This window comes from Lactivibrio alcoholicus, from assembly GCF_055390895.1.
In genome coordinates this window covers 1378108-1435778 of sequence record NZ_AP042471.1, presented here as the reverse complement: position 1 = coordinate 1435778, position 57671 = coordinate 1378108, and the positions used below count along the sequence as shown (strand labels likewise).

Annotated in this window: 46 protein-coding genes (2 of these 46 only partly in view); 12 read left to right on the top strand and 34 right to left on the bottom strand. The window is 63.6% G+C overall.

Translation table 11 applies throughout. The features are described 5' to 3' along the window. The 5 genes in view from ACZ5IU_RS06710 to ACZ5IU_RS06690 are tightly spaced (at most 60 nt apart) and all read right to left on the bottom strand, a layout consistent with a single transcriptional unit that may run on beyond the window. Positions 1-80 carry the 5' end (the start) of a TRAP transporter large permease gene (locus tag ACZ5IU_RS06710; RefSeq protein ID WP_464421425.1) on the bottom strand. 1219 nt of this gene lie to the left of the window's left edge, so only the first 80 of its 1299 coding nucleotides appear in the window; it begins with the start codon at positions 78-80; the stop codon falls past the left edge of the window. Between the two features lies 1 nt (position 81). Next, positions 82-621 carry a TRAP transporter small permease gene (locus tag ACZ5IU_RS06705; protein WP_464421424.1) on the bottom strand — a complete coding sequence of 180 codons (540 nt, stop codon included), beginning with the start codon at positions 619-621 and terminating at the stop codon, positions 82-84. Between the two features lie 60 nt (positions 622-681). Then, positions 682-1965 carry an L-cysteine desulfidase family protein gene (locus tag ACZ5IU_RS06700; protein ID WP_464421423.1) on the bottom strand — a complete coding sequence of 428 codons (1284 nt, stop codon included), beginning with the start codon at positions 1963-1965 and terminating at the stop codon, positions 682-684. A 40-nt stretch (positions 1966-2005) separates the two neighbouring features. Continuing rightward, positions 2006-3607, bottom strand: coding sequence for an L-serine ammonia-lyase, iron-sulfur-dependent, subunit alpha (locus ACZ5IU_RS06695; protein ID WP_464421422.1), 1602 nt, complete (start codon positions 3605-3607; stop codon positions 2006-2008). Between the two features lie 45 nt (positions 3608-3652). Then, a complete protein-coding gene (locus tag ACZ5IU_RS06690; protein WP_464421421.1) occupies positions 3653-4660 on the bottom strand; it encodes an ornithine cyclodeaminase family protein in 1008 nt (335 codons plus the stop codon). Positions 4661-4967: 307 nt separating this feature from the next. Between ACZ5IU_RS06690 and ACZ5IU_RS06685 the strand changes: the two genes are divergently transcribed. The 5 genes from ACZ5IU_RS06685 (at position 4968) to ACZ5IU_RS06665 (ending at position 11674) form a co-directional block, all read left to right on the top strand. Beyond that, positions 4968-5345, top strand: a complete 378-nt coding sequence (locus ACZ5IU_RS06685) for a hypothetical protein (RefSeq protein WP_464421420.1) — start codon at positions 4968-4970, stop codon at positions 5343-5345. A 98-nt stretch (positions 5346-5443) separates the two neighbouring features. Next, entirely contained in the window at positions 5444-7489 is a 2046-nt protein-coding gene (locus ACZ5IU_RS06680) for a methyl-accepting chemotaxis protein (RefSeq protein WP_464421419.1), read from the top strand. Positions 7490-7681: 192 nt separating this feature from the next. Next, entirely contained in the window at positions 7682-8146 is a 465-nt protein-coding gene (locus ACZ5IU_RS06675) for a chemotaxis protein CheW (protein ID WP_464421418.1), read from the top strand. Positions 8147-8417: 271 nt separating this feature from the next. Continuing rightward, the gene (locus ACZ5IU_RS06670; RefSeq protein WP_464421417.1) at positions 8418-10466 is read left to right on the top strand and encodes a methyl-accepting chemotaxis protein; all 2049 of its coding nucleotides are present in this window, start codon (positions 8418-8420) and stop codon (positions 10464-10466) included. Between the two features lie 242 nt (positions 10467-10708). Beyond that, entirely contained in the window at positions 10709-11674 is a 966-nt protein-coding gene (locus tag ACZ5IU_RS06665; RefSeq protein ID WP_464421416.1) for a bifunctional 4-hydroxy-2-oxoglutarate aldolase/2-dehydro-3-deoxy-phosphogluconate aldolase, read from the top strand. 107 nt (positions 11675-11781) lie between these two features. Here the strand turns inward: ACZ5IU_RS06665 and ACZ5IU_RS06660 are convergent, their stop codons facing one another. The 5 genes from ACZ5IU_RS06660 to ACZ5IU_RS06640 form a co-directional block, all read right to left on the bottom strand. Then, a complete protein-coding gene (locus ACZ5IU_RS06660) occupies positions 11782-12972 on the bottom strand; it encodes a M20 metallopeptidase family protein (protein ID WP_464421415.1) in 1191 nt (396 codons plus the stop codon). Between the two features lie 18 nt (positions 12973-12990). After that, positions 12991-14124 (bottom strand): ABC transporter permease subunit, encoded by a 1134-nt coding sequence (locus ACZ5IU_RS06655; protein ID WP_464421414.1) that lies wholly within the window; start codon positions 14122-14124, stop codon positions 12991-12993. Continuing rightward, the gene (locus ACZ5IU_RS06650) at positions 14121-15167 is read right to left on the bottom strand and encodes an ABC transporter permease subunit (protein ID WP_464421413.1); all 1047 of its coding nucleotides are present in this window, start codon (positions 15165-15167) and stop codon (positions 14121-14123) included. The genes ACZ5IU_RS06655 and ACZ5IU_RS06650 overlap by 4 nt, the downstream gene beginning before the upstream one ends. Continuing rightward, positions 15167-16759: a sugar ABC transporter ATP-binding protein gene (locus tag ACZ5IU_RS06645; protein ID WP_464421412.1), complete on the bottom strand. Its 1593-nt coding sequence runs from the start codon at positions 16757-16759 to the stop codon at positions 15167-15169. Before ACZ5IU_RS06645 ends, ACZ5IU_RS06650 begins: the two co-directional genes overlap by 1 nt. Positions 16760-16869: 110 nt before the next feature. Next, positions 16870-17982 carry a DUF3798 domain-containing protein gene (locus tag ACZ5IU_RS06640; RefSeq protein WP_464421411.1) on the bottom strand — a complete coding sequence of 371 codons (1113 nt, stop codon included), beginning with the start codon at positions 17980-17982 and terminating at the stop codon, positions 16870-16872. A gap of 223 nt (positions 17983-18205) precedes the next feature. Between ACZ5IU_RS06640 and ACZ5IU_RS06635 the strand changes: the two genes are divergently transcribed. Together ACZ5IU_RS06635 and ilvD are read left to right on the top strand one after the other, a co-directional pair. Then, a complete protein-coding gene (locus tag ACZ5IU_RS06635) occupies positions 18206-18916 on the top strand; it encodes a FadR/GntR family transcriptional regulator (protein WP_464421410.1) in 711 nt (236 codons plus the stop codon). A 52-nt stretch (positions 18917-18968) separates the two neighbouring features. Beyond that, positions 18969-20741, top strand: coding sequence for a dihydroxy-acid dehydratase (gene ilvD, locus ACZ5IU_RS06630; RefSeq protein WP_464421409.1), 1773 nt, complete (start codon positions 18969-18971; stop codon positions 20739-20741). 87 nt (positions 20742-20828) lie between these two features. Here the strand turns inward: ilvD and ACZ5IU_RS06625 are convergent, their stop codons facing one another. The 15 genes from ACZ5IU_RS06625 to ACZ5IU_RS06555 form a co-directional block, all read right to left on the bottom strand. After that, positions 20829-21857, bottom strand: a complete 1029-nt coding sequence (locus ACZ5IU_RS06625; protein ID WP_464421408.1) for a PfkB family carbohydrate kinase — start codon at positions 21855-21857, stop codon at positions 20829-20831. Positions 21858-22064: 207 nt separating this feature from the next. Next, positions 22065-23255: a DUF3798 domain-containing protein gene (locus ACZ5IU_RS06620; RefSeq protein WP_464421407.1), complete on the bottom strand. Its 1191-nt coding sequence runs from the start codon at positions 23253-23255 to the stop codon at positions 22065-22067. A 111-nt stretch (positions 23256-23366) separates the two neighbouring features. Continuing rightward, the gene (locus ACZ5IU_RS06615) at positions 23367-24569 is read right to left on the bottom strand and encodes a M20 family metallopeptidase (RefSeq protein ID WP_464421406.1); all 1203 of its coding nucleotides are present in this window, start codon (positions 24567-24569) and stop codon (positions 23367-23369) included. Between the two features lie 39 nt (positions 24570-24608). After that, on the bottom strand, positions 24609-24992 hold the full coding sequence (locus ACZ5IU_RS06610) for a DUF6672 family protein (protein WP_464421405.1): 384 nt from the start codon (positions 24990-24992) through the stop codon (positions 24609-24611). Then, a complete protein-coding gene (locus ACZ5IU_RS06605; RefSeq protein ID WP_464421404.1) occupies positions 24989-26104 on the bottom strand; it encodes an ABC transporter permease in 1116 nt (371 codons plus the stop codon). The genes ACZ5IU_RS06610 and ACZ5IU_RS06605 overlap by 4 nt, the downstream gene beginning before the upstream one ends. Further along, positions 26101-27150 carry an ABC transporter permease subunit gene (locus ACZ5IU_RS06600; RefSeq protein ID WP_464421403.1) on the bottom strand — a complete coding sequence of 350 codons (1050 nt, stop codon included), beginning with the start codon at positions 27148-27150 and terminating at the stop codon, positions 26101-26103. The genes ACZ5IU_RS06605 and ACZ5IU_RS06600 overlap by 4 nt, the downstream gene beginning before the upstream one ends. Next, positions 27143-28723, bottom strand: coding sequence for a sugar ABC transporter ATP-binding protein (locus ACZ5IU_RS06595; protein WP_464421402.1), 1581 nt, complete (start codon positions 28721-28723; stop codon positions 27143-27145). The genes ACZ5IU_RS06600 and ACZ5IU_RS06595 overlap by 8 nt, the downstream gene beginning before the upstream one ends. A 139-nt stretch (positions 28724-28862) precedes the next feature. Then, positions 28863-29858 carry a TRAP transporter substrate-binding protein DctP gene (dctP, locus tag ACZ5IU_RS06590; protein WP_464421401.1) on the bottom strand — a complete coding sequence of 332 codons (996 nt, stop codon included), beginning with the start codon at positions 29856-29858 and terminating at the stop codon, positions 28863-28865. 53 nt (positions 29859-29911) lie between these two features. After that, complete coding sequence (locus ACZ5IU_RS06585) at positions 29912-30922, bottom strand: ornithine cyclodeaminase family protein (RefSeq protein ID WP_464421400.1); 1011 nt, start codon at positions 30920-30922, stop codon at positions 29912-29914. A 16-nt stretch (positions 30923-30938) separates the two neighbouring features. Further along, a complete protein-coding gene (locus ACZ5IU_RS06580) occupies positions 30939-32024 on the bottom strand; it encodes an NAD/NADP octopine/nopaline dehydrogenase family protein (protein ID WP_464421399.1) in 1086 nt (361 codons plus the stop codon). A gap of 22 nt (positions 32025-32046) precedes the next feature. After that, positions 32047-33345 carry a TRAP transporter large permease gene (locus ACZ5IU_RS06575; protein ID WP_464421398.1) on the bottom strand — a complete coding sequence of 433 codons (1299 nt, stop codon included), beginning with the start codon at positions 33343-33345 and terminating at the stop codon, positions 32047-32049. Further along, positions 33339-33869, bottom strand: a complete 531-nt coding sequence (locus ACZ5IU_RS06570) for a TRAP transporter small permease (protein ID WP_464421397.1) — start codon at positions 33867-33869, stop codon at positions 33339-33341. Before ACZ5IU_RS06570 ends, ACZ5IU_RS06575 begins: the two co-directional genes overlap by 7 nt. A 47-nt stretch (positions 33870-33916) precedes the next feature. Next, the gene (locus tag ACZ5IU_RS06565) at positions 33917-34921 is read right to left on the bottom strand and encodes an ornithine cyclodeaminase family protein (RefSeq protein ID WP_464421396.1); all 1005 of its coding nucleotides are present in this window, start codon (positions 34919-34921) and stop codon (positions 33917-33919) included. A 21-nt stretch (positions 34922-34942) separates the two neighbouring features. Continuing rightward, on the bottom strand, positions 34943-35632 hold the full coding sequence (locus ACZ5IU_RS06560; RefSeq protein WP_464421395.1) for a FadR/GntR family transcriptional regulator: 690 nt from the start codon (positions 35630-35632) through the stop codon (positions 34943-34945). 348 nt (positions 35633-35980) lie between these two features. Next, positions 35981-36778: a FadR/GntR family transcriptional regulator gene (locus ACZ5IU_RS06555; protein WP_464421394.1), complete on the bottom strand. Its 798-nt coding sequence runs from the start codon at positions 36776-36778 to the stop codon at positions 35981-35983. Between the two features lie 179 nt (positions 36779-36957). Here ACZ5IU_RS06555 and ACZ5IU_RS06550 point away from each other — a divergent pair, with 179 nt between their 5' ends. Then, the gene (locus ACZ5IU_RS06550) at positions 36958-38757 is read left to right on the top strand and encodes a methyl-accepting chemotaxis protein (protein WP_464421393.1); all 1800 of its coding nucleotides are present in this window, start codon (positions 36958-36960) and stop codon (positions 38755-38757) included. 94 nt (positions 38758-38851) lie between these two features. On the opposite strand, the gene ACZ5IU_RS06545 is transcribed toward ACZ5IU_RS06550, so the two are convergent. Both ACZ5IU_RS06545 and ACZ5IU_RS06540 read right to left on the bottom strand, forming a co-directional pair. After that, positions 38852-40396, bottom strand: coding sequence for an amidohydrolase (locus ACZ5IU_RS06545; RefSeq protein WP_464421392.1), 1545 nt, complete (start codon positions 40394-40396; stop codon positions 38852-38854). A 149-nt stretch (positions 40397-40545) separates the two neighbouring features. Further along, a complete protein-coding gene (locus tag ACZ5IU_RS06540; RefSeq protein ID WP_464421391.1) occupies positions 40546-41709 on the bottom strand; it encodes a hypothetical protein in 1164 nt (387 codons plus the stop codon). 157 nt (positions 41710-41866) lie between these two features. Between ACZ5IU_RS06540 and ACZ5IU_RS06535 the strand changes: the two genes are divergently transcribed. The 3 genes from ACZ5IU_RS06535 (at position 41867) to feoB (ending at position 44946) form a co-directional block, all read left to right on the top strand. Next, on the top strand, positions 41867-42574 hold the full coding sequence (locus tag ACZ5IU_RS06535) for a metal-dependent transcriptional regulator (RefSeq protein ID WP_464421390.1): 708 nt from the start codon (positions 41867-41869) through the stop codon (positions 42572-42574). 87 nt (positions 42575-42661) lie between these two features. Beyond that, positions 42662-42937 carry a FeoA family protein gene (locus ACZ5IU_RS06530; protein ID WP_464421389.1) on the top strand — a complete coding sequence of 92 codons (276 nt, stop codon included), beginning with the start codon at positions 42662-42664 and terminating at the stop codon, positions 42935-42937. Then, positions 42934-44946, top strand: coding sequence for a ferrous iron transport protein B (feoB, locus tag ACZ5IU_RS06525; protein WP_464421388.1), 2013 nt, complete (start codon positions 42934-42936; stop codon positions 44944-44946). Before ACZ5IU_RS06530 ends, feoB begins: the two co-directional genes overlap by 4 nt. Positions 44947-45026: 80 nt before the next feature. Here the strand turns inward: feoB and ACZ5IU_RS06520 are convergent, their stop codons facing one another. From ACZ5IU_RS06520 to ACZ5IU_RS06510, 3 genes are all read right to left on the bottom strand, one after another. Next, positions 45027-45455, bottom strand: coding sequence for a flavodoxin (locus ACZ5IU_RS06520; RefSeq protein WP_464421387.1), 429 nt, complete (start codon positions 45453-45455; stop codon positions 45027-45029). Positions 45456-45493: 38 nt separating this feature from the next. Then, positions 45494-46093, bottom strand: coding sequence for a DUF3793 family protein (locus tag ACZ5IU_RS06515; RefSeq protein WP_464421386.1), 600 nt, complete (start codon positions 46091-46093; stop codon positions 45494-45496). Between the two features lie 89 nt (positions 46094-46182). Further along, positions 46183-48237, bottom strand: a complete 2055-nt coding sequence (locus tag ACZ5IU_RS06510; protein ID WP_464421385.1) for a GGDEF domain-containing protein — start codon at positions 48235-48237, stop codon at positions 46183-46185. 184 nt (positions 48238-48421) lie between these two features. On the opposite strand from ACZ5IU_RS06510, the gene ACZ5IU_RS06505 reads away from it, so the two are divergent. Then, positions 48422-51430, top strand: a complete 3009-nt coding sequence (locus ACZ5IU_RS06505; protein ID WP_464421384.1) for a glycosyl hydrolase — start codon at positions 48422-48424, stop codon at positions 51428-51430. Between the two features lie 100 nt (positions 51431-51530). Here ACZ5IU_RS06505 and ACZ5IU_RS06500 read toward each other — a convergent pair whose 3' ends face one another. The 4 genes from ACZ5IU_RS06500 to ACZ5IU_RS06485 form a co-directional block, all read right to left on the bottom strand. After that, entirely contained in the window at positions 51531-53588 is a 2058-nt protein-coding gene (locus ACZ5IU_RS06500; RefSeq protein ID WP_464421383.1) for a GGDEF domain-containing protein, read from the bottom strand. Between the two features lie 172 nt (positions 53589-53760). Next, positions 53761-55038 carry a tyrosine--tRNA ligase gene (gene tyrS / locus ACZ5IU_RS06495; protein WP_464421382.1) on the bottom strand — a complete coding sequence of 426 codons (1278 nt, stop codon included), beginning with the start codon at positions 55036-55038 and terminating at the stop codon, positions 53761-53763. Between the two features lie 473 nt (positions 55039-55511). Continuing rightward, the gene (locus ACZ5IU_RS06490) at positions 55512-56744 is read right to left on the bottom strand and encodes a phenylacetate--CoA ligase family protein (protein ID WP_464421381.1); all 1233 of its coding nucleotides are present in this window, start codon (positions 56742-56744) and stop codon (positions 55512-55514) included. Positions 56745-57064: 320 nt separating this feature from the next. Beyond that, a protein-coding gene (locus ACZ5IU_RS06485) for a DMT family transporter (protein WP_464421380.1) crosses the window boundary here: on the bottom strand, positions 57065-57671 show its 3' portion. Its footprint extends 296 nt past the window's final position; the window shows 607 of its 903 coding nt (coding positions 297-903); the start codon falls outside the window, past its right edge; its stop codon occupies positions 57065-57067.

The window sequence follows — 57671 nt, the reverse complement described above, 5'->3', positions numbered from 1 at the left end:
CTGAAACAGAAGGCGATCGGGATCCCGAGCGAGAGCAACCCCGTCAGGATGAGAAGCGAGATGACGGAAATCGTAACCATTCTAGGCTTCCCCCTCTTCTCCGACGAGGGCGTCGGACGGAGTCGTCGCGTACAGGCGCATGTAGTCGAGGAATTCGACCGCCGTGTAGACGAGCATCAGCGCGAAGCAGACGAACACCGGCGCCTCGGTGTAGATCATCGGGATGAAGAGCGTGTCGCTCGTCTTTTCGACCCTGAGGGAATACTTGAGGAAGTCGTATCCCCAGTTCGTCAGCCAGATCAGGATTCCCGCGGCGACGAACGCCGCGATCGCCCGGAGAAGAAAGATCTGCTTCTTCCTGTGGAAGAAGATCTCGAGAACGCGCGCGATGAGCTGATTCTGTTCCGACGACGCCTTGACCGCCGCCGCGAGGTAGAGCCACGTCGTCGGGAATAGACACAGCTCCTCGATGCCCATCAGCGGGGAGCGGAAGACGTAGCGAAGGAGCACCTGCACGAAGACGAGGAGCGAAATGGCGATGATGCTCAGAACGATGACGCCGTCGAGAATCCTGTCGAGCGGCACGAGCACCCGCCGGAGCGCGAACTGCCGTGTTTCCATCGAGGATCACCCTTTCGGCCCGGAAAGCGTTCTCCGGGGCGGTTTCTGGAGCGTGGAGGGTCAGCTTCGACCCTTCGCCTTTTCGCGCTCGATGATGATCCGCGCCATGACGGTCGCGGCCGCGGTCATTCCCTCCTGCGCGGTGCGGCCGATGGCGGCCATCGATTCGTCGGCCGAGTCGCAGACGAGCCCGTCGCCCTTTGGAACGACGTATCCGTCGAGCGCGAGAATCGCCGATTCGATCGCCATTCCGGCGGCCGCGGAGAGCTTGAGCGCGCAGCCGTACTTGGCGCCGTCGCAGACGATCCCCGTGAGGCTCCCCGTCATATTCTGGATCGCCCGGTCCGCGGAGGCGACTCCGCCGCCCAGAAGCATCGACGCGCCGGCCGCGATGCCGATCCCGGCCGCGATGGCGCACGCGCAGATCGCCGAAAGTCGTCCGATGCGGCTTTTCATGAGGATCGTCAGAAGGTAGCTCAGCGCGACGGCGCGCAGCATCTCCTCTTCGCCACGCCCGAGTTCCTCCGCCATGACCACGAGCGGGAGCATCGCCGTGATTCCGACGTTGCCGCTCGTCGCGCAGCTCATCGCGGAAAGTCCGAGCCCGCCCATCCGGGCGTCCGACGCGGCCGCGGTATAGGATTTCGCCTTCAGGACGAGACTGTCCTTCGCCATCGCCCGGTACGCGACGCCGAACCCGGCGCCGACGCCCTTCACGAGCCCTGCCTCGGCGAGCGCGCGATTCATCGCGACGCCGTCCTTCAGGAACGCGATGTCGGAAAGCGGAACGGTCTCGGCAAAACGCCACAGATCCTCGAGACGGTACTTCAGAATGGCGTCCTTCGAATAGTCGAACGTGGTCCCCTCGAGCGACGCGCGGGTGTCGACGATGACCTTCCCGTTCGCCTCGAGGTAGACGACGTTCGTGTGCGTCTTCGCGACGATCGCCTTCCCGACGCCGTTCTCCGTCTCGACCTCGGCCTCGATACGCAGCCCGACGCCCGTGTACTCCCAGAAGATATCGACGTCGACGTTCTTGAGGAACGCGACCGCCCTCTTTTCCTCTTCGGGCGTCACCTTGTTCAGAACTTCGAGCCCGGCTTTCGAATCGCCCGCGACCGCGCCGAGCGCGACCGAGATGTCGATTCCCATCCGGTCGGTTCCGGGAATGCCGACGCTCAGGCTGTTCTTGTAGGAGTCCTTGTCCATCCGGACCGTCGCGCGACGGGGCGTTCCGCCGACGGCGTCGCGCGCGGCGGCGGCGGCGAAGGCTATCGAGACCGGCCCGGTACATCCAAGTGCGGGTTTGACTTCTTTTTTGAGAATTTCGAGCAGTTCATTCATATCCGGATCTTCTCCTTCAATAAGTGGATTTCCGACGATGTTACGCGTTTTTGTTGCGGTGCAGGGCCATGTCGGTGACTTTGCGATTCCATTCCTCCTTGAGGCGCATCGCGGTCGGCGTCGACCCGAGACCGCCCTTCATCGTCCCCCGGAGTTCGGGCGGAAGGAGTTGTTGCGTATTTGCGAGGGCTCCGACGACCTCGTCGGGCGGAATCGCGCTTTCGAGTCCCGAGAGCGCCATGTCCGCGGCCGCGAACGCGTTCGCGACGCCGATGCCGTTCCGCTTGATGCATGGGATCTCGACGGGGCCGGCGACCGGATCGCAGATCAGTCCGAGGATGTTCTTCATGGCGAGCGCCATACCGTGCGCCACCTGCCCCGGAGTTCCGCCGGCGAGCTGGACGAGCGCGGCCCCCGCCATGGCGGATGCCACGCCGATCTCGGCCTGGCATCCGCCGATCGAACCGGAGAGCGACGCGCGCATCGCGATCAGCGTCCCGGTGACGGCGGCCGCGAGAAGGGCGTCCACGGCCTCGTCGTCGGATGCGTTCCGCTCTTCGACGGCGGTGATCAGCGCGCCGGGGACCACGCCGCACGATCCCGCCGTCGGAGCCGCTACGACGCACCTGGCGCAGGCGTTCGTCTCCATCGCGGCGATCGCGCGCGCGACGGCCTTTCCGAGCGTCCTGCCTCCGACCGTCCGACCCTCCTCGACGGCACGGAGCATTCTCGCGCCGCAGTCTCCGGGAACGAGCCCGGCGACCAGGTCGTTCTTCCCCCGGATTCCATTCTCGACCGACTCCTTCATCGTGCCCCAGATCCGCGCGATGCGCGCGCGCACGTCGCTTTCGGCGAGTCCGCTCCGGCGGCACTCGTATTCGGTCGCGATCTGCGGCAGGGAACATTTGCGATCTTCGGCGAGACGGAGCATCCCGTCGAAGGACGTGAAGAGCGCGTTCGTGTCGCGCAACTTGTAGTCGAGGACTGCGGAAAGCGGGAAGACGTCCGAAACGCCGCGCGAGGCGCGCAGGCGCCCGGCGATCTCCGGGGAGGGAACGCGATCGAGCAGGCAGGTCCAGAGCGCGTCGTTTCCCTCTTCGGCGCGGACGACGCCGAGGGGCTTTTCTCCGAGCAGGGATTCCAGACCGTTCGCGTCGAAAGACCGGTCCGCCGTGAACAGGATCCCCTCCTCGCTGCCGCGGAGCCGGATCGGAAACTTCCCGAATTCCGTCATCAGGATCTCTCCACCGCCGACGGTGATTCCGACGACTCTCAGAGTTTTCCCGTTTCGGGAGAGGCGCATATCCACGGTGTTGGGGTTTCTGTCGGATTCGTATTCGGTATGGTAGGTGACCGGAATCCCGCGTCTCGCCGCCTCGTCCAGCGCGGTGCGGACGATGGGAGCGTCCTCGCCGTAGCCGAGAAGACCCGCCACGATCGCCGAATCGCTCAGATGTCCCTTATAGGTACGGGCGAGCGCGTTTCCGTAGAAATGTAGCTCGATGCTTTCCGGGGCGCCCCCGAGAAGAATGTGCCCCATGCGGCCGATTCGGAGAACTCCCGCCGTATGGGAGCTGGACGGCCCTGTCATGATTGGTCCGAGAGCATCGAAAAGACTGACGAGGCGATCGCTGTCTTTCATGATACACGCTCCTTATGATGTCGAAATCAATACCGGCCGGGTTTTTTAATACTCGACGAACGAGTACGTTCCGCCGATTCCCTTCTCCTTTGCCCGCTGCCAGGCCACCGTCGCGACGGACACGTCCATCGCGCCCGTTCCGATCGGAATGCAGACGACCCGCTCGTCGGCGGACACGATGCCCTTCTTCTTTCCGGCGGCGAGTTCGCCGATCGTCGCGTAGAGATCCTTTTCGGTCAGACGGCCGCTCGTCCCGTGCTTGGCGAGCGCGCCCCTGTGAAGGGCCTGTCCCACGTGGTCGACGACGATCTTGTCTGCCTTCTCGATGCACTCGTCGGAGCACTCCTGATACGACCCCATCGGGAAGAGGATCATTCCCGGACGGAACCAGTCGTACCGGAAGAACTCTTCCTTCGACTGCGTGACGCAGACCGCGATATCGCCCGCGGCAGCCTCCCGGGGATCGGACGCGATGGTGATGCGCCCCTTCACGAACGGCTTCATGTCTTCGGCGTAGCGTTCCGCCGCGGCCCGGCTCACGTCGTAGACCATGACCTCCGCGATGTCGAAGAGTTCCGCGATGGCCATCGTCTGCGTGTGTCCCTGCATCCCGGCGCCATAGAGGCCGAGCCGGATCGTCTTTCCCTTGCCGTACATGTACTTGAGCGCCACGGCGGTCTGCGCGCCGGTGCGCATGTTCGTGATATAGGCGCCGTCCATCACGGCCCGGAAGTGTCCGAGATGCGGATCGATCAGCAGGATCATCGACGTGATGTAGGGGAATCCCTTCGCCTTCCGCTCGCCGAGGAAGCCGCCCGCCCACTTGATTCCGGCGCTGTCGCACCAGCCGATGTACGCCGGCATGGCGTTCATGAACCCCGCGTACGGCGGAAAGGCGGCAGTCTCGCCCAGGTCGAGGTTCACCTTGGTCGGATTGACGACCGTCCCGTCCCCCATCCCCCGGAAGGTTCTGTCGACACACTCGACGATATCCTTCATGGTGACGACAGACTGAATCTCCTTCTGGCTCAACAGCATCGTTTCCACTTTCACGTCACACATCCCTTTCCAGAGTACGTTTTTTGTGAACCGTTCCGTTTTCGCACGAATATCACAACACATCATAATGTCGGACATTTAGATAATAGCATTCATGCGTCGAGTCAGTCAACAATGAATTGCCTGACGAAATAGGCGCATTGCGACTCCCATTTCGCGCATCGGGAACCTCGGACCAAAGCAACGTGTTTGCTCTGGTGAAAAACAATACGAGCAAATACATTCATTTATGAGCAAATGGATTGTCGGGAAATGAAAGAGCCCGTACCCTGTGTGTGGAACCCGAAGGGGGGTGGAGCCTTTGAACAGCGAGGGGAAACTGCGCGACATGATCGGACCGCTCCATGGCGAGGAAGAGGGGTGGCGCGAGATCGGCCTCTGTTTGGTCGATCTGGGACTCAACGTCGTGATGCGCGAAGGAAGGATCGGAGATGTCGGCGCGGAAGGCGAAAAGTGCTACCGCGCGTTTCACGGCCGGAGAGCGCCCTGCCGGGGGTGCGCCGCGACGGAGACGATTCGCGACGGAGAACCGCACTCCTCGGTCTGCGAACGGGGCTGGAGAGGTACCAGGACCCGGTGCCGCGTGGACGCCTACCCCGTCCGCGACGCGACGGGGGTGCTGTGGGGCGTCGTCGAGCGGATCTTCGAGGGCGTGAGCCGGCAGAAAAAGGCCGAATAGCGCAAACGACGAGCCTGGACGCGCTTTCGCGCGAACGACGCGGAGAGCGGAAGAGGGAGCAAGGGATACGAACATTTATGATAACGGAGGGATGACGGATGACGATCCGGAACAAGTTGATTGCGATGGCGGTCGTGGTTCTCGCGGTGATCGCGACGATGGCGGGGGTGACCTATTACCGGGGCGGGAGCATCATCACCGGCCTCGTGAATACCGCCGGAATGGAAACCATCAGAAGCGCTGCCCAGAATATCGACGTGCGGCTCAGTAAAATCGAAGCGGTTGTCATGACGGCGGCCGAGACGGTCCGCGACGCGATGCTCCGGCTGGGTGTCACGGACGAGGACGGCGTCGAGAAGATCGTCGCGTCCCTGACGAACAGGACGAAGTCAGAGGGAATCCTCGACATCTACATGGGGCACGAGGCGACGGGCAAGTTCTCCGACGGAACGGGGTGGAAGGAACCCGCGGACTACGACTGCAAGGTTCGTCCCTGGTACAAACAGGCGGTCGCCGCGGGCAAGGACACGGTCATCTTCACCGACCCCTACGTCGACGCGATCACCAAAAAGACGGTCATCTCGGCCGCAACGGCCGTCTACGACAATTCAGGAAAGCTTCTCGGCGTCGTCGGGGGAGATGTCGACCTGAGCAGTATGAACGACTACATCGTCGGGTTGCAGATTTTCGGCAAGGGGAGCGGCGTCATGATCCTCAGGAGCGGAATCTTCGCGGCATACCGCGTCGCGGAGGACGTCCTGAAGGCCAACATGATGACGGACAGCAAGTTTCCAGAGCCCGTGCGGAACATCGCGAAGAAGATGGTCGCCGGAGAGAGCGGATTCGAAACCTACACCTACCAGGGGGAAAAGCGGCAGCTGTTCTACGCGCCGACGCAACGCGGCTTCTCGCTTGCCATCTTCTTCCCGGTCTCGGAGATCACGGCGATGGTCAATGAACTGACCCTCGTCCTGCTCGCGATCGCGGTTATCGCGATCCTCGTGACGGGCGGCGTCATCTTCGTCATCGCCAGGGGACTCACGAAGTCCATCGGATCGATGGCGACGGTCACCGGACGGCTCGGAGCCGGAGATCTCACCGTGAAATACGACGACTCCGGGAAGGACGAGATCGCCCGGATCTCCCGGGTCCTCAACGCCATGGTCGCGTCCCTTCGGGAGGTCATGACCTCGATCCGGAAGGAATCCGAGGAAACGGCGAAGCGCGCCGAAACCCTCGCGTCGCTTTCGGAGGAGACGCTCTCCTCGATGGAGGAGGTCTCGGGATCGATCGAGAAGGTGCAGGCCATGATGGAACACAGTTCGGCCGCCCTCGAGGAAACGAACGCATCGATCGAGGAGATCGCGTCGAGCGCGCAGTCGGCCGCGAAGGCGTCCGGCGACGGGGCCGAGGGCGCCACGCAGGCTTCCGAGGCGGCGAAGGGCTCTCTCTCCGAAGTCAACCTCGCCATCGGCAACATCAGGAACGCCGCGGGGGAATCGGCGAAGAGCATCGATCGGATCAAGGCGCTCGCGAAGTCGGTCGAGGACATCTCGGGATTCGTGACGACGATAACGTCGATCGCGGACCAGACGAACCTTCTGGCGCTGAACGCGGCGATCGAGGCGGCGAGGGCCGGAGAGGCGGGACGGGGCTTCGCGGTGGTGGCCGAGGAGGTCAGGAAGCTCGCGGAGGAATCGGCGCGGGCGGCGAACGAGGTCAACAAGCTGATCGACGGACTCCAGAGGCACTCCGGCGACTCGATCGCGGCGACCGAGAAGACGGGGACGATCCTGGAAGAGACGATGCGAGGCGCCGAGGCGACGCAGAAGAAACTGACGGCCGCGGTGGAGTCCATCGCGAAGATGGCGGAGGCGGTCCAGAGCATCGCGGCGGTATCGGAGGAGCAGGCTGCGGCGAGCGAGGAGATGACGAGCGCGGTTCAGAGCGTGACGGAATCGACGGGAGAAGTCGTGGAATCGGTGACGTCGATTCAGGCGGCGTCGCGGGAGACGACGAAGGCCGCCGAGGGGATCGCGACGGAGGCGCAGGACATGGCCGCGACGTCGGAGACCCTCCAGAGGCTCGTCGCGCGGTTCACGCTCGACGATGTCCCGCAGACGGGGCTCGTGCCGAAGAAATAGCGGAATTTCTCTCTTTCCTGAACATGGGGCCCGCAGTTCTTCGGATTCGCGAAACGGATGCCCTTTCGCCGGAATTCGGTGCGACCGGGAAGTTCTGGTACAATAGAATCAATTCGGCAGTTATCCACGCAATATCGTACAAAACATTAAATTTCAGGCTGACAGTGATCATATAGCAGGGAGGGATCGGGTATGGCAGAACAACAACTGGTGGTTTTCGGCCTCGGCAACGAGGAGTTCGGCATCGACATCTCGCGGGTCCGGGAGATCGTTCGTCTGCAGAATATCACTGCGATTCCGCAGTCGCTCGATTTCGTCGAGGGTATCGTGAACCTGCGCGGTCAGATCGTCCCTATCGTCGATCTCTGCAAGCGGTTCCGCGTCGAGAACGTGATGGCCGGAGACGAGTCCCAGAGACGGATCATCGTCGTGAACATGGGAAACCAGAACATCGGAATCCTCGTCGACGGAGTTTCGGAAATCCTCAGGATCCCGGACGAGTCGATCGAACCGACCCCTCCGATCGTCGCGAGCGGCGTTTCGTCCGATTTCATCCGCGGCGTCGCGAAGGTCGCCAACCGCCTGATCATCGTCCTCGACCTCGACCGGATCTTCACCTTCGAGGAGAAGGCCGCGCTCGAAAAAAGCACGAAATAATCCCCGAACGCCGCATATATTGCGCGAATACGACGAGGCGCCTCCCGGATACGGAGGCGCCTCGTCGTATTCGCGCGTGTCCGTTCGCGGGAAGCGGCCGCGGATATCCGCGTCGTCTCTTGACATCCAGATTGAGTTTTTTTGAACTTTGATATAGTATTTTCATGGGATCCTTCGTCAACATTATAAAAAAATAATAATGCGAAATTTCACTCGGGCGGGGAGTATTCGACCGGAAGGCTTGAGAACGTTGAGGAGGAGAAGAGACGAAATGACGATCCGGAACAAGCTGATTGCGATGGCGGTCGTGGTTCTCGCGGTGATCGCGACGATGGCGGGAGTGACCTACCACCGCGGAGGGAGCATCGTCACCGGCCTCGTGAGTACGGCAGGCATGGAAATTATCAGGAGCGCGGCGCTGAACGTCGACGCGCGGCTGAACAAGGTCGAGGCGCTCGTCATGACGGCGGCCGAGACGGTCCGCGACGCGATGCTCCGCCTGAGCATCACGGGAGAGGACGGCATCGAGAAGATCGTCACGTCCCTGACGAACAGGATGAAGTCCGAGGGAATCATCGACATCTACATGGGGCACGAGGCGACGGGCGGGTTCTCCGACGGAACGGGGTGGAAGGAACCCGCGGACTACGACTGCAGGACCCGCTCCTGGTACAAACAGGCCGTGGCGGCGGAGAAAGGCACGGTCATCTTCACCGAACCCTACGTCGACGCGATCACGAAGAAGATGGTCATCTCCACGGCTATGGCGATCCACGACAGCGCCGGCAAGCTTCTCGGCGTCGTGGGGGGAGACATGGACCTCAGCGCTCTCAACGACTACGTCGTCAACCTTCACATCTTCGGCAAGGGCAACGGAATGCTGCTGCTCGGAAGCGGTATCATTGCGGCCGGTCCACGCAAGGAAGATCTCCTCAAAGCCAATCTCACGAAGGATGAAAGGTTCCCGGAACCGCTCCGGAACGTGACGAAGAGAATGATCGCGGGAGAAACGGGTTCCCGGCGATACTCCTATGAAGGCGTGGAGAAGGAAATGTTCTACGCGCCGACGCAGCGCGGCTTCTTCCTCGGAATCCTCTTCCCGGTGTCGGAGATCACCGCGATAGTCCACGAGCTCACGTTCGTCCTGCTCGCGATCGCGGTCGTCGCCCTCGTCGTGACGGGCGGCGTCATCTTCGTCATCGCCAGGGGACTCACGAAGTCCATCGATTCGATGGAACGGGTAACCGAAAAGCTCGGAGCCGGAGACCTCACCGTGAAATACGACGACTCCGGGAAGGACGAGATCGCCCATATCTCGCAGATCCTCAACGCCATGGTCGCGTCGCTGCGGGATGTCATGACCTCGATCCGGAAGGAATCCGAGGAAACGGCCAGGCGCGCCGAAACCCTCGCGTCGCTTTCGGAGGAGACGCTCTCCCTGATGGAAGAGGTCTCGGGATCGATCGAGGAGGTGCAGGACATGGTGGAACGCAGCTCCTCGGCGCTCCAGGAGGCGAACGCGTCGATCGAGGAGATCGCGTCGAGCGCCCAGTCCGTCGCGAAGACGTCCGGCGACGGGGCCGAGAACGCGGCGCGGGCGTCCGCCTCGGCAGGCACTTCCGTGAAGGAAGTCGACGAAGTCATCGGCAACATCAGAAACGCCGCGGGGGAATCGGCGAAGAGCATCGATCGGATCAGGGCGCTCGCGAAGTCGGTCGAGGACATCTCGGGATTCGTGACGACGATAACGTCGATCGCGGACCAGACGAACCTTCTGGCGCTGAACGCGGCGATCGAGGCGGCGAGGGCCGGAGAGGCGGGACGGGGCTTCGCGGTGGTGGCCGAGGAGGTCAGGAAGCTCGCGGAGGAATCGGCGCGGGCGGCGAACGAGGTCAACAAGCTGATCGACGGACTCCAGAGGCACTCCGGCGACTCGATCGCGGCGACCGGGAAGACGGGGACGATCCTGGAAGAGACGATGCGAGGCGCCGAGGCGACGCAGGAAAAGCTGACGAATGCCGTCGCTCAGATCGCGAAAGTCGCGGAGGCGGTCCAGAGCATCGCGGCGGTATCGGAGGAGCAGGCTGCGGCGAGCGAGGAGATGACGAGCGCGGTTCAGAGCGTGACGGAATCGACGGGAGAAGTCGTGGAATCGGTGACGTCGATTCAGGCGGCGTCGCGGGAGACGACGAAGGCCGCCGAGGGGATCGCGACGGAGGCGCAGGACATGGCCGCGACGTCGGAGACCCTCCAGAGGCTCGTCGCGCGGTTCACGCTCGACGATGTCCCGCAGACGGGGCTCGTGCCGGAGAAGAACTGAGGAGGATCCCCGGAAGGGAACTCGGGCGCCGTACGGCTTGTCGCCGCACGGCGCTTTTTCGTTTCGTCCGTGACGTGTCGCGGGAAGGAACGCTCCTTTGTCGACATGCCATGCGTTCCGGGAGCCCTCCCGCGAAGCGATCTTTTATCCCGAGTCATGGAACGTCGTTCTTGATTTTGGAATGACGGTCGGATACGATACCGGTATGAATGGAATCCTTTCATACTGAAGGAGAGATGTCCATGAATCCCGTTCTTGAACGGATCGGAACCTTCGGAATCGTTCCGGTCGTGACCATCGACCGGGCGGAGGATGCGGCTGCCCTCGGGCGGGCGCTCGTCGACGGCGATCTTCCCGTCGCCGAGATCACGTTCCGGACGGCTGCGGCCGAAGACGCCATCAGGGCGCTGCACCGGGAGCTTCCCGACCTGCTGATCGGCGCGGGAACGATCCTGTCGCCGGAACAGGCGGACCGCGCCGTGGCCGCGGGGGCTTCGTTCCTCGTGACGCCCGGATTCAACCCGACCGTCGTCGACCACTGCGTCGCGCGCGACTACCCGATCGTCCCCGGCGTCAACTCGCCGTCGCAGGTCGAAAGCGGCCTCGAACGCGGCCTGACGGTCCTCAAGTTCTTTCCCGCCGAGGCGTCCGGCGGCCTTCCGATGCTCAAGTCCCTCGGCGGCCCGTACGGCGACGTCCGCTTCATCCCCACGGGCGGCGTCGATATGACGAACCTCGCGGCATACGTGGCGTACCCGAAAGTCCACGCGGTCGGCGGGAGCTGGATGGTCAAGGCGGACCTGATCCGCGACGGGAGGTTCGCCGAGATCTCGCGTCTGTGCCGCGAAGCGGTCGCGCTGATGCTCGGGTTCGCGCTCGCGCACGTCGGCGTCAACGAGACGTCGGCGGAGCGCGCGAACGAGGGCGCGGCACGGTTCGAGAAGTTGTTCGGCTTCGCCGCGAAGGAGGGCAACAGCTCCGTCTTCGCCGGAAAGTTCATCGAACTCATGAAGCGGCCCTACCTCGGCGAGAAGGGGCACATCGCGATCGGAACGACCGACGTCGACCGCGCCGCCGCGTTCCTCTCCCGCAAGGGCGTGACGCTCCTGCCCGATACGGCGAAGCGCGACGAGAAGACGGGAGTTCTCAAGGCCGTCTATCTCGACCTCGAAATCGGCGGGTTCGCCGTCCACCTCGTGAAGCGATAGGGCTTTCGCCGTTTTTCGCGGAATCGGGCGTACGCAGAAGAGAATGGGGAGACGGGCGATCGCTTTGTCTTCCCATTCTCTTCATCAAATCAAGGCATAAGCAAAAGTCACTTCAGGTATTCGAAGGCGATGGAGGCGTGGAGCGCCGCTCCCATCCAGAGCACCGACTCGTCGATATCGAACCTCGGGGAATGGTGCGCGTAAAGACCGGCCTTTCCGGCGCCTCCGCACCCCAGAAAACAGTACGCCCCGGGTATTTTCTGAAGGTAGCAGCTGAAATCTTCAGACCCCATCTGGGGATCTTCTTCCAGAAGCATCTCCCGTCCCAGAAGCGAGCCCGCCGTATCGCGCGCGAGCGCGGCGACGGCGCTGTCGTTGTGAAGGGCCGGGAGCCCGGGTTCGAACGTGAACGCCGCGTCGCAGCGATGCGTCGCCGCGCAGTGTTCCGCGACGCGGCGGATTCCATCGCGGATCGCGTTCTGGACTTCGTCGCGGTAGGCTCGCGTCGTCCCCTGCAATTCCACGCGGTCGGGGATCACGTTGAACGTCTCCGAAGACGGTTTGAAGACGCCGACGCTGACGACCGCCGCGTCGAGCGGGCGTTTTTCCCGGCTCACGACGGTCTGGAGGTTCATCACGAAATTCGACGCGGCGACGATCGGATCCCTCGACCACTCCGGAAAGGCGCCGTGGCTTCCCTTGCCTCTGATGACGACGCTCCATTTGCCGCTCGCCGTCATTCGGGGGCCGAAGCCGTAGGAAAAGACGCCCGACGGAAGCGTCGCCTGAATGTGCATCCCGAAGATGGCGTCCACGCCGTCCAGGGCGCCGTCCCCGATCATGCCGACGGCGCCGGACGGAGAGCCGCCTTCCTCCGCCGGCTGGAACAAAAGGCGGACGCGCCCGCGCAGTGAATCCCGAAAGCGGGACAAGACCTTCGCCGCTCCGAGCAGCATCGCCGCGTGAGCGTCGTGTCCGCAGGCATGGCTGACGCCGTCGGTCCGCGACGCGTACTCGGCTCCCGTTTCCTCGGTCAGCGAGAGGGCGTCGATGTCCGCGCGCAATGCGAAGGTCCTGCCGCTCCCCGCGCCGCCCGACAGTTCGGCGATGAGCCCCGAACGCGTCCCATGGATGCCGCGTTGTACGATGTCGAACCCGAGCGGTTCGATCAGTTCGGCGAGTATCCGCGTCGTGCGGACCTCCCGCCAGGCCAGTTCCGGGTGCATATGGAAATCGCGGCGCAGGCGCACGAGTTCAGGCTGCACACCCCGGGCGCATTCCCTGATTTTTTCGAGCATCGTCGTAACCGCCTTCCTTCATTCGTCGCCGGCGTTCCGGTCCCTGATGCGGCGCCATGCGTGGAGCGCCAGCGCGACGCCGATCACGCCATACGATATGAACACTCTGAAAAATTCCCCGACCTGGACGTTGCCCATCAGATTTTTGCCCGCCTGGGGCGAAACGACGAACAACGTGTGGAAGAGCAGCGTTCCCAGCAGCGCCTGGCCGACGGTGGCCCGCGCCACGGACGCCCCGCCGATCAGAAGCGAAGCGACCGCGAAGGTGCCGACCTGGACGTGGCTGCCGTATGTCTGAAGGTTGCCCATGTTCTGCAGGAAAACGATCTGCCCCAGGCCCGCGAGCACCGTCGAGAAGACGATCGCCGCAACGCGCACCCGGTCGACGGCGATGCCGGACACTTCCGCGATGGTGCGGTCCTGCCCCACGGCGCGGAAGTCCTGTCCCAGCTTGGTCCGGAACAGAAAATACATTCCCGCGCACAGAAGCCCGATGATGAGAAACGTCCCGACCGGAATCGTGATCGGGATGCTGGGGGGAATCGTCACGTCCCAACCCATCCACGCGCAGAAGTTCCGGATGTCCGGCATGGTGATCCGGATCTTCCAGAGGTTATCGATGCTGTACTGCATGCTGCGGAGATCGATCGTATTGACGAGTCCGATTCCAGGCCCCGCGCCGCTTTTGTCCGGAAGCAGCATGCTTGCCAGACGCACGGGAATGATCCATCCCACGAACGTCAGGCAGACGAGCTGATACAGCCCGTTGGCGAAAAAGCCGAGGATGATGCCCGTGATCATCTCCTTGCCCTTTGCCTTGTTGAACAGAATTCCCGTCAGCCAGCCGAAGATAACGGAAAGGGGAATCGAGAGAACGCAGGTCGCGAGGACGCCGACGAATCCCGAAAGCTCCAGGTTCACGACGAGGATATAGGCCAGCTGTGCCGCCATGGCGCCGAGAACGATGCCGAAATTGAGCCCCATTCCGGCAAGGACTGGAATGATCAGGGATATGACGAGGAACGAATTGCGCGCAAGGCGGGTGATGATCTCGTTCAGCAGAAACGAGGCCCCCAGTCCCGAATAATAGGCTCCGGTGCCGCAGAGCGCGACGAAAAAGAGGGGGACCGAGTTTTTCCGGACGAAGTTCATGCCGCGTCCGCCTCCTTTCTCGTCAGGGCGTAGAGGATGATGCCGTTGCTGATGATGATGCGCAGGATCTCGGACATATTGTCGCTGAAGACGACATTCGCCACCGGCATCGAAACCACGAGGACGGACTGGAACAGGAAATTTCCGATCAGCACGTGCGACAGCGTGATTCGCTTCATGCTGGCTCCGCCGATGAGGACGGAGGCGACGGCGAAAAATGCCATGAAGAGCGGGGCCTGATAGAGCTGGAGAAACCCGAAACTCTGGGCGTACACGAGCATCCCGACCGCCGCGAGCGCGTTGGAGACGACCGAGGCGACAAGGCGGTATCTGTCGACGTCGAGCCCCATGGATCGCGCGAAACGGGGATTGTTTCCCACCGCGGTCATCGCGACGCCGGTTTTCGAGCGCAGAAACATCCACATCAGCAGGCAGAACAGCGCGAAGAACAGAAGCGTCCCGGTCGGGATATCGACGCCCATCACCCGGAAGGACCAGAGGTTGTCCAGAATTCTGTCGAACCACCCCTTCAGCGTGATGGTATTGCGAAGGCCCGTTCCGCCGTACGGCCAGATCATCTCCTTGTTGCGAAAGGGCGCCAGGGTCCAGAAGATGCACATCAGGGAGACGATCGAAAATCCGAAATACGTTCCGACCGTCATCTCCTGTCCTTTGACCCTGTTCAGAAGCAGCGCGTAGAGCCATCCGGTCGCGGCCCCAAGAAGGACCGCGACGACGATCGCCGCCGCAAAAGCCGTCGCGCCGCGCAGGTTCAGCTCGATAACCGCGGTTCCGCCCACCAATCCGCATATGATCCCCAGAGGCAGGGCGAAGTTCGGTCCCATGCCGGCCTGAATCGTGGGGATCATCGCCAGCGCCAGGATTCCGTTCATTCCGAAACGGACCAGCATGCTCGAGAACAGATGCCCCATCGGAAGTCCCAGATAGAACGCGTGCGCCAGCAGATAGACCAGAAACACGACGATAACGCTTCTCGCCATCCCGAAATTGCGCAGTCCCCGGGACACCATTCCGTCCCGCATCACGCCGCACCTCTTTCGCTCGCGCGGCCGTCTTTCGCCGCGCCGGCCATCAGAAGCCCGAGCTCGCGATTCGAAGCGTTCCAGGGGACGATTCCCGCCAGACGCCCTTCATAGATCACGGCGATTCGGTCGCAGACGGCGCGCAGCTCCGCGAGCTCCGACGACGTGATGACGATCGTGACGCCGTGCGTCCGGTTCAAATCGCACAGCAGGTCCAGAACGATCTTCTTGGCCCCGATATCGATGCCCCGCGTCGGTTCGGAGACGAACAGAAGATCCGGCGAAAGCGTCAGCGCCGCGGCGATACAGACCTTCTGCTGGTTGCCTCCGGACAGGCGTCGCGTGTGCTGGCCTTCGCCGCCGGCGCGGATATCCAGATCCCGCATCATTCTCGCGGCGTGCGCGCGCATCGCGGCGGCGTCGATCCGGTTCAGTCCCGCGATCTTTTTCAGGAACTTCCCCTGCGTCTGCATCGCACGGATCGCGATGTTCAGCTCGATCGACTGGTCGAGCAGCAGCCCGACGCCCCTGCGGTCTTCGGAGACGAGAGCCATCTTCGCGTTCATCGCTTCCCGCGGATTGTTCAGGGGGACGGCGCGACCGTCCTTCGTCACGTCGCCTTCGGCGGGATAGAGCCCCATGATGCCGTTGGCGATACCCACCTTGCCCTGTCCGGCCAAACCGCCGACGCCGAGGATTTCTCCCCGGCGGACTTCCAGGGAAACATCCCTGACTTCTTCGCCCGGCATGTGCACCCTGAGATTCCTGACGCTCAGAATCGCGGCGCCCGTCTCCGGGACGGAGCGCTCCCGAACCGATTCCGTGACCCTGCGGCCGACCATGAGCTCCGCCAGTCGCTCGACGTCGGCTTCTCCGCCGCTCAACCGATCGACAAGTTCCCCGTCCCGCATGATCGTGACGTGATCGGAAACCGCTACGACCTCGGTCAGGCGATGGGATATGAAAAGAATGGAAATTCCCTTTTCCCGCAGGCGACGCATCGCGCCGAGCAACGTATCCGCCTCCGACTCCGTGAGCACGGCGGTCGGCTCGTCCAGAACCAGCAGCCTGATTTTGGACTTGTCCAGCTCGCGCGCTATCTCCACGAACTGCATGTACCCCACGGGAAGACCGCGAACCGGCATCATTTCGTCAATGGAAACTTCCAGGGAATCCAGCGCTGCACGGACATCCCTGCGCATCGCCGGATAATCCAGCGTCTCCATTTTTTTGCCGAAAACGCGGCTGAGGAAATTTGGTTTCGTTTTCTCCCGGTTGAGTTTGACATTTTCCAGAACGCTGAAGCCGGGGAGCAGGACGAATTCCTGATGCACCATTCCGATTCCAAGCTTCATGGCTTCTTTGGGACTCGAGATATCGACGTTTCTGCCGTCGAAGAGAATCTCGCCGGTGAATCCTCCCGTATTGCGGATGACCGGCATGCCGAACAGGACGTTCATGAGCGTGGATTTCCCCGCGCCGTTCTCGCCGATCAGCGAATGGATTTCCCCTTCCTCCACCGCCAGGTTCACGCCTTTCAGAACCCTGTTGCCGGCATAGTCCTTGGATATGTTGCGCATTTCGAGTATCATCGCTCACACCGCCTCAATCGAATAAGGGGGCATTCGCCCCCTTATTCGCAGGTATTGCCGCATCGAGAGCCTTTCAGGACGACGTTGTCTCCGGACGTGAGAACACGAGGCTACTTTTTATCGAAAACTCGAAACTCTCCCGCGCAGAGCAACAGATTCGGCGTCTTTTCGTCGTAGGCGCGGATCTCCGTCTTTTCGCCCAGGTGCTTTCTGATCAACGCCTCCATCTTTGCGCGATCGTACCCTTTCACCTTGCCGTCGGCTACGTCGAAACAATACTCCATGGCGGCCCGCGAAACTCCAAGCGTGTAGGGAATCGCGGGGCACGCGAAACGTCCGCTCACGCCCGCCTCGTTGATTTTCTTCTGGATCGCGTCGAGAATATAGGCGACATCTCCGCGTTTATCGGCGGGAATGGCGATGCCCAACGCGCCGGGGTATCCCAGGTAGGGACTCGGATCGCAAAGATCGACGATCATCGCGCCCTGCTCCACGGCGGAACGAATCATGGGCTCCATCATCGAGTTGTTTGTTCCGAAGAAGACGGTATCCTTGCCGTGCTTTTCGATCTGGCGCGCCACGTCTTCGATGATGAACTGTTGCGTCCCGGCGACACCAGCGTCGCCGGTCGGATCGGGGGCGTTCACCGATACGAACTTCATGCCGTTTTTTTCGCAGGCTCTCTGAATGCGCCCGACGCGGTCCACATTCAGCGGACGGGACATATGGCGAGGGAAGGAATAGTGAATGAACGTCTTCGCGCCCATTTTCGCGGCGATCGGAATGGCCACTTCTCCGCGAACGGGGTGATCCGCGTCCAGGACGATGTTGTTGACGGAGGCCATCAGATGCGGATCCTCGTGCGTGTTGTTGCTGACGAAGAAGATATCCGGGCGGAATTCTTTCGCCTTCTGGATTCCGGCGACGCATCCGGGCACGGCCTGGTTGATGAAGATCGCCTTGACGTCAGGGTCGGTCGCCATGCTGAGGATCTGCTGAATGGTCGTCTCCTGCTCATCCATGAATTTGTCGGGATATGTCAGGTGGATGACGCGTTCCTTGCCGTGCTGCCGGACCATTTCCTCGGCGACGCGATACTCCTCTTCGGCCTGGGAGGTCGTCCCCGTGAGGAAGCCCACCTTCGCCGCCCCCATTGCGGAGCCCGCCAGACAAAGCGACAACAGAGAGGTTACAGCCAAAACCCTATTCCACCGTTTGAACATGTAGTTCCTCCTCCTATTCGGGGGATCCCCCAAATGTTTGAAAAGAATGTATCAAACAAGATATTTATTGTCAAGGCGAGGCTGTGGCTTCGTGGTTGCAACTCGGGTTTTCGGCATGTACGCTCAAGCGACATGGTGTATTATACGGAGGGGAGAGTTCGACCAGATTCTTTATTTGTATGATATAATACAAAACAAAACGCAAGAGGAGGAGTGTTGCCCGATGAGGTCGGACGAGTTCGTTCCCTTCCCCAAGAAGCACCGCAAGGACATTATCTTCGAGAAGCTCGAGGAGCTTATCGAGAGCGGACACTGGAAGCCAGGGGAACAGATCCTCACTGAGGCGGAACTCAGCTCTCGTTTCAACGTGGGGCGTTCCACGGTCCGCGAGGCGTTGAACCGTCTGAAAGCCCAGGGATTGATCTGCAGCACTCCCGGCAGGGGAACGTTCGTGAAGTTTCCTCCGAGTCCCGAGCCGGCGCTCTTGCGCTCGCTTATTCCCGAGCCGATCACGAGGGAGGAGCTTCTGGAAATCATGGATTACCGTTTCGCGATAGAGCCTGCGATTGCGGCCCTGGCGAGCCTGCACGCCACGAAAGAGGAGATCGGGGAGTTGCGGCGTCTTACCGACAAGATCAGGGACAATCCTCTTCAGGGGTCCGATGTTTTCGCCGAGGCGGATCTGCGATTCCACATTCTGATCGCCGAGGCGTCGCGCAACGGACTCCTTCTGGAGTCGATGCGCATCGCGGTGCCTTCCCTGATGAAACAGCACATCCTCACCGCTTCCGTGCCGGAGATGCGTCCCATGGGACCGCGCTACCACTATCAGCTGATCGAGGCGCTGGAAGAGCATCTTCCGCGAAAGGCGGAGGCGATCATGCGGGCGCATATCGACGAAACATACCATTACGTCAGGAAGATCATGATATGACGGAATGTCGTGCCGTCCCTGATCTTCCGACGAAATTGCGAGGCGATCGTGTGTGGACAGAGAACAGGTGAAGTCACTGAAGAGTCAGACCATGCGGAGCAGGGCCGCCGAGATGGATTCCCTCAAACTTGGGGCGGGGTGGGCGCCCGCCGAATTGGACATGCCGCAGATCATGGTGCAGAGCACCAGCGGCGAAAGTCATCCCGGCAGCGTCCATCTCGGCGAATTCGCGGACGCCGTCAGGGAACGGCTGGCCGCGCTGAACGCGCGGGGTGCCGCGTATACCGTCACGGACATGTGCGACGGTATCGCGCAGGGGCACGACGGGTTGAACTATTCGCTGCCGTCCCGCGATATGATCTGCAACATGATCGAAATCCAGGCGCGCGCGACTCCTTTCGACGGCGTCATCTGCATTTCGACCTGCGACAAGGCCATCCCCGCGCATATGATGGCCCTGGCGCGTCTGGATCTCCCATCCATTTTCGTTCCCGGAGGCGCGATGATCGCGGGGCCGGATGGCCTGACGCTCGAAATGATCGGGACGTATCTGGCGCAATGGAGACGGGGAGAAATCGACAGCCGGCGCTTCGAGTACTACAAACGCCATGCCTGTCCGTCGTGCGGCGCCTGCCAGTTCATGGGGACGGCGTCCACCATGCAGATCATGGGGGAGACCCTGGGGCTCGCCCTTCCCGGAGCGGCCCTGATTCCGGTGAACAGGCCGGAACTGCGGACGAGCGTCGCGAACGCCGCCGACGCGCTGATGAACCTGCTGCAGCACGGAATATCGGCGCGCCGCATTCTGACGCGCGAGGCTTTCGAAAACGCCGTGACGGTTCACGCGGCGGTCGCCGGTTCGACCAACGCCGTCATGCATCTGTCCGCCATCGCGCACGAGGCGGATGTCCCCTTCGACGCCTCTCTTTTCGACGCGGTGCACCGCCGCGTTCCCTGGCTCGCGGACATCAAACCCAGCGGCGAATACCCAAGCGAATACTTCTGGCTTGCCGGCGGCGTGCCGGAGATCATGCGGCAACTGAAAGGCCTGCTCCATCTCGACGCGCTGACGGTCACGGGAAAGACCGTCGGAGAGAATCTTCGGATTCTTGAAGAACGGGGGTATTTCGAGGAACATGCCCGACTCCTTCGCGAACTCGGGCATGTCGTCCCGGATATTCTGCGTCCGGCCGATTTTCCGCTTTCTTCCGTCGGGGCCATATCCATCCTTACGGGGAACCTCGCGCCGGAGGGGGCGGTGGTCAAACACTCCGCGATTCCGGAGTCTCGGCGGAGGATGGTGGGCCCGGCGCGACCGTTCGACAGCGAAGAAGAAGCGTACGAAGCCGTCATCTCGAAACGGATCCGGCCGGGGGACGTCGTTTTCATCCGCCACGAAGGGCCGCGAGGCTCCGGCATGCCCGAAATGTTCTATACGACCGAGGCCATCGCTTCCGATCCCGAACTCGCTTCGACGGTCGCGCTGGTTACGGATGGCCGTTTTTCCGGAGCGACCCGCGGACCGGCGATAGGGCACGTGTCGCCCGAAGCGGCCGTGGGCGGTCCCATTGCTTTGGTCGAGGAAGAGGATCTGATAGAGATCGATATTCCCAATCGTTCGCTCGCCATCGTGGGAATTCGCGGACGTCCCTGCGACGCCCGCGAAATCGAGACCGTCCTGCGGGAGCGCAGAAACCTTCCGCGGACGTTCTCCCGAAGACACGCCGGGATCCTGGCGCTCTATGCGGCGACGGCCACCTCGGCCATGCAGGGGGCGTATATGCGCGTTCCCGATTTCGGACCGGGTCATCCTGCGTGTCGATGACGCGCGCCGGATTCGAAACAAGCGATTCCGGACGTTTTCTCCGTCCGGGATCGCTTCGCTTTTCTTCGCCGAAGAGGCTCTTTTTCGCTAGCGCCTGACGCGGCCGCTCGCGTCGCCGCCCATGAGCGTGAGGACGTCTTCCTTCGAGACGCGGTTGAAATCCCCGTGGATCGTGTGCTTGAGCGCCGAAGCCGCGACGGCGAACTCGAGCGCCTCCTGGTTCCCATCGAGGGTGTTCAGCCCCCAGATCAGGCCCGAGCCGAACGAGTCTCCGCCGCCGATCCGGTCGACGATATCGCGGATCTCGTACCTTTTGCTCGTCAGGAACGCGTCGCGCGACGCGAGGACGGCCGACCAGCCGTTGACGTCGGCGCTCGCGCTCTCCCGGAGGCTGACGGCGAGGAATTTGAGGTTCGGGAAGCGGTCGAGAACTTTCTTCGCGAGGATGCGGTAGACGTCGATGTCGAGCGATCCCTTCGTGACGTCCACGTCGGCCTCGATTCCGAGGCACTTCTGGCAGTCCTCCTCGTTCGCGATCACGAGGTCGCACGACCCGACGAGGTCGGGCATGACCTCGATCGGCTTCTTTCCCCACTTCCAGAGCTTCTTGCGGTAGTTCAGATCGCACGAAACCATGACGCCCTTTCTTTTGCACGCGGCGACGGCTTCGAGCGCGACGGCGGCCGCGCCCGCCGAGAGCGCCGGGGTGATGCCCGTCGTGTGGAACCAGTGCGCGCCGTCGAGGATCGCGTCCCAGTCGAAATCACCGGGCTTCACGGCCGCGATCGACGATCCGGCGCGGTCGTAGAGCACCGACGACGCCCTCATGCACGAACCCGTCTCGGTGAAATAGATTCCGAGCCGCTCGCCCGCGCGGAGGATTGCCCCCGTGTCCACGCCGAAGGAACGAAGCTCGCGGATCGCCGCGTTGCCGACGGCGTTTGCGGGAATGGCCGTCACGAAAGCCGCGTTCTCGCCGTAGTTCGCGAGCGACACCGCCACGTTGGCCTCCGCCCCGCCGAACGTCGCCACGAGACTGTTCGTCTGGAAGAGCACCTCGTGGTCCGGGGGGGTCAGTCGGAGCATGAGTTCGCCGAAGGTCACATACCGTTTCATGGAGTCATCCCGCCTTTCCGTTTCGTCGATGAAATCCGGACGTCCGCCGCCGTCGATCGGGTTCCGGTATACAGAACATTGGTTCTGCTGATGGACTCAGATGTATTATCGCCGAAAGCCGTCCCCTGTCAATCCGGATACGACGAAGGCCGGGCGCACCCTTCGGTTTGCCCGGCCTTCGAACGTTCGTCTTCCTGGAACGCGACGCTATTTGATCTTGTAGTACTTTGCCGGAACCTCGAGGTCGGTCAGGTGCAGCGGCCCCTTGCCGAAGACGTACGTATCCTGCATGATGAGCAGGTAGTTCTTCATCTTTACGCCCGTGCTCTTGTCCGTGTAGTAGATGGACTTCCACTTCGCGCCGGGGGTTGCCGTTTCGAGGGCCGTAACGAGCGCCTTCATGTCGCCGATCTGGGCCTTGCCCTCGACGACGAGCTTCCCGAACTCGCCGAGTCCAGCGACTGTCGAGTACGCGGTCGAGTATGCCCAGGTTCCCATCCTGCCGCCCGCCCCGGCGTCGACGATCGCCTTTTCGATCTTCGCCATGATCGCCTGCCAGTTCCCCTTTTCCTTCTCGAGGTCCAGTTTGAACGCGCCCGGGTAGCCCTTCAGCGGCGACGGACTGTCGGCTTCGAGGAAGTATCCGCCGTTTTTCGCGAGCTGCCGGAGCAGCGGCTCGATGTGCGTCTGGTTCGTCGTGAAGAAGCACGTGTTCTTTCCGTATTTCTGGATCCACGCCGGAGTCTTTTCCAGAACGTACTGCTGCGCCCCGGAGACGCCGACGTCGGATGTGGGGTCCGGCGCCGTCTCTTGCTCGAACTTGAGCCCAAGATCCTTGCAGACTTCCTGCATGATGTGCATTCGCCGCGAAAGGAGTTCGATGCTCAGATGACGCGGAAAGGAGATGTGCACGAACGTGTCGGCTCCCATCAGCTGCGCGCCCTTGATGATCGTATAGCCGCGGCTGATGTGGTCGGGCATGACGCACAGGGAAGAGACCGGCGCGATCATGTTCGGGTCCTCGTGCGGGTTTCCGGCCAGAAGGATGATGTCGGGGCGTTTCTCCCTGATGCGCCGGAAGGCCTCGGTCGTCCCCGGGACGGCCTCGTCGACGACGATGACTTTCATATCCGGATCGTCGGCCAGGCTGACGATCTGGGAGATCGTCGTCTCCATCTCGGCGTTGGAGTTGTCGGGCGTCGTGACGTGGCGCACCATGCCGCCGTTCGCGACGTCTCCGTACTTTTTCAGCAGCGCCTCTCCGCCGCGGTAGTTGTCCTCCGCCTGCGAAACCGTCGGCGTCGCGACGCCGATATGGAACGGCGCCTGCGCGAAAGCGGCGCCCGCACACAGGCACAGCAGCGTGACAAGAGCGAAAATCATTGTTCTTTTCATCATTGCGCCTCCTCTTGAGAGATACAGTCAGTTCATCCGTTCCGACAGTCCGGTCCGCCTCCCGTTTTCCCGGCCGCACTCACCCCCTTTTCCCTGCTCTTCCCAGAGCGCGCGTCAGGGCTGGACGCTTTTCTGACACTCGAGTTCCTCGTACATCCGGCGCCGCAGGTCCGCGTCGAGAAGCGTCTTCAGCGCGGCTCGCGCGAGTCCTCGCGCCGCCTTCCCGAGCGGTTTCAGCGCGCGCGGGCCGTGCGCGGCGTTCGCGAACTCCACGGTATGCGGGGCGATCGGCGCGTCCGATATGCTGATCAGGAGCTCCATCGTGGGACGCCGCCACGAGATGGCCCCCATGTCCGTCGATCCCGTGAGTGTCGGCTCCCTGTCGACGGGCTCGCCGATCTCCTGTTCCATGATTTCTTCGAGCATGTTTTCGGCGACCCGGTTCCGGAGCAGGTTGTCCATGTTGTGACCGCTCGTTTCCCACGTCACTCCGGTCTGCGTCGCGAGCGCCGCGCCGCGCGCGCAATCGAGCCCGAGTTCCACGACGCCGTTCAGATACTTTCTCCACGGCGCCCGGAACAGGACTCGCGCCGTCGCCCTGCTCGGAACGATGTTCGCGGCGACCCCGCCCTCGAGCATGATGCCGTGGATGCGGACTTCCGGACGGACGTGCTGGCGCAGCATATCGAGCGCGTGAAAGAAGAGCTGCATACCGTTCAGCGCGTTTCTGCCGTCCCAGGGAGCCGCGGCCGCGTGCGCAGCCTTGCCCGAGAACGTGAATTCGAGAGGGCTCACCGCGAGCGAATTGAAGTCGACGAACGTCTTGCCGGTCTCTGGGTGTGCCATGGTCACGAGGTCGCAGTCGTCGAACAGCCCGGCCTCGGCCATCGGAACCTTCTCTCCGGTCGTCTCCTCCGCCGGAGTTCCGACGACGCGAACCACGCCCGGAATGTCGAATTCTTCCATGACCTCTTTCAGCGCCCGAGCCGCAAGCACCGAGATCGCCCCGCACATGTTGTGCCCGCACCCGTGACCGACCTCGGGCAGCGCGTCGTACTGCGCGAGAAGGCCGATCGTCGGCCGGGCTCCGCTGCCGCGCTCGAAGCGGGCATTGAAGGCCGTCTCGTAGCCGGCGTAGGGGCGTTCGACCGAATATCCCGCGTCCGCGAGCGCCTCGCAAAGCGCGCGTGAGGTCTCGAATTCCCGAAGCCCGAGTTCGGGACGTTCCCAGATCCGGTCGCTGAGCCTGCCGGCGTCCTCGAGATGCGCCTCGGCGTGTTCGTCGAGACGCCGCGCGATTTCCTCATATCGTTGCATGTCCACACCTCCATAGAATGTTGAAACGCATTTCGCCCGCTACTCCTGCAGGAAGAAATCCGGCGCGCCCTTCGAAAGCAGGGGCAGCGAGAGAATCACCGTTTTTTCGAACCTAAGCCGCAGCGGAACGTCGATCTTCTGGACGACCGATCCCCTTTCGTCGCATATTTCGAAGACGATCCTGTGGTTCATGCCGATGACCTCGGCCGCGCCGCGGTCCTCCGCGTCGACCTCGACGACCGTTCCGCCGGCTGTGACGCGGGCTCCCTTCACGGCCGGGAAGACGACTCCCTGCCGTGAGAGTTCCTGGTTGTCGAACACGAGCGTGTGCCGCTTTCCGACGAATACCATCCAGACTCCGAATGCGACAAGCGCGACGCAGAGGGCCGCGCGAAGCGCCATGCGTCTCGTCCGGACGTTCATGACGCGGCCCCCCCTTCCGCGCGTTCCGCGTCGCTCTCCGCGCGTCGCCTGGCCTCGGCGTCGCTGCGCCGTCTCCAGGCGTGGAGCAGCAGCGTGACCGCGATGATCCCGTACGAAACGAAGACGCGGAAGTATTCGCCGAGCTGCGCGTCGCCGATGAGGTTCTTGCCCGCGAGCGGAGAGATCACGAACATCAGGTGGAACAGCAGCACGCCGACGAACGCGTTGGCGATTCCGGCCTTCGCCACCGTCGCCCCGCCGATGAGAAGGGCCGCGATCGCGAAGATTCCCGTCTGCTCGTGGCTGCTGTACGTGTTGATCGTCCCGATGTTCTGGAGGAAGATGATCTGGCCGTAACAGGCCAGCAGCGTGGAGACGATGATGGCCAGGATGCGCGTGCGCGCGACCGGGATTCCCGCGCCGTCGGCCACCGCCATGTCCTTTCCGACGGCCCGCATGTCCTGGCCGATCTTGCTCCGGCCGAACCACACGAGCAGGAAGCAGAACGCGAACGTGAGCGCGAACGTGGCGACCGGAACCACGATGCCTCCGAGGTCGAGGGTCAGAAGGTCGTCGAGCGCGCGGCGGAGGCCCGGGAGCGCCATCGTGTTGCGGACGCCGTATCCGCGCGAGAGCAGCAGTTCCGGGTCGCCGAGCGGCAGGACCGACCCCATGCAGTAGAGCACGACGAACTGGTAGACGCCGTTGACGAAGAATCCGAGAATATACGAGGTGACCATCTCGCGCCCCCTGGCCCGGTTCATGACGGCCCCGCAGAGAAAGCCGAGCGCGATCGAGAGCGGCGTCCCGATCAGCGCGGCGACCAGCAGCCCGGGAATGCCGGCGACGCCCCAGTCGACGGCGAGGATCAGTCCGATCTGTCCCGCCATGGCCCCGAGGACCATTCCGAAGTTGAGCCCCATTCCGGCCATGACCGGAATCAGCAGCGACAGCACGAGAAACGTGTTGCGCCCCACGCGGGAGACCATCTCCTGCGCGAGGTATGCCGGCGTCAGCCCCGAGAGGGGGATCGCCACGGCCGAAAAAATCAGGAATATGATCGGGACGATGTTCGAGAGCAGAAAGCGCCTCGTGGAGAATTCTCTGTTCATCTCTTTTTCGCCTGCACTTTCCTCGTGAGGGCGTACAGAATCATGCCGTTCGAGACGATGATCCGGATCACCTCGGCCATGTCCGTCCGCAGAATGCCGTTGATGACGGACGGCGTCATGGTCAGGATCCCCTGGAACAGGAACGTTCCGACGACGACGTTCACGATCGTCGCCCTGTTGATCGTGGCCCCCCCGAGCAGGATCGCCGCGACGGCCGGGAAGGCCATGTAGAACGGTCCCATGTAGAGCTGGATGAAACCGTAGCTCTGTTCGTAGACGACCATTCCGACCGCGCCGAGCACCGTCGAAAGAACGACCGAAAGAACCCGCATCCGGTCGATGTCGACGCCGTTGGCGCGCGCGAACTGCGCGTTGCTTCCCGCGGCCGTCATCGCGGTTCCCGCTTTCGTCCGGAAGAAGGCCCACACGAGGAAGCACCCGAACGCGAACAGGAGGATCGTGCCGGTCGGAAAAAAGAAGAACTCCCCGATCCGGAACGAAAGGAACCTGTCGAGGACGGTGAGCCAGAACCCTTCGAGGCTGATGGTCGTGCGCAGCCCCGTTCCGCCGAATCCCCAGAGCATCAGCGGATTTTTGTACGGCAGCAGGAGCCACATCATGCACATGAAGGCGACCGACGAGAAGCCGACGTAGGTCGCGATCATCATCTCGTCCCCCTTCGCCCGATTCAGGACGAGGCCGTAGAGGAAACCCAGGAGGGCCGCAAGCGGAACGGCGAAGACGATCGCCATGAAGAACCCTGCGAACCCCGTCCAGTTGAACTCCATCGACGTGACCGCCCCGACGAGCCCCGCGATGACGCCGAGCGGAAGACCGAAGTTGAGGCCGCACCCCGACTGGATCATCGGGACCATCGCGAGGACCATGATCCCGTTCATTCCGACGCGAAGCAGCGTGTCGCTCAGGGACGTATCGACGCGGATTCCCACGAGCGGCGCCACGGCGAAGAGCAGCGCCAGAAAGGCGGCGATGATGACGCGGGCCCAGCCGACGTTTTCGACGAGTCGTCCGAAGCGCTTACGCATGGACCGGTTCCCCCTCTCTCGCGCCCGTGCCGAGCATCAGGAGGCCGAATTCCTCGAGCGGCGCGTCGGACGGCAGGATTCCCGCGATTTTGCCTTCGTAGACGATCGCGATCCGGTCGCAGATGGACCGCAGCTCCTGAAGCTCCGAACTCGTCATGACGATCGTCGTGCCGTAGCGCTCGTTGAACTCCCGGAGCACTTCGAGCACGAGCCGCTTCGCGCCGATGTCGATTCCGCGCGTCGGTTCCGACGCGAAGAGCAGTTTCGGCGACATCGCGAGAACCTTCGCGACGCAGATCTTCTGCTGGTTGCCGCCGGAAAGCTCGACGACCCTCTGGTCCGGCCCCGTGCACCTGATTTCGAGACGGTCGATATACTCCTTCGCGCACGCTCTCAGCGCCTGTTCGTCCCTCCACTTGACGCCGCCCGGGATCTTCGCGATGAAGCGCTCCTGAACCTGCATCGCCGTGAACGCGATGTTCAGCGCGATCGATTCGTCGATCAGGAGTCCGACGCCGCGCCGGTCCTCCGAGATGAATGCCATTCCCGAACGCAGGGATTCGAGCGGATCGTTGAGACGCAGCGTCCGTCCGTCGAAAACGACCGCGCCGTCGGACGGGTGGAGCCCCATGACGCCGTTCGGGATTCCGAGCTTCCCCTGTCCCGCGAGGCCTCCGATGCCGAAAATCTCGCCCCTTCGGACCTCGAGCGAGACGTTCCGGACCTTCTCGCCCGGCATGTCCACGCGGAGATTCCGGACGGAGAGGATCGCGGGGCGCGTTTCCTCCTTCCGGACGCGTCGCAGCGACGAGTCTCCGACGTCGCGACCGACCATCCACGACGCGATCTTCCGCACGTCGGCTTCGGACGAGGGGAGATCCCGGATGATCCTTCCGTCGCGAAGCACGACGATCCGGTCGCACACGTCGAGAATTTCGCGAAGCCGGTGCGAGATGAAGATCTGGCCGATGCCCTTCGCGGCAAGCCGCTTCATGGCGGCGAGGAACGTGTCGGTCTCCGATTCGGTCATGACGGCCGTCGGTTCGTCGAGCACGAGGATTTTCATCTTCTCCCGGTCGATCTCGCGCGCGATCTCCGTGAACTGCCTGTAGCTGACCGGCATGTCCGAGACGAGCGTATCGGGGGAAATGTCCACCCCGAGTTCGCGGATAGCGCGCTCGGCGCGTTCGCGCATGGCCGCGCGGTCGAGCGTCCGGAGGCGCTCGCCGAAGATTTCGACCAGGATGTTGTACTTCGAGGATTCCCGGTTCAGCAGGATGTTTTCCGTCGCCGTAAAGCTCGGGATCAGAAAGAACTCCTGATGGACCATGCCGATTCCAGCGTCGATCGCGTCGAGCGGATTCCTGAAATGCGCCTCCTCGCCTTCGATGAGGACCGCCCCTTCGTACCCTCCGGTCTCGCGGATGACCGGCATTCCGAAGAGGATATTCATGAGCGTCGACTTCCCGGCGCCGTTTTCTCCGACCAGGCCGATGATCTCGCCGCGTTTCATTTCGAAATTGATGTCTTCGAGAACCCTGTTTCCGTAGAAATCCTTCTGTACGTTTCGCATGTGCAACAGAGTCTTGTCCGCTATCTCCCTCTCCCCCTTCACGTACGCACCGGGCGAATCGAATGCTTCCGCACCCGACACGCAAACAGAGGAAGCCGGAGCGTTTGGCCGGCTCCCTCTGTCCGTTCAGGCGCGTGAGCTACTTCAGCGAATCGAGAACCGCCCTGATGTCCGATTCCGGGATTTCGACGTACATCGGAGGCCAAACCTTTTCCGCGTTCTTTTTCCTCATGGTTTCGAGTTCGGCGTCGGAGAAGGTGATGACCTTCACTTCCATATCGGCGAGCTTTTTCATGTTCGCCTTCTCGTCGCTCTCGGCCACCTTCCATCGCGCCTCCTGCATCTCGCGCGCGAGATCCGTGATGGCCTTTTTGTCGTCCGCGGAGACCTTCCCCCACTTCTCGTTGTTGATGTAGAGGAACCAGCATTCGAAGTGGTCGTTGACCGCGAGATAGTACTTCGCGAGGTCGCGGAAGTTCGCGTAGTACCCTTCGGCGCCGCCGCCGATGGCCCCCTCGACGATTCCGGTCTGCATCGCGGTGAACGTGTCGGCCCACGGAACCGGGGTCGCCTGATAGCCGAGCGCGCTCGCGCAGAGTTCGAACGACCGGATCGGAGGCACGCGGATCTTGATGTTTTTCGGTACGTTGGGGTCGGCCGGCGCGGGCGGCTCCTTCGTGAGAACGACGCCGCCGAAGTACACGGGCCAGGAGCCGATGACGTGGAGATCCTGCTTTTCCATGTATTCGTTCATCTTCTTCACGATGACGCCGTCGGGGCCGAACGCCTTGTGCGCCTCGGCCCAGTTGATGACGAGGTACGGCATCGAGTTCAGGCCGATCTGCTTGATGACGGCCGGGCTCAGCGGGGCGCACTGCATGTCGATATCGCCGACCGAGATGCGCTCCTGGACCGTCGTGTAGTCGCCGAGCTGACTCGCCGGGAAGATCGCGATATCCACGCGTCCGTTCGTTTTTTCCCTGACCTTCAGCGCGAAATCCTTCAATGCGACGTCGATCGCCGTCCCTTCGGGACGGATATGGGCGAGACTCCAGCGTTTTTCCGCCGCGCACGCACCCGCCGCCATTCCGAAAAGCACCGCCATGAACGCGAGAACCCACAGAACTCTCTTCACTTTCTTTCGACCTCCTCCTGTGTTGTATGATCCGTGTCGCCCGTATGAAGCCGTCAGCGGTTGACGAACGAGAACTTTGTCCCGATCCCCTTTTCCTTTGCCCGCTGGTATACGACGTACGCCGACGCGATGTCCATCGCCCCCGTGCCGATGGGAACGCAGACGATCCGCTGCTGCGGGGTGTCGAAGCCCTTTTTCTTTCCGGCGACGATTTCGCCGATCGTCGCGGAGATGTCCCTTTCCGTGATTCTGCCGCTCTCGACCACGTCCCGGAGCGCGCCGCGGTGCATCGTCTGGCCGATGTGGTCCACGACGATCTTGTCAACGCTCGTCAAGAGTTCGTCCGACGCCTCGGTGTTCGATCCCATCGGGAAAACGACCGCGCCCGGCTTGATCCATTCGTTCCTCACGTATTTGTCCTTGCCGTGCGAAACGGTCACGACCACGTCGCAGCCGACGGCCGCCTCCTTCTGGGCCGCGCAGGTCCGGATCTTTCCGGGGAGGAGGCGCTCCATGTCGGCTTTGAACTTCGCCGCGGCCTCCGGGTTGATGTCGTAGACGCGGAGTTCCTCGATGTCGCACACCTCGGAAAAGGCCGCGGTCTGCGTCCGTCCCTGGACGCCCGCCCCGTAGAGCCCCATGACGACCTTCCGCCTGACCGTGCCGCCGGAGAGGTGCCTGAACGCGACGGCCGCCTGCGCCCCGGTCCGGAGGTCCGTGATGTAGTTCCCCTCCATCGCCGCGACGAACTTTCCGGTTTCGGCCTCCAGAAGCAGGATCATCGCGCTCAGGAAGGGCAGCGCCTTCGACGGATTGTCGTACCAGCCGCCGATCCACTTGATTCCCGCGATATTCTGCCAGCCGATATAGGCGGGCATCGCGTTCATGCTCGCGTTGAAGCCGGGCCACTTGCCGCCGATCCCGAGATCCAGCGTGACCTTCGTGGGATTGACAACGCGGTCGGTCCCCATCCCGAGAAACGTCTTCTCGCAGGCGTCGATGACATCTTTCATGCTTATGAGCGAACGAACCTGATCTTCGTCGAGCAGCAGAACTTTGGACATGACGATTCCTCCTTCGCTATGCGATATACCGCAGCAGTTGGTCCTTCGCCATCGTTTCGATGCCGAGCGCGTTCCCGCTCCACCCCGCGTTCCGGTAGTCCGTCGCGTTGATCAGCCCCGCGAGCAGGATGAGGCTGTCCGTCGCGGGCGTCGGAACGCGTGCGATCCGACCGAGCATCGAAAGCGGCGCGAGAAGGTACGGAACGTCCTCGCTGAGATAGCGATGTTTCGTCTCCTTCGGAGCGTCCGCGCCGTGCGATCCGTACACCGGGCTTCCGGCCAGGACCTCGTGAAGCGTCGCGCCCTCGAGTCCGTACATCGTCCGGAGCAGCTCGCACGTGCTTTCGAGCCGGATGCCGAACGAGGCGGCGACGGCGAGGCGCTCGGCGTCGACAGCCTCCTGGACGCGGCAGACCGCCGGCGTCATGCCGTCCGTATAGAAACGGAAGTTTCCCTTCTCCGACTCGATGCGCCCCGTGTTCAGGATCATCGTCGCGCAGTGGACCACGAGGTTGGCGTTCCCGAGCCCCGCCGCGAGCGCGTTCGGCAGCCGCTCGATCCCGACCGGGAAGACGCCGTCGAGCCGCGCCTTCACGGCGTCGAAATCGCCGCCGGGCAGCGTTCCGATGCGAACGTGCGTCTTCACGCCCCAGACGTTGACGCGGCCGTTTTCGATGAGGCGGCAGGCGTAGGGGAGCGTGTCCGCCTCCGCGAGGAGAATGCGCGCGCCGCCCCGCGCCGCGAGGCTCTTCCGGAGCGCGAAGGATCCGAAGTTTCCGGGAATGATCACGAGCGTCTGGCCGTCCTCGAAGTGAGGTGCCGCGAGGTCGAAGACCGGCGTCTGCGCGAAGGTCGGCGCGATGAAGAACAGGATCTCGGCGCCATGGACGGCCGACGCGATATCCGTCGTCGCCGCGCGGAGCTGCCCTTCGGCGCTCAAGGCGTTCGTGAGAACGATCCGATTGCCCTTCGCGTTCAGATCCCGGATTTTGTCCGCAAAGGCCGGGTGTTCGTACAGCGTTACGGCGTGCCCTTTCGACGCGAGATCGGCGGCCATCGTCTGCGCTCCGTTTCCCGCGCCGAGAATCGTGATGCGTTTCATGGTTTCATCCCTTTCGTATGCGTCAGTACCCCAGGAGTCTCGGAACGTACAGGGACAGCGGGGGCCAGAATGTCGTCAGGAAGACGACGGGAACATAGCCGAAGATCAGGAAGGCCAGCGTCGGCCCGAGGATCTCCTGGAACGAGCAGTCTCCGATCCGCATCGCGAGGTACAGGATGCTCGCGTACGGCGGCGTCACGCCCCCCATCGCGAGGTTGACGCCCATGATCGCGGCGAAGTGGATCGGGTCGACGCCGAGCTGTTTCATGAGCGGGAGCAGCAGCGGCGCCACGAGGATCATTCCGGTCGCGTCGTTGACGACCATTCCGACCAGGAACAGGAAGAGGTTGATGATGATCAGCAGCAGCGTTCGGTTCTCGGTCAGGCTGTAGACGATGCTCACGATCGCCTGCGGCACCTTCAGCATCACGTAGGTCTGGCTCAGCATGAGACAGAACAGGATCATCGTCATGATCGAGCCGATCGCCGACGCGGAGCCGCGGAGAAGCGGGAAGAAGTTTCCGCCCTCGAAGCCGCGGTAGATCAGGAAACCGACCGGAATCGCGTAGACCGCCGAAACAGCGGCCGCCTCGGTGGCCGTGAAGACGCCGCCATAGATTCCGCCGAGAACGATGACGGGCATCAGGAGCGCCGGCGCCGCGCTGATCGTTCTCGGGACCAGCTCTTTGCGCCGTTCCCGGATGACGTCGCGGCTTTCGAGCTTCAGGTTGAATTTCCTGGCCCATACCATGTTGACGACCGAGAGCAGCAGCGTGATCAGGAGTCCCGGAACCAGCGTGGAGAGGAAGCACGCGAGAATCGACGTTTCCGTGACCCATCCGTACAGGATCATGATGCCGCTCGGCGGGATCAGAAGTCCGAGGATCGAGGCGACCGCGAGCAACGCGGTCGCGAAGCCGCGGGGATATCCCTGCTCGACCATCCGGGGGATCATGATCGGTCCCGTCGCCGCCACGCCCGTGAAGCCGCTTCCCGAGATCGCGCCGATGATCGCGCAGGTGACGCAGCACACGACCCCGAGACCGCCCTTGATGTGCCCGATGAAGACATCGACAAAATCCAGCAGCTTTTTCGCGATGCCGCTCCCGCCCATCAGGATCCCCGCGAGAATGAACAGGGGACTCGCGAGAAGGACCGGGTTGATCATCTGATCGAACGCCCAGAGCATCATGCTCTTCATCGAGACGTCGCCGAAAAGCGACATGAAGAGGAGCGCCCCGCCGAAGCAGTACGGGAGCGGAACGCTGAACATCAGCAACGCGACGAGAAGGACGACGTCCCAGAACACGATCGTCAGCATGACGCGTCCTCCTTCCCGGCCCCGTCGGCGACGAAGAGCGCCCGGAAGTAATCCAGAAGCTCGACGATCGCGTAGAGAACCATCAGCGACATTCCGATGAAGATGGCGCTCTGCCCCAGGATCAGCGGGATATTGAGGATGGCGCTCGTCTTCCAGACCCGCATCCCGTAGGCGAAGTACCAGTAGGCCCAGTACAGCAGCCAGCTTCCTATAGCGACGGAGAAGATCGCCTTCGCGAGGCGGAAGAGCTTCATCGTGAACGGCCTCCTGATGTAGAGCGTCATGATGCCGCACTCGATGTGCGAGCGCTCCCACGAAGCGCTCGCGCCGCCGAGCATATAGAGCCAGATCGCAGGGAAGAGGAGCAGTTCCTCAATCCCCATGAGGGGCGCGCGGAATACGTACCGCAGAAGCACCTGGACCACCACGAGAAGGACGACGCCCAGAAGAAGGACGGCGTTGACGGCGCTCTGAATCCGGTAGGCGCCCTTCCAGAGCAGTTTCAGAACGGAACCCGGTTGCATGGAATCGCTCCTTTCCCTGTACGGAATCATTCAGTTTCAGGCGCGCATCAATACTCCACGAACGAATACGTCCCCCCGAGCTTCTTCTCGGTCGCGCGCTTCCACGCGAGCGACGCGACGCCGATATCCATCGCCCCGGTTCCGATCGGCACGCACAGAATACGTTTCCCGGCCTCGGGAGCCTTCGCCTTGCCGGCCGCGATCTCGCCGATCGTCGCGTAGATGCTCTTCTCCGTGACGGCCCCCTGTCCGCCGAGCTTGCCGAGCGCGCCGCGGTGCAGCGTCTGGCCGATGTGGTCGACGACGATCGCGTCCGCCTTCAGGATGCACTCGTCCGTGCACTCCTGATACGAGCCCATCGGGAAGAGGAACATGCCCGGCCGGAACCACTCGTAGCGGAAGAACTCGTCCTTCGCCTGCGTGACGCAGACGCAGACGTCCGCGTCCGCGGCCTCTTCGGGCGTCTTCGCGATGTGGATCGTTCCCTTCACGGTCGAGGCCATGTCTTTCGCGTAGCGCTCGGACGCCTTCGGATCGATGTCGTAGACGCGCACCTCGGTGATGTCGAAGAGTTCGGAGATCGCCATCGTCTGCGTGTGCCCCTGCATTCCCGCGCCATAGAGGCCAAGGCGCAGGTTCTTGCCTTTTTTGTACATGTACTTGAGGGTGACGGCCGTCTGGGCTCCCGTGCGCATGTTCGTGATGTACGCCCCGTCCATGACGGCGCGGAAGTGCCCGAGGCGCGGATCGATCAGCAGGATGAGCGACGTGACGTAGGGAAGCCCGAGCTTCTTTCGCTCACCGAGAAAGCCGCCCGCCCATTTGATTCCGGCCGTGTCGGACCAGCCGATGTACGCCGGCATCGCGTTCATGAACCCGTTGTAGGCCGGGAAGCTCGCGGTCTCGCCGAGGTCGAGGTTCACCTTCGTGGGATTGACCACGGTCCCCTCGCCCATCCCTCGGAACGTCTTGTCGACGCACTCCACGACGTCTTTCATGGAGATGTTCGACTCGATCTCCTTCTGGCTCAGCAGCATCGTCTCGATTTTCATGAAAACACTTCCTTTCTTCGTCTATGAATGCAGATTCAATGGAACGCCGAACAGGTCGGTCCAGACGGAGGAGATGTGTTCGACCATCGCGTCGCGCGCCCCTCTTGCATCGCGATCCCGGACGCGCCGGAGGATTTCGAGATGGTTGCGCGTCAGCTCATCCATCGCGCGTCCGCGCCATTTCAGGTAGTGTTCCCGCTGGATGGATATTTCGTTATGGATGGAATCGAGCAGCCGCTCGAGCAGTCTGTGGCGGGCGATGCGGGCCAGCCTCGCGTGAAAGCGGACATGCGCCCGCGCAACGTCCGGAATATCGGATGTCAGCAGGATTTCGAGCTCCGCGAGCTCCTCGTCCGTCCCCCGCTCCGCCGCGTAATACGCGATCTGCCCTTCGACGAGACAGCGGACCTCGATGAGTTCACTGAAGTTGACGTTCCCGAAGATGTACTCCCGCTGCCGCGCGCCCTGCAGCAGCGCCCCCGCGTTTTCCGCGAGAAACGTGCCGCGCCCCGGCCGCGACTCGACGACGCGTCGGTTCGCCAGGACCTTCATGACCTCGCGGATGCAGTTCCTGCTGACGCCAAGCTGCAGGGCGAGACACTGTTCGCTCGGCAATCGCGAGCCGGATGTCCACTCTCCGCGCTCGATGGCGCCGCAGAGCTGGGCGAGGATGTCTTCGTGGAGCGTGGACCGCGTGGCGGCCTTGAGCATATCGTGCCTTCCCTTCTGCGATTCGCTGCCGGAATAAAATTGTAGGATAGCCATGCAGCTGAGCCACTCTACAATTTTTCCGTCATAGTAGCACAGAAAAATGCTCTGTCAACACGGAATAGCGCGATTTCGTCATGTATTCAAAATGCCTGCCTGCGACGGCCTCGTGAGAGCGCGAAATATTTTCGGGATCGAACGGCAGGTGCTGAAGGAAAGTGGAGAGGCGGGAAAACTCCGGAAAAACGGGATTGCCGGGAAAGAAAAGAGCCCTGCGGAACATCCGCGGGGCTCCGGAATCACGTGGGGCGGCTTTCGCCGCACGCCGGGAATCGGCGGCAGCGACGGGGCCTACATATCCAGGGGAAACCCGAAAATTTCGAGCCAGACGGTCGCGATATGCCCGATCATCGCGTTCCTGGCGCATTCCGCGTCGCGATTCCTGATACATCGCAATATTTCGCTGTGATTGCGCACGAGATTATTGGTCGCCTGCCGGTTCCACTTCGTGTAGAGTTCGGCGGACTCCCGCCTCTGGACCGATATCTCGTCCTGAATCGTCTTCCACATCCGCTCGAGCAGGTTGTGCTTCGCGATCCGGACCATCGTGGCGTGAAAGCGGAGGTGCGCCTCGCGCCGCGCCTCCGGATCGTCCGTGTCGTACAGCAGGGATTCCAGCTCCGCAAACTCTTCGTCCGTTCCCCTGACGACGGCGTAATAGGCGATCTGCCCTTCGATGAGGCAACGGGTTTCTATGAGCTCCTTGAAGTTGACGTTTTGGAAGATATACCCCTGTGTGCGCGCGGAACGCAGGAGGTTCTTCGCGTTTTCGGAAAGAAACGTTCCGCTGCCGGGTCTCGCCTCGACGACGCCGCGACTCGCCAGAACCTTCATGACCTCCCGGATGCAATTTCTGCTGACCCCGAACTGCTTCGCCAGAGCCAGCTCGGCCGGCAGTCTCGAGCCGGACGGCCACTGTTCCTGCTCGATTGCTTCGCAGAGCTGGGCGAGGATATCATCGTGAAGCGTCGATCGTGTCGCTGCCTTGAACATCGAGCACCTTTCCTTTCGCGGGAATCCCGGGACGAGAAGCATCACGAAATGCCTGCTCATGCTATCGCAAAAGAGTTCTTTGTCAATCCGTCGCATCCGGATTGTCGCCGAACGCCTCGCCATAAAGAGATCCGCCCCGGCCGTCGGCGAGATCCCAGTCCGCGGCCTCCCGTACGGATGCCTCCCCGGGGCTCTTTTTTTCTCTGAGGATAATGTGTATCATATTTTATTAATACATGCCGGGAATATACGGGAATCCAGGAAGGAGGAGGCACATGTTCCGTTCATTCGGTTATCGTTCCATTTTGTCTCTGGCACTCGTCGTGATGGTGGTCGCGCTGTTCGGACTGACGTTCATGAGTCGTTCGTCGCTCGGAAATACGTCGGACCGGCTCATTCAGGATCTGTACCGGGAGAATCTCGTTCCGAACTCCCTGATCCTGAACGCGGACCGGGATATGTATCAGGGATTGCTCGCCAAGCGGAACATCCTGATTGTCGGCGGGGCGGGAAAGGACTACGAAAAGCAGGCGAAGGACTATGCCGAAAACGTCGCCCAGACGCGCGAGCGCGTCGCGAAGGCGCTTTCTCCGCTCGAGGCGCATCGGGAGCAGTGGACGTCGCGAAAGCACGCGTCGAGCGGCAGGAATGTCTTCGAGAACTACGCCGTGTTTCAGAAGAGTTTCGAGGAGTGGGTCCGTCTTTCCGACACGGCCGTCGCGGCCGCGAAAGGCCTCTCGTCCGGGGAAATCGGGAAGATTCCCGGCTTCGGCGACGACACCGCGTTCAACGCGGCCCGTTCGTGCCTCAACGAGATCGGCGAAATTCTCGACGACACGGCCGAAACCGACATAAAGGAAGCCGAAGATCGCAACGGACGCGCCATCACGCGCCTTTTCGCGGTCGCGGGCGCCGCGATTCTCGTCTCGGCGGCCGCTTTCGCGCTGAGCCTTCGCCGCGTCTCCGGCACGCTCCGCCGCGTCGTCGAAATCGCGCGTCGCGCGAAGGGCGGGGACCTGACGATCGCGCGCGGCGACTTCGGCGTGGAAACGTCCGACGACATCGGCCGCATGGCCGACGCGCTCGCGGAAATGGTCCGGTCGCAGGCCGACACGCTTCGGCGTATCAGGGACGAGGCCGACGCGACCGGAGACCGGGCCGAAACGCTCGCGTCTCTTTCCGGGGAGACGAACGCCTCGATGGAGGAGGTCAAGGCGTCCATCGAGCAGGTTGCCTCTCTCGCGGAGGCGAACGCCACGGCCGTGGAGCAGTCGAATGCCGGTGTCGAGGAGATGGCGTCGACGGCGGCGAGTGTCGCGAAGGCGGCGTCGGAGGGGGCCGCGTCGTCGGTGACGGCGGCCGAGGTATCCCGAAAGGCCGTGGACCGAGTGACGGAGGTCATCGGGGAGATCCATCAGGTGGCCGACAAGTCGAAGGAAACGGCGACCCGGATCGGAAGCCTCACCGAGTCGGTCAGGAACATCTCGGGATTCGTGACGACGATCACGTCGATCGCGGATCAGACGAACCTTCTGGCCCTGAACGCGGCGATCGAGGCGGCGCGCGCCGGAGAGGCGGGGCGAGGATTCGCGGTCGTCGCCGACGAGGTCCGGAAGCTCGCCGAGGAATCCGCGCGTTCCGCACAGGAGGTCAACCGGCTCATCGCGACGCTTCAGGCCGAGGCGGGGGCGTCCGTCTCGGTCACGCAGGAGGCCGGAGCGATCATGGAACGGACGCTCGCCGGAGCCGAGGCGTCCCGCGAGCAGCTCAGAGACGCGCTCTCGCGCATCGCGCAGGTCGACGAGGCGATCCGCAGCATCGCCTCGGCCGCGGAGGAACAGGCGGCGTCGAGCGGCGAGATGGGGCGCGCGATGGATTCCATGGCGCGCGCGACGCAGGATATGACGTCACGAATCATCGGAATCCACGATGCGGCGGCGGGTACGTCGAAAGCCGCCGAAGGCGTCGCGCAGGAGGCCCAGGCGATGTCGGAGGCCGCGTCGGAACTCAAGAAGCTCCTGTCGCTCTTCGTCCTCGGGAACGACGGAACGCTCGTTCCCGCCGTCCGGCGCTGAGGGGCGAAACGCTTTACGCCGGATGCGCCGGAAAGGAGGGCCCGGGAAGACGGATCCCCGGACCCCCTTTTGCAGCGCGACCGTCAGGCGCCCGTTACTTCAGCGCCGAAAGGTCGGGAAGCGGCATGTCCTTCGTCTGCACCGGGACCTGGCTCTCCTCGACGTTGTGCATGAGTCTGAACGTCGGCAGGGGGACGTCCTTCACGGGATCGACGAACGGGCCGTGCTTCTCGTTCGAGGCCTTCAGCTCGGCCTTCGCGTCCTCGAGGATCTTCGGGTCGGCGTACAGGTCGAGCGCAGTCGCGGCCATGTACTTCGCGACGGTCAGGCCGCCCTTGAAGGCGGGCGGCAGGATGTTCTGCGCGACGGACTGCCAGGAGTGTCCCGGCGTTCCGGCCGCCAGCGTCGTCGCGCCGAAGCGCACCATCGGGACGACCCAGCTCGTGTTCGCCTCGTCGATCGAGCCGCCTCCCGTCGACCAGACGAACGGCTTGTCGTAGTCGAACTTCTGGAATTCGCGCGAGAGGAACGGCCCCTTTTCGACCTTCAGGCTCTTCGAGAAGGGTTCGGCGATCTTCTCGTCCTCGTCCGTGAACGGCGGGACGCCGATCATCGACGCGTTCGCGAAGCCGACCTTCGCGAGAACCTGGTTCGGAAGGTACTGCCAGACGCCGACGATCGGGACGAACTCCATCTTCGTCTCCGTCATGAGCGCCGCGCCTTCTGCGACCTTCTTCGCCCACTTCACGATCTCCTCGACGCCTCTGTACTGCGGCGACCGGATGAAGTACCAGACTTCGGCGTACGGCGGCACCACGTTCGGCGCCTTTCCGCCGTCCGGGATCGAGTACATGATGCGCGACTCGGGGCGAACGTGTTCGCGCATGTAGTTCATTCCGATGTTCATGAGTTCGACCGCGTCGAGCGCGCTGCGCCCCGCCCACGGAGCCGACGACGCGTGCGACGCCTTGCCGTGGAAGCGGACCTTGAAGTTGTCCATCGCGAGCGACGATGCGTAGGATACGGCGTTGTCCGTTCCGGGGTGCCACGAGAGCACCGCGTCCGCGTCCTTGTATATTCCTTCCCTGACGAAGAAGGCCTTGCCGACGAGGGTCTCTTCCGAGGGGGTTCCGTAGAGCCTGATCGTTCCCTTGACTCCGGCCGTCTCCATCGCGTTTTTGATCGCGACGGCGGCCATGCAGCTGTACGTTCCGAAGACGTTGTGCCCGCACCCGTGTCCGGGAGCCCCTTCGACGACCGCCTTCGGGGTCGCGATCCCCGCGGCCTGCGAGATGCCCGGAAGCGCATCGAATTCGGCGTGAATTCCGATGACGGGTTTTCCGTCGCCGAACGTCGCGACGAAGGCCGTCTTCATTCCGGCGACGCCGGATTCGACCCTGAAGCCCGCCGCCTTCATCATTTCCTGGAGGATGGCGGACGACTTGTGCTCGCCGAGCCCCAGTTCAGGGTTGCTCCAGATGTAGGTCGCAACGTCCTGTCCGACTTTCGCGTGTCCGTCGAGCCACGCAATCGCGGCCTCCTTGGCCGGGGTCATCTTTCCGACTTCCCCGGCGAAAACCGGGACAGCGATCAGCGCGAGGATACATACCGCAACCGCCGAAACGCGAATACGCCGCATGTTCTCCCTCCTTATGACCGAAAACCGTCAGATTCCACCCCGAGAGGAGATTCGGGCCGTCGCCGCGATCCCCTCCGTCCGGTCGCGCCGTCCGATTCGTCACGCCATGGCGTCCCCTCCCCGAATTTCGTCGAGTTCCGCGAGCTCCGTCAGCGGAGATGCCGTCCTTTCGCGAGGGAGATCCCGTCCGGGCGCAGGCGCCTTCCCGCCCACCGGGCGAGCGCGACGCCGCGTGCGCCGAGTATCCAGATGCTTCCGAGGAGCGCCGCCCAGACGAGCCAGACTGCCCCCGGGGACGAGCCCATGACGCCCCGGATCCAACCCGAGACGCGTCCCATGTGGAGATCCTTGATCAGGCGCGACGCGTATCGCGACACGACGAGGAGTTTTCGGTACTCTCCTCCGCTGCGGAGCGCGCCGAGCGTCCGGACGCCATCTGGACCCTTCTTCGCGGCGAGCTTCAGGATGTCGGTTCCGGCGGAAATCTCGTCGGCCGTCTTCAGGGCGTCGAGTCCGCTTCTGCCGCCGTTTTTGACGAGAAGATAGGCCGCGTCGGGGGCTTTCGCGGCTCCCTTCGCGAGCGTCGCGAGATCCTCGCCCGTTTCGACGGTCTTCATGACGGCCGCGGCGCGCGGGACCCCGAGCCCATTCTTCCCGGCGACCGTTCCGATCCCCTCGATGACGGCCTTCGTCGCGTCGTCCGCTCTCCCCGTTTTCGCCGCGCGCCGTCCCATATCGACGACCATGTCCGCGAAACGCGGAGACATCGCGCCGAGCTTGCGGAAGGCCTTGAGCACCGCGGGAACCCAGTCGATGACGTCGACGAGCTCCGTCGCGAGACCGAAGCCCGCGAGCGCCGCGACGACGGGATCGGTTTCGCCGCCGGTCCACGCCCTGTAGCCCTGCTTCGTGAGGTCGCGAAGGTCCCCGTAGAGCAGCATGTCGGAAGTGACGGCCCCCGTGACTTCCGCGACGGTCGTCCCGTCGCCCGTGACGAAGCCCCGGACCGTGCGGGTCACCGTTCCCCAGAAGGAGTTCAGTTCTCCGTCGAGTTCCCGGCGGAGCGCGCACGCGCGCACGCGTCCGGGCATGTCCTCCGCGCGGCAGACGTAGTCGGCGAGTTCGAAGGCCTCCTCGAGCCTGCGTTCGTCCCTCAGTCGTTCGATCTCCGGCGAGTAGTCCCGCGACGGGAGCGTTTCGATGCGCGCCCGCAGAAAGACTCCGGAGTAGTGATCCCCGAGCGTCTCCGCGGCGAGAAAGAACACGATCCCCGCGCAGACGAAGACAACCAGACCGACAAGAAACCGGCGCATCGGCGTTCCCTCCCGTGTGAACTTTTTTGATACCGATATTGTACGTCATCGCGCGCGTTTCCCGACACACAACCGATCCTTTTCGGGACGGCGGATTGACGGATGATGTTTGATCGACTAAACTATCACTCGTCCTGAAAGGGAGGGATTTGGCGGAATGCTGACCGCGCGTGTCGAGGATTATCTCGAAGCGATCTTTGCGGAAGAAGTCCGGGGCGGAACGGCTACGGTCACGATGCTTGCCGGGCAGCTCGGCGTCACGAAGGGCACGGTCGTCGCGGCGCTCCGCCGCCTTTCGGAGGACGGCTTCCTCTCCCACGAGCGCTACGGCTCCCCCGCTCTCACGGAAGCCGGGCGCGAGCGGGCGCTCCTGATGTACCGCCGTCACGAACACCTTTCGTTCCTCTTCTCGGGCGTCCTCGGATTCGAGCACGAAGCGGCGGAATCGGCGGCCTGCACGCTCGAGCACGCGCTCGACGCGGAAATGGAGGGGCGTCTCATGGCGCTCACGGAGTTCCTCGCCGACGGGATGCGCCGGAATGCGCCGTGGGCGGAGGAGCTGCGGGCGGCGCTCTCCGAACCGGCCCGTCTGCCGCGCCCTCTCTCGATGCTCGGCGTCGGCGGAAGCGGATCGGTGGTCCGCGTGACCGCCGAAGGGTCCCTGCGGAAGCGCCTTCTGGAGCTCGGGCTGCTGCCGGGAACCCGGGTCGAACTCGTCAGGAGCGCGCCGCTCGGCGATCCGGTCGAAATCCGCGTCAGGAGCGGGACGCTCTCGCTCCGCCGGTCCGAGGCCGCGACGGTCTGGATCTGCGCTGCCTGTCCCGACGGCGGCGAAGGGATCTGCAGGAGCGTCGGCGGCATGTGACGGACACGGAGGTGCGGACCTCGAAAGAGGTCCTTTTTTCGATTCGGTTTAAAGTTTGACCAATAGAACTCAAGCGGGGTGAGATGCATGGAACACAGGCTTGACGAACTGGAAGCGGGGCAGAAGGCCCGCGTAATCCGCGTGGAAGGGGACGCGGTGCTCAGGCGGCGCATCATGGATATGGGGCTCGTCCCGGGGACCGACGTGAGTCTCGAACGACCCGCTCCCCTGGCCGACCCGATCGCGTTCAGGGTGCGGGGGTTCGAGCTGAGCCTTCGCCGCTCGGAAGCCGCGGCCGTCCTCGTCGATATCCGTCGCTGCTGCGGTTCCTGCGGCTGCGGGTGCGGGGGGTGCGGCGAATGAACGGTGCGGTCGTCGCGCTCGCTGGGAATCCGAATACGGGGAAGACGAGTCTCTTCAACGCGTTGACCGGGTCGCGCCAGAAGGTGGGCAACTGGCCCGGCGTCACCGTCGAACGCAAGGAGGGGCGCCTCGTCATCGGAGGGAAGGAGATCACGCTCGTCGATCTTCCGGGCGTCTACAGCCTCGGAGCCTCGTCCGTCGACGAGCAGATCGCGGCTGATTTCCTCCGGAAGGAGCGTCCCGGAGCCGCCGTGACGGTCGTCGACGCGACGAATCTCGAGCGAAGCCTCTACCTCGCGGTGCAACTCCGGGAGTCGGGAATTCCTGTCGTCATCGCGCTGAACATGTGGGACCTCGCGCAGAGGAAGGGGATCTCGGTCGATGCCGCGGAGCTCGGACGCGCGCTCGGTTCGGATATCGTTCCGACGACCGCGACGAAGGGGACGGGAGTCGACGAACTCCGGCACGGCATCGCGGAGAGCCTTGCGTCGAAGCCCGGAGCGTCGCCGCTCGCGATTCCCTACGGATCCGAAGTGGAGCGATCGCTCGACAGAATCGCGAAGGCGCTTCCGACCGGAGGATCGGACCGCGACCGGCGCCTGTCCGCCATCCGTGTGGCCGAAGGGGACGCGACGGCGCTCTCCGGACTGCCCGGGGCGGAGACGGTCGTCCTGATCGCGGCCTCCGAGAGCGAACGCGTCGAGAAGGCGCTCGGGTACGATCTTCAGACGGCCGTGATTCTGAAGCGATGGGAGTTCATCTCGGGTGTCACGGGACGGGTGCTTCGCCGCGATCCGGCACGGGCCGAGGCCGCGACGTGGGACGAGCGCCTCGACCGCGTCGTGACGAACCGCTTTTTCGGTCTGCCGCTCTTTCTGCTGGTCGCGTGGGGCGTTTTTCAGGCGGTATACTCGATCGGCGACGCGCTCGCGGACCAACTCGACGCTCTTCTCAGCTCGTTCGGGGAAAACGTGGCCGCGCAGCTCGCCGCATGGGGTACGGGGGCGACCCTGACGAGCCTCGTACAGAACGGCGTCGTCGCGGGCGTCGGCTCTGTGCTCGTCTTCGTTCCGCACATCTTCCTGTTCTTCCTCTTTCTGTCGGTGCTGGAGGACTGCGGCTACATGGCGCGCGGCGCGTTCGTGATGGACCGGATCCTGCGCGCGCTCGGGCTGCACGGCAAGAGCTTCATCCCGATGCTTCTCGGCTTCGGCTGCAACGTGCCGTCGGTCATGGCGACGCGGATCCTCGAACGGCCGCGCGACCGGATGATCACGCTCCTCGTGCTGCCCTTCATGAGCTGCTCGGCGCGTCTACCGGTCTTTCTCCTCTTCGCCGGAACGTTCTTCGGCGAGCGGGCGGGAACGGTCGTCTTCTCTCTCTACGTCCTCGGGATCGTCGTCGCGGTGGTGACGGCGAAGGTTCTCGGGAGTACGGTCTTCGCGGGCGAACCGTCGCAGTTCGTGATGGAGCTCCCCGCGTACCGTCTGCCCAAGATCTCCGCGACGCTCCGCGCCGCCGGGGAGCGCGCGATGATCTTCGTCCGGAAGGCCGGAACGTTCATCTTCGGGGCCGTGATCGGCGTGTGGCTTCTCGCCAGCCTGCCGTTCGGCGTGGAGTACGGTTCGGCGGAGAGCTTCGTCGGACGCCTGGGAACACTGATCGCGCCGCTTCTCGCTCCGGCCGGGTTCGGCTTCTGGCAGGCGGGAGTCGCGCTCTTTTTCGGATTCCTCGCGAAAGAGGTCGTCCTCGGGACGTTCGGAACGCTGCTCGGGACGGGCGAAGAGGGGCTCGCCGCGGTGCTCCCATCCCTCTTCACGCCGCTCTCGGCCTACGCGTTCCTCGTGATGACGCTGCTCTACGTCCCGTGCGTCGCGGTCGTGGCCGCGTTCAAACGCGAGACGAACAGCTGGCGGTGGACGTTCTTCCTCGTCGCGTACACGACGCTCGCGGGATACGTCCTCGCCGTGGTGGTCTATCAGGGCGGACGATTTTTCGGGCTGTCGTAGGCGCGGTCGGATGTGAAAGGGGCCCCGTCGCTTCTCCCCCGGAGGGAAGCGACGGGGCCCTTTCGTTCGCCGCGGCGCTCTCAGAACGCCGCGATCTTCCTGCCGTATTCGACGCACAGATCCGCGCTCGCTCCTGAGGGCGTCTCGTTCACCGCAAGTCCCTCGTCGAGGAGCAGCGCTCCGCTTCGCCTGGCCCGTGCCGCCCAGGTCCGCATCCATTCTCCGTCGCCCCAGCCGTAGGAGCCGAAGAGAGCGACCTTCCTGCCCGCGATGATCGTGCCCGCTTCGGCGAAAAAGGGCTCCATTTCGTTTTCCTCGATGACCTCGGTCCCCATGGCCGGTGACCCGAACGCGACGACGTCATACTTCACGATCTCGCCGACGGACGCTTCCGAAACCCGCTTCAGCGTCACCTCGGCTCCCGAGGAAACGGCTCCTCCCGATACGAGTTCCGCCATTCGCTCCGTATTTCCGGTTCCCGACCAATACACGACAAGCACTTTCGACACAGGGCACCCTCCTTCGGATCCGATCGATCGTTCTTTCCTCACGATGCGCGCGCAGCGGACCGACGCAATATCTCCCTCGCGACGCTCCGCTCGGCGCTTCTGAACTTCCGGAATTTCGTTTTCGCCTCCCGGACGTTCGAATAGACTTTCCAATACCCCGTCGCGACCGCCCCTTTTCCGTTGTCTCTCAGAAACCCCCGGACATCCCCGGGCGGATATCCGAGAAAGAGCCCGATCTCGTGCGGGAACTCCCCGCCGAACCGTTCCTTCAGGCAGCGGAGGCATCCGTCGACATCCGCGCAGTTCCCGTAACGGCGTTCGCACAGAATCCCGACGGCCGCGTCCGAGGAAAGGGCGTCGCGGAGCGTCGGCGGGTCGTACGCGAGCAGAAGAACGGAATTCCATCCGCCGCGCTTCGACGGAAGTTCAATGGCCCGAACATCGTGCCGTTCGAGAAGGCTCGTTCCGACTTCCTTCCACGCCGCGGCGATGTTGTCCCCGTCGCGGCGAATCGCGAAGAGACTGCCGCACCGGAGACGCATGATGACCGGCGCGGCGTAGAACAGGAACATCGACTCGACATACTCGCGTGTTTCCTGGCGCTTCGCGAATTCCATGAACGATCGGACGACGTGCATCGGGATTTCCTCCACGAACGGCTCTATTATGTTTGATTTATAAAACATAATAGAGCCGACAACGACGCCTGTCAAGGGGGGACGACCGTCTAGACTCCGCTCGCCCTGTTGCGCCCGGAGCGCTTGCTTTCGTAGAGGGCGGCGTCGGAACGACGCAGGAGGTCCTCGGGCGTATCCCCGGGGCGCGCGGTCGTGTATCCGGCGCTGAGCGTCACGCGGATGGAGCCGTCGCTCGTTTCGACGACGGCCGTTTCGACCGCGGAGCGCAGGCGTTCCGCGACGCGTCCGGCCTCAGCGAAGTCGGCACCGGGAAGGAGGGCGACGAATTCCTCGCCGCCGAACCTGCCGAAGACATCCGGGCTCCTCAGGACGCGGCGGCACGTTTCGGCGACGACCTTCAGGACTTCGTCGCCGGCCGCGTGTCCCCACGTATCGTTGACGTTCTTGAAGTGGTCGAGGTCGACGATCGCGAAGGAAAGCGGCGCGCCGGCGCGCGACCGCCGCTCAAGCTCCGATTCGACGCGCTCCATGAACGCCCTCCGGTTGAACGCGCCGGTCAGCGGATCGCGTGACGCGAGGTCGTTCAATCGCTCTTCGAGCCGCGCGCGCTCCGTGACGTCGACGCAGAGCATGAAAAAGTCCGCGGCATTCCCCTGTCCGTCGACGTGGGGAACGCAGGCGACCGAGTCGACGAATTCGGCCCCTTTCGCGCGGCGGCGCACCTCGTACCGCTCGGTCCGCCCGGTGAGGGCGGCCTTCATGTGATGCTCGTGGAGACCGAAGAGGTCCTTTCCGAGGATCTCCGCGACGGTCCTTCCGATCACGGCCGACCGCGGCAGGCCGCTCAGACCTCCAAAGGCCCGGTTGACGTAGAGATACCGGAGGTCGCGGCTGACGCGCATGATCCGAACGGGGAGCGAGTCCAGAACCAGATTGATCCACGCTTCGTCCTCCCGGACGGATCGGAAAAGGGCTTCGCGTTCGTGCCTAGCGAGCCGGAGCAGTTCGAGTTCTTCGAGAAGCCGTCCGAACTCGTCGCGCCGCACGGGCGGTGGGACCGGCGTTTCGAGGTCGTCCCTCCGGAATCGCGTCACGGCGTCCGCGACGAGCCGCATCGGAGACGCGACGCGCACGACGAGAAGGGCGAGCAGCGCGATGACCGCCAGCAGCAGCGCCCCGAGCGTTCCGGCGACCGTCCGGAGTTCGTCGCGCGATCGCTTCGCGATTCTCCCGGCGACGGCGTCCGTCTGCGCCCTGACGGTCGAGAGAAGCTCCCTGACGGAGTCCAGAGGGGCGACGGATCGCTCCAGGTACTGTCCGACGGAAGGAAGCGGGGAGACGGTTCCGTCGAGAATCGTGTCCTGGAGATGGCGGAACTTGAGGGCGTAAAGCGTTTCCACCTTTGCGAACGCGGCGAGGATTGCCTCGTTGCCGGTCCTGTACGCGAAGTCACCGACGTTTCCGAACGACGCCAACTCCGTCCGGCGTTCCTCCCGGATCAGGCGTGCCTCGGCGTGGGTCGGACCGCGGCCCCGGGCGAGGATCTGCGCGAGCATCGACGAGAGCTTTCCGGCCTGTTTCCGGAAATCGACCGCCGCGGACCGCAGAAGCGCCATCGGAACGTATTCTCCGGTCCGTTCCTCCTCAGGAAACGACATGTGGAAGATGAACTCCGACATGTGGTCGAGGAGTTCGCTCGTCTCCAGGAACCAGAGGTCGGGAAGCGCCGGATCGCGATCGTTCCGCGGGACCTCAAGGTCGGCGTCGACGCGGGAGCGGAGGGAGCGGATCGTCAGGTACGACGCGGCGATGGTCTTCCGGTTTTCGTCCGGGGTTTCGGTGAAGGGGCGGAGAAACGCGTCGGATCGCGTTCGGCGATCCTCGAGGAATTTTCGGTCGTCGGCCGTTGCGGGGTCGGGCTTTCGGAGAAGCACCGCCGACCTGCCCCGCTCGAACGCGAGGTCGGAGATCGCGGAGGCGAGTTCGTTCGCCTCGGCGTTTCTCCGTTCGAGCGCGCGAGCCTCGCGAACCGAAGCCCATCGGCGTTCGATGACCTGGACGGCCAGGAGCAGAACGACGGCGGACAGCGCGGCGAGGACCACGAGGAACGTCAGCCGCGCCGATCGCCCGAAGAACGGGAGCATGGCGTTTCCTCCGGAAGATCATTCTCGAAACACATTCGGCGCTGGAACGAATATGATCTATTGTAGCATCCCCGGCGAGCGGAAACGCCCGCCGTAGACGCGGAGGGGAGGAACGCCTATACTTCGTTTGTTCGTATATTTTTTTTATTCTTGCATAGATGAACACTCCAAGGGGGGGCCGTGTATGACGAAGACGAACGCCCGATTCCATGCGCCGTTCATTCCGATATTGTGCGCGCTCGCGCTCATGCTCCCGTTCGTGTCCCAGGCGACGGCCGCAGACTGGATCTCGCCCGGAGGGGCGGGAAGCTACGCCGTGACGAAACCCGCCGACGGAAAGAAACCCGACAACGGAAATGTGACAATGGCGCTTCCGGCGATCGGGCCGAACGTCGACGCCGCGGCCGCCGGGAAGCGCAAGGTCCCGACGAGCGACTGGTGGACGCCGCTCGCGTGGCTCGATCCGGCCGATCTCCCCGACAGGCCCGCGGGCATGAAGGCGCAGCGGCACGGCCTCTCCTGGCAGGTCTTCAGCGAGCCGCTCGTGTTCCAGCCGCAGAAGGGCGGCCTCGCCGTCTCGCTCAACGTCCCCGACAGCCGCCGCGCCGGAATGAAGGGCGACGTCCTGACAGCGGGCGCGGGGTTCATGCAGGAGGTCGTCGGCGGTGCGAGCAAGGGGATCTCCCCCTACTTCAACGCGTTCTTCGACCAGGACCTCTACCTCGGCTCGACGCTGTCGGGCTGGAACGATGCGGCCTTCGCGGGCGTGAAGGTGACGGGCTGGAGCGACTGGTTCGTGAACTTCTCGATGACGTCGGCCGCCGAGACGATGACCGTCACGGCCGGAAACGGCTGCCCGTTTCTTCTCGTGAAACTCGCGAAGGGCGCGCCGCAGGTGACGTTCCAGTCGTGGAACATCGGAAAGGTCGTCCCGCTCGAGGGCGATTCGTTCCAGGTCAACTCGGGGCAGGCGAACGGCCAGAAGATCGACTGCCCCTCGTTCGCCGTGATCAACCAGGTTCCGTTCGGGAAGGCGTACCTCCCCGACGACGGCGCGGTCAGCAAGGACTACAGCACCTACACCGTCTACGCCGTCTTCGGCCCCGCCGGGTCGACCTGGACGCTCGACAAGACGCAGAAGGACGACGCGCGGGTGCTGAACACGGCCGTCTGCTCGGGCGGATCGCACTACGCTGTCGCCGTCCTCCCCTTCCCGTGGGGAAAGACGGTCTACGACGAACCGTCCGAGGCGGACGTCAGGAAGCTTCTCGCGACGTTCGCGTCCCGCGCGTTCGCGGAAGTGACCGATACGCGCGTCGCGCCGCAGCTCTCGGGAAGCTCCGTGACCGCTTCGTTCGCCTATACGACCGCGCCCGTTGCGGGCGAATCCCCGTCCGGGGACGGGACGCTGTACGCCTTGTACCCGCACCAGTACCTCGACCAGTCCGTGACGATCCTCGACCGGTCGATGGGCCGGATGGAGGCGTCGTCGTGGACGAACGGCTGGCAGTGGCCGTCGCTCAAGGGGCCGATGCTCCTCGCGTCCGGGAAGGGCTTCACGAACGTCTATGACGTTCCGCCCTGCCTTCCGGCCGTCGTCGACGAGCCCGATGCGGCGAAGGCGGACCGGATGATCGCGCTCGTGCAACAGGCCCTCGACACGCAGGACCCGAACTTCCTCTCGCAGGGAAGCTACTTCGGAGCGCAGGAGATCCACCGGCTCGCGATGCTGCTTCCGGTCGCCGCGATGATCCGAGGCGCGGCGACGACCCCGGCTTCCGCCGACAGCGCAGCGAAGTCCGTCTATAAGAAAGCCGCCGAAACGCTCGGATACCGTCTTCGGGCGACGCGCGACGGCGCGACGACCCTCAAGAACGCCGCGCAGCACGCGCTGTACTACGATTCTCGCTGGGGGTCGATGATCCCGTCGTGCGAGGACGGCTTCGCGGCGGACAGCCTTCTCAACGACCATCACTTCCACTTCAGCTATTACGTCAAGATCGCCGCGGAAATCGCGCGATGGGAGAAGGCGCATCCGTCGGATCCCGACAACGAAGGGTGGGCGGCCGCCTACGCGCCGATGATCCGCCTGCTGATCAGAGACATCGCGAACACGGATCGGACGGGGACCGGCACGGATCCCGACTTTCCGTTCCTTCGGCACTACAGTCCCTACGCGGGGCATTCGTGGGCGAGCGGTACGTCGCGCGGCAACCAGGGCGGGCAGCAGGAATCCACGTCCGAGGCCATCCAGGCCTGGGCCGCGCTGCTGCTCTGGGCGCAGCTGAACTACCCGGCCGACGCCTCGAACGCGGAACTCGAGAAGTGGGCCGCGTACATGTTCGCGTCGGAGGTCCGGGCGGCGGAGCTGTACTGGTTCGGCTACACGACGAACGCCGCGTTCCGGCCGTACCTGAGCTTCCGCCAGTACGCCACGAAGAGCGACGCGGTTCCGAAGCCGTACGTCCCGTCGATGGTCTCGCAGATCAATCAGAACGAGATGACCTTCCAGACGTGCTTCGGCAACCCGCCGCTGCTCAAGCACGGCATCCAGTGGCTGCCGCTGACGGGGTCGTCGCTTTACCTGGGCGTGAACGGCGGCGCGCTCGCGGAGCAGGAAGTGAAGGGGTATCTCGAAAACGACTGGCCGAAGCTCGGCGCGGGGCAAAACCCCCAGTCGCCTTCGAACATGGACAAGCTGCTCATGATGCAGTCCCTCACAAAGTCGTACGCGGCCGACGCGAAGACGCTCATCACCCCGGGCGCGGGCGGATCCATTCCGCTCGACACATGGAAGATGCAGTGGGAGATCCCCGCGCCGACCTACGAGACGCTCATCCTGCAGGACGCGTCGCGCGCGGCCGTCTACTGGTGGATCGACGCGCACCTGTCCCACGGCGCGGCGACCCACGCGGAGAACGACGCAGATCACACGTCCGCCGCGAGCTTCGTCAATGAAAACGGAGACAAAGTCTACGTCGCCCACAACCCGGGGACGTCGCCGCTCGCGATCGCGTTCGACGACGGCATGACGCTCTCCGTGCCGGGCCTCGGGTACGCGCATGAGGTTGTCCCGTCGGGTTCGAAGGGCAGCGGGGGCGGGTGTTCGGCCGGGCCCGTTCCGGTGGGCGCGCTTCCGGCGATCGCTGCGGTCGCGGCGCTCCTGCGGTTCGTACGCCGCGGGAAGAAGTAGCCCTGCGCGACTCGCGCGGAAACGACGTCTTCCGATCATGAGAGCGGCCCCCCGCGCGTCGCGCAGGGGGGGCGCTCTCATGATCGGTTCGTCCGCGTCATCACGCGAAGCTGACTTTGTTGCGCCCCGTGTTCTTGCTCTCGTAGAGCGCCGAGTCGGACCGGCGCAGCAGGTCGTCCAGCGAATCGTCCTGGCGGACGACCGTGCAGCCGACGCTGACCGTCAGGCGGATCTCTCCGCCCGCGGCCGTCGGAACCGGGGTGTGTTCGACCGCGAGACGCAACCGTTCGGCAAGGCTCCGCCCCTCCGTCTCCGTCGCGTCGGGCGTCAGGATCACGAATTCTTCTCCGCCGAAGCGTCCGAGGATATCGTAGGGGCGGATCGTCTTCCTGCACGTTTCCGCGAGGCTTCGCAGGGCTTCGTCCCCGGCCGTGTGGCCATACGTATCGTTGACCCGCTTGAAGAAGTCGATGTCCATTATCAGGAAGGCAAACGCCTTCCCGGTGCGCCGGTAGCGTTCGATCTCGACGTTCGCGCGTTCGGTGAGCGCGCGGCGGTTCAGCGTCCCGGTGAGGTCGTCCACGTCGGCCATCTCCCGGAGCTTCGCCTCCAGCCGCTTTCGCACCGTGATGTCGAGCGCGAGCGAAAAGAACCCGACGACCGCACCGGATTCGTCGTGTCTCGGAACGAAAACGATGTCGGAATACGATTCGCTCGCGTCCGTCTCGTTTTGCTCCTCGAAGCGAACGTCCTCGCCGAGAAGCGCGCATTCGTGCCAAGGCGCGCGCATGTCCGCGATCGAATCGCCAAGCACCTCCCGCACGGTTCTGCCGAGGACGTCCTCGGCGGCGACCCGGAAGTGTTCCTCGAACGTCCGGTTGACGTAGCCGAAGCGCAAGTTCCGGTCGATGTAGGAAATCCTGGCGGGAAGAGAGTTCGTGATGAGCCGGATCCACTGCTCCTGATCCTGGACCGACCGGAGAAGCACCTCGCGTTCCTTCAGCGCGAGCCGGAACTTCTCGAGTTCTCCGAGAAGCATCCCGAATTCGTCCCGGATCGGGTACGGAGGGACGGGCTCGTCGAGCTGACGCAGCCGGAAACGGTCGATGGTCGCCGCGAAGAGGCGCATCGGCGTCGCCACGCGGCGCAGCAGCAGAACGCTGATTGCGAGCGCGAGGACGAAGAGGGAGACGAGCATCGCGTGCGCCAGGAGGAGAGCCCGCCGCTCCTTTTCGACAAGAGACCGCACGTGGGAGCCAGCGACGGCGTCCACGCTCTCGACGACCCGGCGGATCGCCCCGAGCGAGGACGTCGTCTGCGTCACGTAGACCTCCTCCGAGAGTCCCGCGAGGAGCGGAGACTTCATGATCGCGTCCTGCAGGCGCCGGTTTTCCAGCAGGTAGAGCCTGTCGATCTCGTCGAGCTCCCCGTCGAGTCCGTCGATCGCGCAGCGGGCCGCGAGATAGCGCAGGTTCCGGAACAAACGGTCTTCCATATCGTGAGCCTGGATGACGGTCTCCCTCTCCCTGGGAGTCATGGGGCGTCGCTCGGCGAGAAGCCGCCCCATCAGGGACGCGACGCGCGACGTGTCGTTGCGGAATCGCGCGGCCGTGATCCTGAGAAGCGCGAGCGGAACGTAACGCCCCGTCCCGTCGCCGGGGAGAAAGGCGAAGCGGTCGAGTTCACGGCCGATTCTGTCGGTGAGAAGGTCGGTATTGCGGAACCACGACTCCTCGAAGATCGGATCGCGCTCTTCGGCAGGGAGTACGAGCTGGACTTCGAGTTGCGGCGTCATCGCCTCGAGCGACTTCCACAGCACTGCGATTCCCTCGGAGTCCCCGGCGACGCCCGAGAGATAGTCCCGCAGCATCTCCTTCACCCGGTTCAATCGCTCGCGAAGGTACGTCGCGTCCTCTTTCGATGCGGGAACGTCGGCCCTCAGGAATATCGCGCATCGTGCCCTTTCGGACGCGATCTCGAAAAGGGCTTCGGTGAGATTGCGGGACATTTCGTCGGCGCGCGAAAGGAGGAGAGCCTCCTTCAAATGACGGGCCCCCTCCCGCTGTACCCTGATTCCGAGGGTGACGATGATGACGAGCAAAGAAGTGAGGGCGGCGAAAAAAACGGTTTTCGTCGACAGGGAACGAAACGGATGCACGCGCCATTCCTCCGGGGTTCGGGATGAAACTAATAAAATTGTATCATGAAAAAAGCGCGGGAGCGAGAACGAGTCAGAAAATACCGGAAGGTACACATAGAGAACAGAAGAAAAATAAAAAGGCGGCGGAGCCGGAGGCTTCGTCGCCGAAACAGCGACCGGAAGGAAATCTCTACGCGAGGTGGATCAGGTGGATCCGTTTCTTTCCGAGCCGGACGAAGAGCCGTTTGCCCGCGAGCAGGTCTCCGGCGGTTGCCTGGAAGGATTCGTCGTCGATCTTCCGTCCGTTGAGCGACACGCCGCCGCCCCGGATGAGACGCCGCGCCTCGCTCTTGCTCGCCGTCGCGCCGCTTTCGACGAGAAGGTCGACGACCGGCGCGGGAAGCGCCGAGGCGTTTCCGGTCGGCACCTCTTCCGCGAGCGCGTCGAGCGTCTCTTCCGTGAGATCGGCCGGTTCGAGGTCCCCGCCGAAGAGGATGTCGCTCGCCTTGCGCGCCGTCGCGAGCGCCCTCTCGCCGTGGACTATCTTCGTGACCTCCGCCGCGAGGATCTTCTGCCCCTCGCGCTTCTCGGGAGCCGCGGCGTGAGATGCGGCGATGTCCGCGATCTCGTCGAGCGGCAGGAACGTGAAGAACTTCAGGAGCTTGCCGATCGCGGCGTCTTCCGTGTTGATCCAGAACTGGTAGAACTTGTAGGGCGATGTCTTTGCCGGGTCGAGCCACACGGCGCCCCCTTCGGTCTTTCCGAACTTCGTTCCCGCGGAGGTGAGGAGGAGCGGGTTCGTGCCGCCGAAGGCCTCGACGCTCTCCTTCTTCCGGATGAGTTCGATGCCCGAGACGATGTTGCCCTGCTGGTCGTTGCCGCCCATCTGGAGGCGACAGCCGTACGTCCGGTAGAGGTGCCAGAAGTCGAAGGCCTGCAGGAGCGTGTAGGAAAACTCCGTGAACGAGATGCTCTTTTCGGGGTCGTCGAGTCGCGACCTGACGTATTCCTTCGAGATCAGGTAGTTCACCGAAAAGTGCTTTCCGGTGTCGCGCAGGAACTCGATGAATCCGAGCTTCCCGAGCCAGTCGTAGTTGTTGACCATCAGCGCGGAGTTCTTCCCGCAGTCGAAGTCGAGGAAGTGGGCGAGCTGCGGCTTGACGGCCGCGAGGTTTTCGGCCATCTTCTCGAGCGTCAGCAGGTTGCGTTCCTTGCTCTTTCCCGACGGATCGCCGATCAGGCCGGTCCCGGCGCCCGCGATCGCGATGGGGCGGTGCCCCAGGCGCTGCATCCACGCGAGCCCCATCAGCGGGATCAGGTGTCCCACGTGAAGGCTGTCGGCGGTCGGGTCGAAGCCGACGTAGGCCGTCACCATCTCCGAGCCGTACAGCGCCGCCAGGCCGTCGCGGTTGCTGCACCAGTCGATGTAGCCGCGCTGTTCCAGAATTTCCATTGCGTTTTGCGTCATGTCGTCTCCCTCCAGTGAATGAAAAGCATCAAAAAGGGCCGGACTCCCGCACTTCGGGAACCCGGCCCGGACTCGCGCCACACTATCCGGCGTCGGCCCCCAGGTCGGGTTCCACACCGGCGTAATACGCCACTGCGCTGTCAGATGCACCGGTTCTTCCGTTCATGTCGCATCCCCGCTTTCACAGCGGTTTCCTTATATCACGCACGTCGCGGCGGTGTCAAGGAAACGCGCGCCGGACCCGGGGGATCGGCGCCGCAATTATCCCGCACCCGACGTCTACCGCTTCCGCTCCGAGCGCAGGACGGCGCCGTACGCGAGGCAGAGGCCCTCGAAGTCGCGTTCCATGTCAAGCTCCCGTTTCGTGCATTCTTTCTCGGACGCAGGCATGCATTGTCTCTCTTCCATCATAAAGCCCTCCCTTTTCTATAAACGGATTCTTCGGAAATTCCCGGCCGCCGCGGAAAACGGCGCTACGCGACCTTGACGACGCGAACGGCCTTGCCCGACGAGCGTTCGAGCGTTTCGGGCCGCAGGATGCGCACCCCCACGCGGATCGCGAGCGCCTCGTGGAGCTTCCGGGCCGCGTCCGCGCGCAGGGCTTCCGTCCCGTCGTCGTCCAGGAGCCGTTCGGACTCGCAGATCACCGACAGCTCCTTCATCCCCTCTCGCTCGGCCACTTCGAGGCAGTAGTTCAGCGAGAGTCCCCCGATCTTCGCGAGGGCCGCCTCGACCTGCGACGGGAAGACGTTGACGCCCCGGATGATGAGCATGTCGTCGTTGCGCCCCGTCACGCGCGCGAGGCGCTTGCCGGCGCGGCCGCACGCGCACGGCCCGTCCGTGAGGGACGCCAGGTCGCGCGTCCGGTAGCGGATCAGCGGGAAGGCCTCCTTCGCGAGCGTCGTGATCGCGAGTTCGCCCCACTCCCCGTCCGGGACGGGCGCGTCGTCCTCGCCCAGGATCTCCATGAAGAAACAACTTTCGTTGAAGTGCATCCCGGTCTTGTGCGGGCACTCCATCGCGACGCCCGGCCCCATGATCTCCGACAGGCCGTAGGAGTTGACGGCCGTCACGCCGAGGCGGCGCTCGATGACCTCGCCCATCTCCGGCGTCCACGCCTCGCCGCCGAGGATCGCCAGGCGCAGCCGCAGGCGGTCGCGAAGGCCGCGGCTCTCGACGATTTCGCTCAGGTGCAGCGCGTAGGACGGCGTGCTCGTGAACGCGGTCGTCCCCATGTCCTCCATGAGAAGGAGCTGGCGCTCCGTGAAGCCGCCCCCCGTCGGGACGACCGTCGCGCCGAGGCGCTCCGCGCCGTAGTGGAAGCCGAGCGCCCCCGTGAAGAGGCCGTAACCCAGGATGACCTGGAAGACGTCGTCCCTCGTGACGCCCGCCGTCGCGAGGCATTCGGCCATGCACTCCGACCAGACGTCGAGATCGCCCTTCGTGTAGGGGACGATCGTCGGCTTCCCGGTCGTTCCGGACGACGCGTGAATTCGAACGACGTCGTCGCGGGACGCGCAGCACATCCCGAGCGGGTAGCTGTCGCGGAGGTCCTGCTTCACGGTGAACGGGAGCCTCCGGAAGTCTTCGAGGGAGACGATGTCGCCCGGGTATATCCCCGCGGCCTCCATCTTGCCGCGATAGACGGCGTTGTTCCTCCATACCCGCGTGACGACGTTCTTCAATGCTTCGAGCTGCTTCTCCACGATCGTTCCCTCCCTTTTCTTCCGATTTTTTTCGAAATCCTGCGGCGAAAACGCATAAAAAAAGAGGGCCGGAATCCCTCTTTCGGGATCCCGGCCCTCGCAGGCGCACGACGTTTACGCGTCGGCCCCCGGACCAGGTCCCACGCTCGCGTAATAATAGGAGAACACCATCTGGGACAGTTGAGTGGTTCGGGCGACGCCGAATGTATCCATAATGCACGCACCTCTTTTACGAATTGGGGACATTCAACCACGAAACGACTGATTCGTCAAGGGACGATTCATCGCGGCGGCGCCCATCGACGTCCGCGAACGGAAGGTCATAAGACCTGCGCTTCCCTCCCCGACGACGGCGCGATGATGACGACGCCGCACAGGATGAGGGCCGCTCCCGCGAGGGATACGGGCGTCAGCCGCTCGCCGAGGAGGAGCGCCGAGAGGACGCACGCCGTCAGGGGTTCGCTCAGCGACACGACATAGGCGTCCCGGAGGTAGACCATCCGGAGCCCGGTCGCGTAGAGGAACATCGGCAGGGCTTCCGTCAGGACGCCGAGCGCCGAGGCGACCGCGAAGCCGCGAAGCGTGAAGATCCACGAGGGGCCGAACGCGATGATGACGGGAACGCCGACCGCAAGCGACGCGATGGTCGTGACGGCTGCGGTTTCCGTCGTGTTCAGACGCGCGGCGAGCCGCTTCATCCCGAGCCCTAGGAACGCGTAGCAGAACGCCGCGAGGAGCGCGAGCGCGGCGCCCGTCCAGTCGACCGACAGGCTTCCGGCCGCTCCGCCCCCGAGCAGGAGGACGCACCCCGTGATCGCGACGAGCGTCGAGACGGCCCATCGTCCCGACAGGGGTTCCCGCTCGAAGAGCGCCCCGAGGACGCCCGCGACGATCGGGGACGCTCCGATGGCGATCATCGACCCGATC

Excerpts from the sequence above, each read along its gene's own strand:
- ACZ5IU_RS06515 (WP_464421386.1), bottom strand. The coding sequence starts at position 46,093 with ATGCACGTCGTCCGATCGTTCATGGAATTCGCGAAGCGCCAGGAAACA.
- ACZ5IU_RS06505 (WP_464421384.1), top strand. The coding sequence starts at position 48,422 with ATGACGAAGACGAACGCCCGATTCCATGCGCCGTTCATTCCGATATTG.
- ACZ5IU_RS06645 (WP_464421412.1), bottom strand. The coding sequence starts at position 16,759 with ATGATACTCGAAATGCGCAACATATCCAAGGACTATGCCGGCAACAGG.
- ACZ5IU_RS06575 (WP_464421398.1), bottom strand. The coding sequence starts at position 33,345 with ATGCTGACGATCGTGTTCTGGGACGTCGTCCTTCTCGTCGCGTTGCTG.
- ACZ5IU_RS06595 (WP_464421402.1), bottom strand. The coding sequence starts at position 28,723 with ATGCGAAACGTACAGAAGGATTTCTACGGAAACAGGGTTCTCGAAGAC.
- ACZ5IU_RS06605 (WP_464421404.1), bottom strand. The coding sequence starts at position 26,104 with ATGAACAGAGAATTCTCCACGAGGCGCTTTCTGCTCTCGAACATCGTC.
- ACZ5IU_RS06660 (WP_464421415.1), bottom strand. The coding sequence starts at position 12,972 with ATGCTCGAAAAAATCAGGGAATGCGCCCGGGGTGTGCAGCCTGAACTC.
- ACZ5IU_RS06675 (WP_464421418.1), top strand. The coding sequence starts at position 7,682 with ATGGCAGAACAACAACTGGTGGTTTTCGGCCTCGGCAACGAGGAGTTC.
- ACZ5IU_RS06610 (WP_464421405.1), bottom strand. The coding sequence starts at position 24,992 with ATGAACGTCCGGACGAGACGCATGGCGCTTCGCGCGGCCCTCTGCGTC.
- ACZ5IU_RS06620 (WP_464421407.1), bottom strand. The coding sequence starts at position 23,255 with ATGATGAAAAGAACAATGATTTTCGCTCTTGTCACGCTGCTGTGCCTG.
- ACZ5IU_RS06560 (WP_464421395.1), bottom strand. The coding sequence starts at position 35,632 with ATGCTCAAGGCCGCCACGCGGTCCACGCTCCACGAAGACATCCTCGCC.
- ACZ5IU_RS06650 (WP_464421413.1), bottom strand. The coding sequence starts at position 15,167 with ATGCGGGACGGAATGGTGTCCCGGGGACTGCGCAATTTCGGGATGGCG.
- ACZ5IU_RS06695 (WP_464421422.1), bottom strand. The coding sequence starts at position 3,607 with ATGAAAGACAGCGATCGCCTCGTCAGTCTTTTCGATGCTCTCGGACCA.
- ACZ5IU_RS06665 (WP_464421416.1), top strand. The coding sequence starts at position 10,709 with ATGAATCCCGTTCTTGAACGGATCGGAACCTTCGGAATCGTTCCGGTC.
- tyrS (WP_464421382.1), bottom strand. The coding sequence starts at position 55,038 with ATGACGCAAAACGCAATGGAAATTCTGGAACAGCGCGGCTACATCGAC.
- ACZ5IU_RS06545 (WP_464421392.1), bottom strand. The coding sequence starts at position 40,396 with ATGCGGCGTATTCGCGTTTCGGCGGTTGCGGTATGTATCCTCGCGCTG.
- ACZ5IU_RS06600 (WP_464421403.1), bottom strand. The coding sequence starts at position 27,150 with ATGCGTAAGCGCTTCGGACGACTCGTCGAAAACGTCGGCTGGGCCCGC.
- ACZ5IU_RS06680 (WP_464421419.1), top strand. The coding sequence starts at position 5,444 with ATGACGATCCGGAACAAGTTGATTGCGATGGCGGTCGTGGTTCTCGCG.
- ACZ5IU_RS06655 (WP_464421414.1), bottom strand. The coding sequence starts at position 14,124 with ATGAACTTCGTCCGGAAAAACTCGGTCCCCCTCTTTTTCGTCGCGCTC.
- ACZ5IU_RS06540 (WP_464421391.1), bottom strand. The coding sequence starts at position 41,709 with ATGCGCCGGTTTCTTGTCGGTCTGGTTGTCTTCGTCTGCGCGGGGATC.
- ACZ5IU_RS06585 (WP_464421400.1), bottom strand. The coding sequence starts at position 30,922 with ATGTCCAAAGTTCTGCTGCTCGACGAAGATCAGGTTCGTTCGCTCATA.
- ACZ5IU_RS06550 (WP_464421393.1), top strand. The coding sequence starts at position 36,958 with ATGTTCCGTTCATTCGGTTATCGTTCCATTTTGTCTCTGGCACTCGTC.
- ACZ5IU_RS06530 (WP_464421389.1), top strand. The coding sequence starts at position 42,662 with ATGGAACACAGGCTTGACGAACTGGAAGCGGGGCAGAAGGCCCGCGTA.
- ACZ5IU_RS06625 (WP_464421408.1), bottom strand. The coding sequence starts at position 21,857 with ATGAAACGGTATGTGACCTTCGGCGAACTCATGCTCCGACTGACCCCC.
- ACZ5IU_RS06565 (WP_464421396.1), bottom strand. The coding sequence starts at position 34,921 with ATGAAAATCGAGACGATGCTGCTGAGCCAGAAGGAGATCGAGTCGAAC.
- ACZ5IU_RS06635 (WP_464421410.1), top strand. The coding sequence starts at position 18,206 with ATGAGGTCGGACGAGTTCGTTCCCTTCCCCAAGAAGCACCGCAAGGAC.
- ACZ5IU_RS06510 (WP_464421385.1), bottom strand. The coding sequence starts at position 48,237 with ATGCTCCCGTTCTTCGGGCGATCGGCGCGGCTGACGTTCCTCGTGGTC.
- ACZ5IU_RS06670 (WP_464421417.1), top strand. The coding sequence starts at position 8,418 with ATGACGATCCGGAACAAGCTGATTGCGATGGCGGTCGTGGTTCTCGCG.
- ACZ5IU_RS06570 (WP_464421397.1), bottom strand. The coding sequence starts at position 33,869 with ATGCAACCGGGTTCCGTTCTGAAACTGCTCTGGAAGGGCGCCTACCGG.
- ACZ5IU_RS06700 (WP_464421423.1), bottom strand. The coding sequence starts at position 1,965 with ATGAATGAACTGCTCGAAATTCTCAAAAAAGAAGTCAAACCCGCACTT.
- ACZ5IU_RS06580 (WP_464421399.1), bottom strand. The coding sequence starts at position 32,024 with ATGAAACGCATCACGATTCTCGGCGCGGGAAACGGAGCGCAGACGATG.
- ACZ5IU_RS06705 (WP_464421424.1), bottom strand. The coding sequence starts at position 621 with ATGGAAACACGGCAGTTCGCGCTCCGGCGGGTGCTCGTGCCGCTCGAC.
- ACZ5IU_RS06615 (WP_464421406.1), bottom strand. The coding sequence starts at position 24,569 with ATGCAACGATATGAGGAAATCGCGCGGCGTCTCGACGAACACGCCGAG.
- ACZ5IU_RS06640 (WP_464421411.1), bottom strand. The coding sequence starts at position 17,982 with ATGTTCAAACGGTGGAATAGGGTTTTGGCTGTAACCTCTCTGTTGTCG.
- ACZ5IU_RS06535 (WP_464421390.1), top strand. The coding sequence starts at position 41,867 with ATGCTGACCGCGCGTGTCGAGGATTATCTCGAAGCGATCTTTGCGGAA.
- ACZ5IU_RS06555 (WP_464421394.1), bottom strand. The coding sequence starts at position 36,778 with ATGCGACGGATTGACAAAGAACTCTTTTGCGATAGCATGAGCAGGCAT.
- feoB (WP_464421388.1), top strand. The coding sequence starts at position 42,934 with ATGAACGGTGCGGTCGTCGCGCTCGCTGGGAATCCGAATACGGGGAAG.